Origin of the sequence: Candidatus Nitrosopumilus sediminis, assembly GCF_000299395.1 — an archaeon.
In the GTDB taxonomy this organism is placed as follows: domain Archaea; phylum Thermoproteota; class Nitrososphaeria; order Nitrososphaerales; family Nitrosopumilaceae; genus Nitrosopumilus; species Nitrosopumilus sediminis.
The window spans coordinates 1,408,032-1,465,702 of record NC_018656.1; the positions used below are offsets into that span (position 1 = coordinate 1,408,032).

The 57,671-nt window shown below is 34.9% G+C and carries 53 protein-coding genes, 1 tRNA gene and 2 pseudogenes (2 of these 56 cut by a window edge); 16 read left to right on the forward strand and 40 right to left on the reverse strand.

Going from position 1 to position 57,671, the window contains the following annotated elements; all coding sequences use genetic code 11:
* A protein-coding gene (locus NSED_RS08450; RefSeq protein ID WP_026090075.1) for a thrombospondin type 3 repeat-containing protein crosses the window boundary here: on the reverse strand, positions 1–863 show its beginning. The gene continues 1,516 nt to the left of window position 1, outside the view; only the first 863 of its 2,379 coding nucleotides appear in the window; the start codon lies at positions 861–863; the stop codon falls past the left edge of the window.
* Between the two features lie 195 nt (positions 864–1,058).
* On the opposite strand from NSED_RS08450, the gene twy1 reads away from it, so the two are divergent.
* A complete protein-coding gene (gene twy1 / locus NSED_RS08455; RefSeq protein WP_014965843.1) occupies positions 1,059–2,087 on the forward strand; it encodes a 4-demethylwyosine synthase TYW1 in 1,029 nt (342 codons plus the stop codon).
* Here the strand turns inward: twy1 and rdgB are convergent.
* Both rdgB and NSED_RS08465 read right to left on the reverse strand, forming a co-directional pair.
* Positions 2,065–2,613, reverse strand: a complete 549-nt coding sequence (rdgB, locus tag NSED_RS08460; RefSeq protein ID WP_014965844.1) for an RdgB/HAM1 family non-canonical purine NTP pyrophosphatase — start codon at positions 2,611–2,613, stop codon at positions 2,065–2,067. The genes twy1 and rdgB overlap by 23 nt on opposite strands.
* Positions 2,597–3,217, reverse strand: a complete 621-nt coding sequence (locus NSED_RS08465) for a KEOPS complex kinase/ATPase Bud32 (protein WP_016940189.1) — start codon at positions 3,215–3,217, stop codon at positions 2,597–2,599. The genes rdgB and NSED_RS08465 overlap by 17 nt, the downstream gene beginning before the upstream one ends.
* Positions 3,218–3,254: 37 nt before the next feature.
* On the opposite strand from NSED_RS08465, the gene NSED_RS08470 reads away from it, so the two are divergent.
* Positions 3,255–3,581, forward strand: coding sequence for a hypothetical protein (locus NSED_RS08470; protein WP_014965846.1), 327 nt, complete (start codon positions 3,255–3,257; stop codon positions 3,579–3,581).
* Here NSED_RS08470 and kae1 read toward each other — a convergent pair.
* Positions 3,575–4,558, reverse strand: a complete 984-nt coding sequence (kae1, locus tag NSED_RS08475) for a KEOPS complex N(6)-L-threonylcarbamoyladenine synthase Kae1 (RefSeq protein ID WP_016940188.1) — start codon at positions 4,556–4,558, stop codon at positions 3,575–3,577. The two genes, NSED_RS08470 and kae1, sit on opposite strands and share 7 nt — an antisense overlap.
* 1 nt (position 4,559) lies before the next feature.
* Positions 4,560–5,747: a redox-regulated ATPase YchF gene (locus NSED_RS08480; protein WP_014965848.1), complete on the reverse strand. Its 1,188-nt coding sequence runs from the start codon at positions 5,745–5,747 to the stop codon at positions 4,560–4,562.
* 72 nt (positions 5,748–5,819) lie between these two features.
* Here NSED_RS08480 and NSED_RS08485 point away from each other — a divergent pair, with 72 nt between their 5' ends.
* Entirely contained in the window at positions 5,820–6,368 is a 549-nt protein-coding gene (locus tag NSED_RS08485) for an adenylate kinase family protein (RefSeq protein WP_014965849.1), read from the forward strand.
* Between the two features lie 31 nt (positions 6,369–6,399).
* Positions 6,400–7,911, forward strand: a complete 1,512-nt coding sequence (tgtA, locus tag NSED_RS08490) for a tRNA guanosine(15) transglycosylase TgtA (protein WP_014965850.1) — start codon at positions 6,400–6,402, stop codon at positions 7,909–7,911.
* A gap of 38 nt (positions 7,912–7,949) precedes the next feature.
* Here tgtA and NSED_RS08495 read toward each other — a convergent pair whose 3' ends face one another.
* Both NSED_RS08495 and NSED_RS08500 read right to left on the reverse strand, forming a co-directional pair.
* Positions 7,950–8,252, reverse strand: a complete 303-nt coding sequence (locus NSED_RS08495; RefSeq protein WP_007403030.1) for an ATP-binding protein — start codon at positions 8,250–8,252, stop codon at positions 7,950–7,952.
* Positions 8,253–8,393: 141 nt separating this feature from the next.
* Complete coding sequence (locus NSED_RS08500) at positions 8,394–8,606, reverse strand: hypothetical protein (protein ID WP_012215921.1); 213 nt, start codon at positions 8,604–8,606, stop codon at positions 8,394–8,396.
* Positions 8,607–8,719: 113 nt separating this feature from the next.
* On the opposite strand from NSED_RS08500, the gene NSED_RS08505 reads away from it, so the two are divergent.
* From NSED_RS08505 to NSED_RS08520, 4 genes are all read left to right on the forward strand, one after another.
* Positions 8,720–9,985, forward strand: a complete 1,266-nt coding sequence (locus NSED_RS08505) for an MBL fold metallo-hydrolase (RefSeq protein WP_014965851.1) — start codon at positions 8,720–8,722, stop codon at positions 9,983–9,985.
* The gene (locus tag NSED_RS08510; protein ID WP_014965852.1) at positions 9,966–10,826 is read left to right on the forward strand and encodes a DNA-3-methyladenine glycosylase family protein; all 861 of its coding nucleotides are present in this window, start codon (positions 9,966–9,968) and stop codon (positions 10,824–10,826) included. Before NSED_RS08505 ends, NSED_RS08510 begins: the two co-directional genes overlap by 20 nt.
* Before the next feature lie 33 nt (positions 10,827–10,859).
* Positions 10,860–10,934 (forward strand) — tRNA-Arg (locus NSED_RS08515).
* Positions 10,935–10,974: 40 nt separating this feature from the next.
* On the forward strand, positions 10,975–11,325 hold the full coding sequence (locus NSED_RS08520) for a hypothetical protein (protein WP_014965853.1): 351 nt from the start codon (positions 10,975–10,977) through the stop codon (positions 11,323–11,325).
* Here NSED_RS08520 and NSED_RS08525 read toward each other — a convergent pair.
* The 6 genes from NSED_RS08525 to NSED_RS08550 all read right to left on the reverse strand — a co-directional run bounded on the left by NSED_RS08525 (position 11,322) and on the right by NSED_RS08550 (position 24,014).
* Positions 11,322–11,783 (reverse strand): cupredoxin domain-containing protein, encoded by a 462-nt coding sequence (locus NSED_RS08525; protein ID WP_014965854.1) that lies wholly within the window; start codon positions 11,781–11,783, stop codon positions 11,322–11,324. The two genes, NSED_RS08520 and NSED_RS08525, sit on opposite strands and share 4 nt — an antisense overlap.
* The gene (locus NSED_RS08530; protein ID WP_014965855.1) at positions 11,780–13,372 is read right to left on the reverse strand and encodes a cytochrome b; all 1,593 of its coding nucleotides are present in this window, start codon (positions 13,370–13,372) and stop codon (positions 11,780–11,782) included. Before NSED_RS08530 ends, NSED_RS08525 begins: the two co-directional genes overlap by 4 nt.
* A complete protein-coding gene (locus tag NSED_RS08535; protein ID WP_014965856.1) occupies positions 13,356–13,961 on the reverse strand; it encodes a Rieske (2Fe-2S) protein in 606 nt (201 codons plus the stop codon). Before NSED_RS08535 ends, NSED_RS08530 begins: the two co-directional genes overlap by 17 nt.
* A 42-nt stretch (positions 13,962–14,003) precedes the next feature.
* Positions 14,004–17,756 (reverse strand): S8 family serine peptidase, encoded by a 3,753-nt coding sequence (locus NSED_RS08540; protein ID WP_016940185.1) that lies wholly within the window; start codon positions 17,754–17,756, stop codon positions 14,004–14,006.
* Between the two features lie 76 nt (positions 17,757–17,832).
* Positions 17,833–18,765 (reverse strand): methyl-accepting chemotaxis protein, encoded by a 933-nt coding sequence (locus NSED_RS08545; protein ID WP_156800704.1) that lies wholly within the window; start codon positions 18,763–18,765, stop codon positions 17,833–17,835.
* Between the two features lie 146 nt (positions 18,766–18,911).
* Entirely contained in the window at positions 18,912–24,014 is a 5,103-nt protein-coding gene (locus NSED_RS08550; protein WP_014965859.1) for a hypothetical protein, read from the reverse strand.
* A gap of 279 nt (positions 24,015–24,293) precedes the next feature.
* On the opposite strand from NSED_RS08550, the pseudogene NSED_RS08560 reads away from it, so the two are divergent.
* Positions 24,294–25,198, forward strand: a pseudogene (locus NSED_RS08560) (NAD-dependent epimerase/dehydratase family protein).
* Here the strand turns inward: NSED_RS08560 and NSED_RS08565 are convergent.
* A complete protein-coding gene (locus tag NSED_RS08565; RefSeq protein WP_014965862.1) occupies positions 25,179–26,054 on the reverse strand; it encodes a glycosyltransferase family 2 protein in 876 nt (291 codons plus the stop codon). The pseudogene NSED_RS08560 and the gene NSED_RS08565 overlap by 20 nt on opposite strands.
* Before the next feature lie 111 nt (positions 26,055–26,165).
* Here NSED_RS08565 and NSED_RS08570 point away from each other — a divergent pair, with 111 nt between their 5' ends.
* Positions 26,166–26,681, forward strand: a complete 516-nt coding sequence (locus NSED_RS08570) for a stage II sporulation protein M (RefSeq protein WP_014965863.1) — start codon at positions 26,166–26,168, stop codon at positions 26,679–26,681.
* A gap of 19 nt (positions 26,682–26,700) precedes the next feature.
* On the opposite strand, the gene NSED_RS11025 is transcribed toward NSED_RS08570, so the two are convergent.
* Genes NSED_RS11025 through NSED_RS08585 form a run of 4 tightly spaced genes read right to left on the reverse strand, consistent with a single transcriptional unit; the run spans position 26,701 to position 28,719 of the window.
* Positions 26,701–26,832 (reverse strand): hypothetical protein, encoded by a 132-nt coding sequence (locus NSED_RS11025; protein ID WP_016940183.1) that lies wholly within the window; start codon positions 26,830–26,832, stop codon positions 26,701–26,703.
* 34 nt (positions 26,833–26,866) lie between these two features.
* Positions 26,867–27,208 carry a P-II family nitrogen regulator gene (locus NSED_RS08575; protein WP_014965864.1) on the reverse strand — a complete coding sequence of 114 codons (342 nt, stop codon included), beginning with the start codon at positions 27,206–27,208 and terminating at the stop codon, positions 26,867–26,869.
* Positions 27,209–27,260: 52 nt separating this feature from the next.
* Positions 27,261–28,064: a helix-turn-helix transcriptional regulator gene (locus NSED_RS08580; RefSeq protein ID WP_016940182.1), complete on the reverse strand. Its 804-nt coding sequence runs from the start codon at positions 28,062–28,064 to the stop codon at positions 27,261–27,263.
* Positions 28,065–28,104: 40 nt separating this feature from the next.
* On the reverse strand, positions 28,105–28,719 hold the full coding sequence (locus tag NSED_RS08585) for an adenylate/guanylate cyclase domain-containing protein (RefSeq protein ID WP_014965866.1): 615 nt from the start codon (positions 28,717–28,719) through the stop codon (positions 28,105–28,107).
* A 376-nt stretch (positions 28,720–29,095) separates the two neighbouring features.
* On the opposite strand from NSED_RS08585, the gene NSED_RS08590 reads away from it, so the two are divergent.
* Positions 29,096–29,656 carry a hypothetical protein gene (locus NSED_RS08590; RefSeq protein WP_014965867.1) on the forward strand — a complete coding sequence of 187 codons (561 nt, stop codon included), beginning with the start codon at positions 29,096–29,098 and terminating at the stop codon, positions 29,654–29,656.
* 1 nt (position 29,657) lies between these two features.
* Here the strand turns inward: NSED_RS08590 and NSED_RS08595 are convergent, their stop codons facing one another.
* From NSED_RS08595 to rfbC, 9 genes and pseudogenes are all read right to left on the reverse strand, one after another.
* Positions 29,658–31,097: a nucleotidyl cyclase domain-containing protein gene (locus NSED_RS08595; protein WP_014965868.1), complete on the reverse strand. Its 1,440-nt coding sequence runs from the start codon at positions 31,095–31,097 to the stop codon at positions 29,658–29,660.
* 84 nt (positions 31,098–31,181) lie between these two features.
* A complete protein-coding gene (locus NSED_RS08600; protein WP_232212353.1) occupies positions 31,182–32,288 on the reverse strand; it encodes a hypothetical protein in 1,107 nt (368 codons plus the stop codon).
* A complete protein-coding gene (locus NSED_RS08605; protein WP_014965870.1) occupies positions 32,281–34,107 on the reverse strand; it encodes a hypothetical protein in 1,827 nt (608 codons plus the stop codon). The genes NSED_RS08600 and NSED_RS08605 overlap by 8 nt, the downstream gene beginning before the upstream one ends.
* 86 nt (positions 34,108–34,193) lie before the next feature.
* A complete protein-coding gene (locus NSED_RS08610; protein WP_014965871.1) occupies positions 34,194–41,036 on the reverse strand; it encodes a LamG-like jellyroll fold domain-containing protein in 6,843 nt (2,280 codons plus the stop codon).
* A gap of 118 nt (positions 41,037–41,154) precedes the next feature.
* Positions 41,155–41,451, reverse strand: coding sequence for an LbetaH domain-containing protein (locus NSED_RS11095; protein ID WP_476695731.1), 297 nt, complete (start codon positions 41,449–41,451; stop codon positions 41,155–41,157).
* A 120-nt stretch (positions 41,452–41,571) separates the two neighbouring features.
* Positions 41,572–42,224 (reverse strand): annotated as a pseudogene (locus tag NSED_RS11100) (sugar phosphate nucleotidyltransferase); the annotation flags it as partial.
* Positions 42,225–42,260: 36 nt separating this feature from the next.
* The gene (rfbD, locus tag NSED_RS08620; protein ID WP_014965874.1) at positions 42,261–43,151 is read right to left on the reverse strand and encodes a dTDP-4-dehydrorhamnose reductase; all 891 of its coding nucleotides are present in this window, start codon (positions 43,149–43,151) and stop codon (positions 42,261–42,263) included.
* Positions 43,136–44,131, reverse strand: coding sequence for a dTDP-glucose 4,6-dehydratase (gene rfbB, locus NSED_RS08625; RefSeq protein ID WP_014965875.1), 996 nt, complete (start codon positions 44,129–44,131; stop codon positions 43,136–43,138). Before rfbB ends, rfbD begins: the two co-directional genes overlap by 16 nt.
* Before the next feature lie 30 nt (positions 44,132–44,161).
* Positions 44,162–44,725 (reverse strand): dTDP-4-dehydrorhamnose 3,5-epimerase, encoded by a 564-nt coding sequence (gene rfbC, locus NSED_RS08630; RefSeq protein WP_014965876.1) that lies wholly within the window; start codon positions 44,723–44,725, stop codon positions 44,162–44,164.
* Between the two features lie 135 nt (positions 44,726–44,860).
* Between rfbC and wecB the strand changes: the two genes are divergently transcribed.
* Positions 44,861–45,934 (forward strand): non-hydrolyzing UDP-N-acetylglucosamine 2-epimerase, encoded by a 1,074-nt coding sequence (gene wecB, locus NSED_RS08635; RefSeq protein WP_014965877.1) that lies wholly within the window; start codon positions 44,861–44,863, stop codon positions 45,932–45,934.
* Positions 45,935–45,962: 28 nt separating this feature from the next.
* Here the strand turns inward: wecB and NSED_RS08640 are convergent, their stop codons facing one another.
* Genes NSED_RS08640 through NSED_RS08650 form a run of 3 tightly spaced genes read right to left on the reverse strand, consistent with a single transcriptional unit; the run spans position 45,963 to position 48,611 of the window.
* Positions 45,963–46,919 (reverse strand): glycosyltransferase family 2 protein, encoded by a 957-nt coding sequence (locus NSED_RS08640; protein WP_014965878.1) that lies wholly within the window; start codon positions 46,917–46,919, stop codon positions 45,963–45,965.
* Between the two features lie 25 nt (positions 46,920–46,944).
* Positions 46,945–48,186, reverse strand: a complete 1,242-nt coding sequence (locus tag NSED_RS08645) for a glycosyltransferase (protein ID WP_014965879.1) — start codon at positions 48,184–48,186, stop codon at positions 46,945–46,947.
* A 53-nt stretch (positions 48,187–48,239) separates the two neighbouring features.
* Positions 48,240–48,611, reverse strand: a complete 372-nt coding sequence (locus tag NSED_RS08650; RefSeq protein WP_014965880.1) for a DUF3892 domain-containing protein — start codon at positions 48,609–48,611, stop codon at positions 48,240–48,242.
* A 146-nt stretch (positions 48,612–48,757) separates the two neighbouring features.
* Here NSED_RS08650 and NSED_RS08655 point away from each other — a divergent pair, with 146 nt between their 5' ends.
* Together NSED_RS08655 and NSED_RS08660 are read left to right on the forward strand one after the other, a co-directional pair.
* The gene (locus tag NSED_RS08655; protein WP_026089997.1) at positions 48,758–49,141 is read left to right on the forward strand and encodes a hypothetical protein; all 384 of its coding nucleotides are present in this window, start codon (positions 48,758–48,760) and stop codon (positions 49,139–49,141) included.
* Positions 49,138–49,815, forward strand: a complete 678-nt coding sequence (locus NSED_RS08660) for a hypothetical protein (protein ID WP_014965883.1) — start codon at positions 49,138–49,140, stop codon at positions 49,813–49,815. The genes NSED_RS08655 and NSED_RS08660 overlap by 4 nt, the downstream gene beginning before the upstream one ends.
* On the opposite strand, the gene NSED_RS08665 is transcribed toward NSED_RS08660, so the two are convergent.
* The 8 genes from NSED_RS08665 to NSED_RS08705 form a co-directional block, all read right to left on the reverse strand.
* Complete coding sequence (locus NSED_RS08665; protein ID WP_014965884.1) at positions 49,804–50,469, reverse strand: hypothetical protein; 666 nt, start codon at positions 50,467–50,469, stop codon at positions 49,804–49,806. The genes NSED_RS08660 and NSED_RS08665 overlap by 12 nt on opposite strands.
* Positions 50,470–50,717: 248 nt before the next feature.
* On the reverse strand, positions 50,718–51,131 hold the full coding sequence (locus tag NSED_RS08675) for a hypothetical protein (protein WP_014965886.1): 414 nt from the start codon (positions 51,129–51,131) through the stop codon (positions 50,718–50,720).
* 54 nt (positions 51,132–51,185) lie between these two features.
* Complete coding sequence (locus tag NSED_RS08680) at positions 51,186–51,674, reverse strand: acyl-CoA thioesterase (protein ID WP_014965887.1); 489 nt, start codon at positions 51,672–51,674, stop codon at positions 51,186–51,188.
* Between the two features lie 54 nt (positions 51,675–51,728).
* Positions 51,729–53,060: a UbiD family decarboxylase gene (locus NSED_RS08685; protein WP_014965888.1), complete on the reverse strand. Its 1,332-nt coding sequence runs from the start codon at positions 53,058–53,060 to the stop codon at positions 51,729–51,731.
* Positions 53,053–53,394, reverse strand: a complete 342-nt coding sequence (locus NSED_RS08690; RefSeq protein WP_016940010.1) for a proteasome assembly chaperone 4 — start codon at positions 53,392–53,394, stop codon at positions 53,053–53,055. The genes NSED_RS08685 and NSED_RS08690 overlap by 8 nt, the downstream gene beginning before the upstream one ends.
* Before the next feature lie 19 nt (positions 53,395–53,413).
* Positions 53,414–53,866: a hypothetical protein gene (locus NSED_RS08695; protein WP_014965890.1), complete on the reverse strand. Its 453-nt coding sequence runs from the start codon at positions 53,864–53,866 to the stop codon at positions 53,414–53,416.
* Between the two features lie 348 nt (positions 53,867–54,214).
* Positions 54,215–54,628 (reverse strand): hypothetical protein, encoded by a 414-nt coding sequence (locus tag NSED_RS08700; RefSeq protein ID WP_014965891.1) that lies wholly within the window; start codon positions 54,626–54,628, stop codon positions 54,215–54,217.
* A gap of 270 nt (positions 54,629–54,898) precedes the next feature.
* Entirely contained in the window at positions 54,899–55,225 is a 327-nt protein-coding gene (locus tag NSED_RS08705; RefSeq protein WP_014965892.1) for a hypothetical protein, read from the reverse strand.
* Between the two features lie 333 nt (positions 55,226–55,558).
* Between NSED_RS08705 and NSED_RS08710 the strand changes: the two genes are divergently transcribed.
* Complete coding sequence (locus NSED_RS08710; RefSeq protein WP_016940007.1) at positions 55,559–55,750, forward strand: DUF1059 domain-containing protein; 192 nt, start codon at positions 55,559–55,561, stop codon at positions 55,748–55,750.
* A gap of 93 nt (positions 55,751–55,843) precedes the next feature.
* Here NSED_RS08710 and NSED_RS08715 read toward each other — a convergent pair whose 3' ends face one another.
* On the reverse strand, positions 55,844–56,185 hold the full coding sequence (locus NSED_RS08715) for a nascent polypeptide-associated complex protein (protein ID WP_016940006.1): 342 nt from the start codon (positions 56,183–56,185) through the stop codon (positions 55,844–55,846).
* Positions 56,182–56,655, reverse strand: a complete 474-nt coding sequence (locus NSED_RS08720; RefSeq protein WP_016940005.1) for a PUA domain-containing protein — start codon at positions 56,653–56,655, stop codon at positions 56,182–56,184. The genes NSED_RS08715 and NSED_RS08720 overlap by 4 nt, the downstream gene beginning before the upstream one ends.
* Before the next feature lie 92 nt (positions 56,656–56,747).
* Between NSED_RS08720 and NSED_RS08725 the strand changes: the two genes are divergently transcribed.
* Positions 56,748–57,671 carry the 5' portion of a phosphate uptake regulator PhoU gene (locus NSED_RS08725; protein ID WP_014965896.1) on the forward strand. 123 nt of this gene lie beyond the right edge of the window, so the window shows 924 of its 1,047 coding nt (coding positions 1–924); the start codon lies at positions 56,748–56,750; its stop codon lies off the right edge, out of view.

A 57,671-nucleotide genomic window follows, 5' to 3' on the forward strand; every position in this document is an offset into this window, starting at 1 on the left:
ACATCACTTGAATATGGTGGTATATCTGGACAACCGTCTTCATCTTGGAATCCATTGTATCTTTCTGGATCTAATGGACATGCATCATCTATATCCATAATTCTATCACCATCTGCATCATTTAATGTGCCATCAAAAGAAGGAGTAGAGTCAGGGCAGCCATCGTAATCTGCAAATCTATTGAAAGTTTCCGGTTGGTTTGGACAAATATCAAATTTATCAGCTATGCCGTCACCATCTTTATCGCTAAACGAAGTATCTAATGCAACGTCAGGGCAACCGTCTGTATCTCTATAACCATTATACACTTCAGGTTCATTAATACACAAATCAATTTTATCTGGAATTCCATCATTATCAGTGTCTACAAAACTAGAAGTGTTAATTGAATCAGGGCAGCCATCTTCATCTTGGAATCTATTGTAAGTTTCAGCACTTAATGGACATTCATCTGCAGCGTCTGGAACTCCATCCCGGTCTCTATCACCTGCGCCATAAGTATCTGGACAACCATCTCTATCCTGAATGCCGTTAAATGTTTCTGGTTGGTTTGGACAATTATCGATTAAATCTATAATTCCATCACCATCAGAATCTGATGCGCCACCTTCTCCACTTCCTGGAAGAGTATCAGGGCAGCCGTCTTCATCTTGGAATTTATTATAAGTTTCTTTAAGATTAGGACACTGATCAATATGATCTTCTATTCCATCATAGTCTTCATCATACCACGGTACAAAATTAGAAGGACACCCATCAATTGTTCCTTCATAATCTTCTTGTAAATTAGGACATGCATCTATAGAATCATCAACACCATCTTTATCTAAGTCATCAGCAGCAAAAATAGGGCTAACTGGCATGCTAGTCAATGTGGCTAGAAGTAGCAATAAGAATGACAAATTATGTATTTTTTTCAAAGCCTAAAAATACGTCGAGGATCCAGTTATTAAACCTCACTCTAGAATTTGCTAAAAAAATCGATAGATTTCAGAAAAGTTTGCATGTCAGACAAAAATCTCGATCAATTTAAGTAAACCAGAACACGATCTGAACTCATGAGTTGTTCTGGGGAGACAGTTGAGGAAGAAGATCGTTTGATTCAGATCAAGCCAGCAATATCTGATCAATTAAAAAAAGCAAAGTATGGTGTATCAGATCATTCAACAGTAGAACTTTGCCATTGGACAAAAAAATCATTCAAGCATGAGGGTAGTTGTTACAAACACAAGTTTTATGGAATTTCAACCCATAGATGTATGGAATTTTCACCAGCAGGGATGCATTGTGAAAACAGATGTGTGTATTGTTGGAGACCAATGGAATTTTATGATTCAATGAAAATGGAACCAGAACATGTTGCAGAACCTGAAGAAATTTTAACAAAGTTAATGGCTGAACGAAAAAAACTAATCAATGGATATTATGGAGATTCAAGAAACGATAAACAACGATTAGATGAATCTCTACTACCAAGTCATTATGCAATTTCACTTTCGGGTGAACCAACAATGTATCCTAAACTTCCAGAATTGATAAAATATCTTAATTCGCTTGAAGCAACAAAATCGATTTTTCTTGTAACAAACGGTCAAGAACCAGACATGATTCAAAAACTACAAGACGAGGATGCATTACCAACGCAATTGTATCTATCAACAAATGCCGCCGATTATGAATCATTTGTAAGAATCAACAAACCAAAATATGATGATTCTTGGGAAAGGTGGAATAGAACACTTGACATGTTAAAGGATTTGAATACTCGAACAGTTTTAAGAATAACTTTAATCAGAGAGTATAATGATCAAAAAGAAAATATTCCGGCATTTGCAGAAATGTTCAAAAAAGCAAGTCCACACTTTATTGAAATTAAATCGTATATGCATATTGGACGTTCAACTAATAGATTAGAGCATGCAAATATGTTAGAAATGGAAGAAGTAAAAAAATTTAGTGAAGAAATTGCAAATCAAAGTAAAATATTTTCAGTGATGGATGAAAGCATTGTTTCAAGAATTTCGATCTTACAAAACAATGAACGATTTATTGATCGTTATATTCCTACTTATTCAAATACCATTTAGAAAATTTTTTTAGTGCTTTGTATCTATGAGATAATTCATTTTTATTATTCATTTCAGCAAATGTCTTTTTTGAATTATTTGGAATAAAAATAGGATCATATCCCCAACCTTTTCCTTTTTGAGATTTGGAAATTTTTCCATTTAGTTTACCAACAAAAGACTCTAAATAATTTTTATCACAATAAGTAATAATTGATACAAACTTTGAATTGCGATTATTTTTTACAAGATTTAAGATTCCTTTATTCCCAATAGTTTTAAAAACATATGATGAATATGGACCTGGAAAACCTGCAATGGAATCAATGAATAGTCCGTCATCTTCAATCAAGAGAGGTTTTTTAAATTTAGAAAATGCATCTCTTGCTTTGGCGATTGCAATATCATGAAGTGAATTTGATTGAATTTCTTTTAGATCAGATTTTAAAAAACCAAGATTAATTCCAAATAAATCTAAAATGTTCTTTGCCTCATGATATTTGTGACTGTTTGAAGAAACGAAAAATAGATCAAACGACTTGTGCATATCTACCACGACTTTCAATATCTGAGACCAGTTTAGTTATTTTGGCATAGTAGGCTTGGCCAACTATTGATTTGTATCCATTTAGGAAATTTTTCCATGATGAAAACATGATTTTGGCATGAGCACTGTTAAGAATTTCTTTAATTAATCTCAAATCAACTGCATGATCTTCAGGCTTTATTGTGATTTGAGATAGCCCAAAATCAATTACATAAACAGTTTTTTGAAATAAAATGAAATTTGAAGTTGTTAAATCACCATGCATTATACCATTTTTATGTAAAGTTCCAACTAGTTTTCCTATATCTTTTGATAATCCAATAATTTTTGATTCTGACAAATCATGAACAGGCTTTCCAGGAATTTCTTGCATAATAATTGAGGTTTTATCTAAATTTACAAAATAAACAAGAGGTGCAGGAATTCCATATGATTTTACAAGTGATAATGTTTGAGATTCTTTAATTGTTCTTTGTTTACGAATTTTTGAATCAAGTGAAGGATTTCTATATTTTTTGATTTTTCTAATTTTTAGTATAGCATTGGAATTCTGCCATTTAGTTTGATATAGGTCTGCTTCAGCTCCTTTTTTGACTAGTTTCATTAACATTATATCCAGAAGAATTCAATAAAAATTAATCATGGATGAAGGAGAAAAGAGAATCAAACAAGAAGATTGTAGTGAAGATAATCTGGGTGCGGGAATTCTTACATTAACAAACAAGAGATTAGCATTTGATAAAACAAATTCAAGAATAATGGATTTTTCAAAACGTTTTGGGGATACAGTTTTGGATATTTCGTTAGACAAAGTAACAAAAACATGGAAAGAAGGATTGCTAATGAAAAAAGTGTGTTTTACAGCAAAAACAGATGAGGGGGAACAAACTTTCAAGTTTGGAGTTTTCAATACTAAAGGTTGGGTTAAAAGTATTGATCAAGCAATTGATGAAAACAAGAATCAATAATGTACTTTGACAGAATCTAATCTCCAAGATTGGGTAACAAATGTATTTTTTAATGCAACACCTTGCTTAACTTGAGATTCTAAGAGCCCAGTCCAACATATTTGACTCCCACAGTCTCCTGCATATTGTAATGGCACTACAAAAAATTTACATCCATGTCTTTTGCATACATCCTTGAGCATTTCAGATAATCGTCTATTAGCTGCAACCCCTCCTACAATCATTAGTTCTTTTTTTCTTGTAAATGATAAAGCACGTTCTACAGCTTCGCTAATCATTGCAAAGGCAGTTTCTTGAAGAGAATAGCAAGCATCTTCTTTGTTTTTTAATGCAACAGATTTGGTTGCAGACAGTAATCCAGAAAAAGATACATCATTTCCTTTTACTGAATATGGTAATGCGACATAATTTGAAGAAGCATTTGCTAACTCTTCAATATTTTTTCCACATGGGGATGCAAATCCGATTGATCGCCCGAACTGATCAAGTAATTGACCCAGAGTAATATCCAAAGTTTCACCAAACACCCTCCATTGCTTATTTAGAAATGCCAAAAGCATAGTATGACCTCCTGAAACCAAAAGTACGAGAGGATTTGTTGCACCAGTCAATAATTTTCCTAATTCAATATGTCCAATTGCATGATTTACAGGATATATTGGAATTTTGTAAAATGATGACAAAGAACGTGCGACTACTGCACCCACACGCAAACATGGACCTAATCCTGGACCTGCAGCATATGAAACAATATCTAAATCTTTGATGGAGATGTTTGCTTCTTTAAGGCAATCAGACAAAACTAGCGAACTATTTTCAATATGATGACGAGATGCCTCACGAGGATGAATCCCTTCTCCCTCATCTGGACGGTAAATTTTCCTAACATCTGATAGAATTTTTCCTTTCTTCCCAGTTTTCTCAATTATAGCACAAGAAAATGTATGGGCAGTACTCTCAATTCCAAGACCTAACATACTATCCACGACTTAATGTTGAAACAATTTTGATAACATCACCATTTTTAAGTTTTTGATCACCACTTATCCTTTGTTTTGTTTTACAATCTATTGCATGCAAGAATCCTTTTGCTATATCTGCATGAATTAATCCTGCCAAATCTTTTGCAGTTGAATCTTGAGGAACCAACTTTGTATCAGGTAGTATAACACCATCTTTGTTGGTAAGTTTTGTCTCATCCTCAACAGGATAAACTACAATAAACTTTAGTGAGTCAAAGACTGCAGTGTTTAAAATTTTTTGAATACCAGTTGTTGGAATCTTTGAAAAAACTGATTTTACTAAGTCAAGTGCTTTTTGTTGGGGTAGCGGTATTTCTTTTCCTTCAACAATTGTAAAACCCTCATCACCAGACGAATAATTTACAATTCCAGCTTTTGATGCCTTTCGTAAAAGTAATTCAGTTTCTGCACTGCAGGGAATTACAGGGTCAGGGATTTTTTTAATTATTTCAAGATCATGGCAAAGATCTGCTTTGTTTGCTGCTATAATCATGGGTTTTGTACTTTTTCTTAATTCTTTGACAAAAGTTTCAATGTCACTCTCCTCCCATTCTTTTGGATTTTTAGCCATGAAGTCTAGTTTTTGGAGAATTTCTTGAACTTGAAAATCTTTAATTCCTAATCCTGAAAATCTTTTTGCAATACCATCAGTAAGTTTTGCTCGTTTTTGATCTATTTCACGAGTTATCTTATCCCATTCTCTTTTCAAAATATCTGCAAACCATTGATCAAACTCATCTTGAACAAAAGCAACATCTTCTAACGGATCATGAATTCCAGCTGGAACAGGTTGGCCTTGAATATCAGTAGTTCCTGCAATATCAACAACATGAATTAAAACTTCAGCTTGTCTTGCATCATCAAGAAATTGATTACCTAATCCTTTACCTTCATGTGCACCAGGAACCAATCCTGCAACATCAATTAGTTTTACAGGAATAAATCGAGTTCCATTTACACATAATTCATTGTCATGTTTAATTTTAAAATGCTTACATGCACAATCTGCTTTTACATATGCTACTCCAATATTTGGTTCAATAGTTGTAAAGGGGAAATTCCCAGATGCTACAGGAGTTTCAGTTGCTGCTGAAAAGAAGGTAGATTTTCCTACATTTGCCTTTCCTAGTAAACCAATTTGCAATATTGTGCAAAACTCAATTCTACTTATTAGTATTGCAGAAATCGTTTAATCTATGAATCAGGTTTTCAAAACATGTCAATTGTAATCACAGGAAATCCAGGAGTTGGAAAACATACAATCACAGAAAAAATTGCTGAAAAAATGAGATTATCTATAATAGACATTAACACTGTTGCAAAAGAGTCAGGTCTATTTGAAAAAAATGATGATACAAATGACATCGATGTTAAAGAATTAGAGGAAATTCTAAAACAAAAGATTTCTGAAAAAAACATCATTGTTGGGCATTTGGCACCTTATGTTTTAAGAAAAAATCAGATCAAAATCATGATTGTTTTAAGAAGAAGTCCTTATGATTTAATTTCAGTTTACAAAGATAGGAATTACTCTGATGAGAAATGCAAAGAAAATGCAGGCAGCGAGATTCTAGGAATTATTGCTCATGATTCAATTAACAAATTTCAAGAAAAAGTATTTGAGATAAATGTCACTGAAAAAACTATTTCAGAGGTGACAGAACAGGTAATGCAGGTAATTTCACAAAAAGACAAAAATGACCAAGTTGATTGGCTTGAATTAGTCAAAAAAAATAAGGATTTAGGAAAATTTTTTGTTGATTGATTAAATAACGCCTTTGACTTTGTGTAATTACTTGTTTGAAATTTCTAAAACGGATCTAGCTGGAAGAATAGGTACGCTGTATACCAATCATGGAAAAATTGAGACCCCAGCATATGTTCCAGTAATTCATCCAGTCAAGCAAACAATTCCATCTAAAAAAATTCGAGAGATAGGTTTTGATTTAGTAATTACTAATGCATACATTACAAAAAACAATTATGGCAATGAAGCAATTGAAAAAGGAATTCATAAGATAATTGATTTTGATGGTGGAATCATGACAGATTCTGGAGGATATCAAGTTTTAGAATATGGAGATGTGGATGTATTGCCACCAGATATGGCAAATTTTGAAAAAGCAATCTTAACTGATTTTGCAATTCCACTTGATAAACCAACAGGATATGGAATGCCAATTAAAAAAGCAGAAGCTTATGTTAAACATACTCTAAAAGTTTCAAAGGAAACACTTGATAGCAAAGCAGATAATGGTCAAATTTGGATCGGTCCAATTCAAGGAGGTGAGCACTTTGATTTGGTTGGCAAATCTACAAAGAGTTTAGTAGACATGGGTTTTCAGATGCTTGCTTTAGGTAGTCCAGTTGAATTCATGGAGTCATATGAATATAGATTATTAGCACAGATGATAGTAGCTGCAAAAAAACATATGCCACAATCAATTCCATTACATCTTTTTGGTGCGGGACATCCTCTAACAATTCCATTTGCCATAGCTTTGGGATGCGATACGTTTGATTCAGCATCATACATGCTTTATGCCAAACAGCTAAGATACATCACAGATGATGGTACACGCTATTTATCAGATATTGCTGTATTTCCATGCAATTGTGAAATATGTTCAAAATATACCCCTGAGGAATTCCATCAGTTAGAGGCAACTGAAAAGATCAATCAATTGGCAATTCATAACTTGTATGCAATTAAACTTGAAGTTGACAAAGTAAAACAAGCGATTCACGAGGGAAGGTTATGGGAATATGTAATTAAAAAGGCAAGAGCCCATCCCAAACTATTTGAAATGATCGAAGTGATGACTGAAAATTATGAATTTCTTGGTTTAGGGACTCCAAAATTCAAAGAAAAGGCAATTTTCTTATTTAGCAAAGAGGATCAATACAGACCAGAGGTTCAGTCTTTCCAGAAAATTGTTAAAAAATTCAAATCAAAGAAAAAGAAAATAATCATAACTAAAGAATCCAGTACAAAGCCAGGATATCTATCTCATCAATATACCGGGCTAAAAAAGAAACTCAAAGATTTTGAATCATTTCAAGTATGCCAATATAATCCAGTGTTAGGATTAATCCCGATTGAAATATCAGATATTTTTCCAGCCGCACATCATGAGACGTCTAGAATTGATTTTGAACCAAAAGAATTTCCTACATTTGAAAAAACATGGAATGATTTTTTTTCAAATAATAAATTTTTAGAAATTCATTATGATAAAGAAGATGCATTCCTAAAACATTTTGTAAAAACATTACCAAAAGAGATCAAGAAAAAATCTTTTGGATAATTAAAAATAAGAAAAAAGAATGTGCTAAAAGATGCTGCTTATAGAGCGGCGTCTTCTGCCCAACCTTTGATGAAGATACCGTTTTTGTGAAGAGGTACTGGTTGTCCAGCTGTGTAATTCATTGGTCTCATCCAAAAGATTGATTTTGTTGGGCATACACCTATGCATGCACCATCAGAAATACATCTTTCTGGGTAGAAAACAAATGCTTTACCTCTCTTCCAGCCTTCAACAGGTTTTACTCTAAGGACATCAGGACCAAGAGTTGTACAGATTTCTACACATAGTGCACATCCGATACATCTTTGTTCATCAATGTCTGGAAGTATTGCTATTGGCATTACAATGTTAAGATTGTTTGGTGACTATTTAAACCATGATTGAAATTCATAACCCTGTTATGAAAATGATCGAGTCAAAATGCGTGCGCAGAATCTAGATTGAAGAATTTAAAAAACAAAAAGATAACGTGTTTTACACGTTTATTTTCTCATTGCATCTATTTGACCAGAAGTAACCCAGTCAAGTAGTTCTGCTGAAGATGGATTAAGGTCTGCTTTCTGATTCATCAGATTGTTAACCCAAATCCAGTTAATTTGGTTTAGGAGTGGTTTGTTTGCTTCGTCACCTGCACGTGTTTTAGCGACGACGGCTTGATCTTGTTGTCCTAACCATTCTTGGAAGCTTCTTCCCATGAGGATCGAATCTTAGCTTACACTAATTAAAGCTTTTGTAGATTCCATGATAGGCACAATGATCGGATCGTCTCTAAGAAGGTTTTAACATAGATTAAATATCATTTTAATTCTTGAATGTCAAAGTTTTAGGTGCTGCAAACGAAGTAGGCAGATCTGGATTTTTAGTAGATTGTAATGGTACAAAATTACTATTAGATTATGGAGTAATGTTTGGTCGCAGGGGTAGTCCACCACAATATCCAATACATGTGAAACCAAAAGATTTGGATGCAATTATCATAACTCATGCTCACCTAGATCATTCAGGTAATGTTCCATCTCTTTTTGTAAGTGGGAATACTGATGTTTATGCAACTCCACCTACATTTGATCTTTCAAAATTATTGATTGAAGATATGTTAAAAATTGAAAAAAATTCCCACCCATTTGACCTACCAGAGGTGAACAATATGATGAGAAATGCAAAAGAGATTGGATTCAAACAAAAAATTACTAAAGGAAATGCAACTTTTGAACTAAGAGAATCAGGACATGTGATTGGCGGAAGCACTGTGATAGTAGAATCAGAAAAAAAGCGTCTTTTCTATACAGGTGATATTAAAACTCACGGTTCTAGAATGCTCAAAGAAATGGATTTGGATATTGGGGAAATTGATTTACTAATTACTGAAAGCACATATGCTAAGACTGAACAAAAACCAAGAAAAGAATCAGAAGCAGAATTGATAGAATTTGCGAATGAAGTTATGGATAGAAAAGGAATATTATTCATTCCTTCATTTTCAGTTGAACGCTCTCAAGAGATTGCTTGTATCTTGAGAAGTTCAAATTTCAAACATAAGATAATCATGGATGGAATGGCATTAAAAGTAAATGAGATAATGTTCAAGCATCCAGATTATCTAAGAGACCCACAAGTATTTTCAGACGCAATAAAACATGCAACATCTATCAGAGAACATTCTGAAAGAAAACGTGCTATGGAAGAACCATGTGTTGTAATTTCTCCAGCAGGAATGCTAGTTGGAGGAAATGCAGTGTATTATTTACAACAATTATCTTTTGATAGTAAAAACGGCATAGCTCTAGTTTCTTATCAAGGTGAGGGTACACCTGGAAGAAAATTACTCGATACAGGAATGGTATCAACTAGAGGCAAAGATCTTTCTGTCAAAGCAGAAGTAAAACAATTTCAGTTTTCTGGGCACGCAGATAGAAAAGAATTGTTTGATATGATTAAACAAATTAAAGGAAATCCAAAAGTGTGTACTGTTCATGGTGATGCTGAATCATGTGATATGTTTGCCAAGGAAATTCATGAGCAATTTGGTTTAGAAGCATTTTCTCCAGCAGTCAATGAAGAAATTACTGTGTAAAATGCAGAATTGTGTCATAAATGTGGATAGTTCGATAAATAGCGGTCAGGTATTTCTATGGAAAAAAAATAATGCAAATTGGTATGGAGTAAACGGTCAAGATATTCTAAAAATAACTAATTCTGGAGACATAAAATCATATCAAAATGATAAGACAGATTTTTTTCGAAAAAAAGACAATATTGAAAAAATTATTAAATCAATTTCAAAAGATGACGTTACAAAAAAAGCTATAAAGCAATATCCAGGGTTAAGAGTATTTGAACAAGATCCCTTTCAATGTTTAATTTCATTTATTGTCTCATCAAACTCCAATATTCAAAAAATTAAAAATAGTTTAGAAAAAATGTCAAAAAGGTTTGGTATTAAAACAGAATTTGATGATCAAGAGTTTTTTTTATTTCCCAAACCAGAAAAACTTGCAAAGGCATCAATAAATGAAATAAAAAGTTGCGGGGTAGGATACCGTGCTAATTTTATCAAAGAAGCGGCAAACAGAACAGCGTTGAAGAAGATTGATTTTGAATACTTGAAAAAATGCAGCTATCAAGAAGCTAAAAAAGAGATTTGCCAAATTCCAGGAGTGGGAAACAAAGTTGCAGATTGCATTATGTTATTTTCATTAAACAAATTAGAATCATTTCCATTAGATAGATGGATGATCAGAATTCTAGAGAAATATTATTCAGATAAATTTCAACTTGAAACTAAAACAATTACAGAAAAACAATATGGAATTCTTCATGAAAAAATCGTTAATCATTTTGGTCCCTTTGCAGGATATGCACAACAATTTCTCTTTAAGATGGAAAGAGAAAACTATCAAAAAAAGTGGCTGTAAACCCTTAAAATGGTAATTAATTGCTAGATTTTTGGGCCCATAGCTCAGCATGGATAGAGTGCCGGACTTCTAATCCGATGGTCAAGGGATCGAAGCCCTTTGGGCCCGCTTAACAAAGCTATTATTCAGATTTAGAAGCAAAGGGATTATGAAAGATTTAGAATTTGAACTAAATTCAACAGATATTCATCCAGATTCGGAAATCAGAGGAACAATTTTGGTTTCATATCCTGGAAGATATGATGGAGTTGTGATTAACACACAAATTTCAGATTCAAATGAACACATTATTTACAAATCATATAATGGAAAGAAGATTTCTCAAAATGTTTCAAGATTATTTATCAATAAAGATGTCATGCCAGAACATAAAGCTGAATTTACAGCAATAATAAATTTTGAGCCAAAGCAAGAACATGAAATAAAATTCAGAGTATCAATTATTGAGCAACATAAAGAAATTGAAAGTAAAATAATTTTTGCAAAATATTCTATCTAGAATCTACTTACTTCTACGATTAAAGATCCCTTCATCCATGGATGAGGTTGGCAATGATAATGAATTTCTTGCGGTTCAGTAAATAGGAATTCATATGTATCACCGGGTTTAAGAACGCCTTCAGAACCAAAATCACCACTATAGCTATCAGAGGTTCTATGATCAGGCGTTACAGTATGTGCAGTGTCATCATTATTTTTCCATACTACAAGATTGTTAATAGATAGTAAAGCATCTGCTTTATTTGGAACATAGTTTTGATTTCCTTCAATGACTGCACCTGGAACAATTTCAATTAGTAAACTTTTTTCAGGATTCAAGATATGTTCATCAACGGATGGTTTTGCCAAAGATTCAGGAAGATAAAATGAAGTGTAAAATACAACAGATGCAGACATGCCAATAATTAGTGCAATCATTCCAATACCGTATGCATGACTTGATGTAGGGGCACTCATAATTTTTTCACTCCATCAAGATCGTTAGAACCAACATTTGAATTGTTGTTTACACCAACACCCAAGTCTGCTTGAGTTTTTGGTACAGATACTTCTGGTGCCAATTCTTTTGATGCGGGATTTACATCAGATGCTGTTTTATCGTCTAGAGATTTACTTGATTCCACAGGTACTGGTTCTGCGAGTTTTGGTTTTTCTTCAACCACAGGCACAGGTGCTGGTGGTGGAGCATTCTTTTGTTGGCTCATTGCATATCTATACACATGGAAGAATGCAGCAAACACTAGCAGTATAATTCCGATAAAGAACAATGAAACATTCTTCATTCCTGTCAAAGCTGCGTTGTAAGCTGCAATGTTTAAGAATACTTGGAATGCCAAAAGTGCAACAAGTAACCAGTTAATCCATTTTTCAGATAGATTGATGGTTGCAACTTTTTGTGGACCGTTACTTTTTGCAAGTTTTGATTTTCTTTCTGCCTCATTTGCTAGCTTGATCATCATGTAAGTAAATCCAAATCCTAATGGTACCAGCAAGATCATTGTAGAGTAGAAGAATATTGGATCAATTACCAAACGCTCTACTAATGGAACCGAGATATCTGGTGAGATATAGAATCCCCAGTATGTAGTAACCATGATTTGGGCAAGGCTTGTTATTCCAAATGCAGTAATAATTGGTCTATCTCTCCATGAGAATTTCTTGTATCTGTCGATAAACGGAATCAGTACAAACGATATAATGAACAGTAATGGCCACAGCAAGCCTGTAACAAATTTGTCATATTGTGTTCTCATGAATGCATAGATTCCTGTAAGATACCATTCAGGGACAGTTACACCGGGCGGAACTGTGGGTTCAAACTTGAATCCCATATCAATTGGGAATACACCACCAGTGATCAAAATAGCACCGCCAATTGCCATAACCATTGGTACATCAAAGACGAGAAATCTTGGGAAGTGTACTGCCATTAATCCAAGCATTACAATAGGCAACAAGAATACGTGTTGTGCATAGAATCGTAACACAAAGTCAGAGAAACCACTACCTAACGCCGCATCACGAATCGTCGGTCCAGCTATTGGAATGGATGTTGTCAACGACGCGGCAATACTAATTGCAAGTTCTGCTCTTTCACTAAAAATTACGTCGTATCCAGTAAATGCTTCAAGAATAGTTACAGTACCTAAGATAACACCGGTCATCCATAAAACTTCATTTCTAATTTTGTATCTTCCACTAAAGTACTGATAATACATGTGAAGAACTGCTAAAAGAACCATAGCATTTGAGCCATGGTAGTGAATATTTCGAATGTGAAAACCAAACGGAACTTCATCATTGATGAATTGAACACTATCCCATGCTCTATCAAGAATTGGTTGATAATAAAACATCAACAGAGCTCCTGAAACTCCAAGAATAATAAATACAATAAAAGTAAGCATTCCTAAAAATCCAAACGGACTTACGAATCTTGCAGGAAATGAAAATTTAATTGCAGTAAAGATAGTTCTATCTACTCCATCCCAAAGCCAATAAAGGAATGCTACAACCCCAGTTCTTCTTTCAAGCGAAACGGCCATATCCTATTACTCCATTTTCATTTGCATTAAACTTTGGCGGCATGATAAATACAAAACCATCTGAATCAATTTCTAAAGTTAGTTTAGGCAATGTATTTGATGGTGCAGCTTGAACAGATGCAGGGCCAACAAATGCGGTCCCAGTTATTGGATCATACATACTTCCATGACATGGACACTCACCTCTTTTTCGGCCCTCATCAGGCCAATATTTCCACAAACACCAAAGATGTAAACAAATCATACTATAAGCTCGCAAAGAAGAAGTATCTTTTTTTCCACCACCTAATTCCTCAGGCAATCTAATGAATTGCCATTTACGAAATGCTTCTGCATCAAGTGCAGCATCACCAGTTGCAGGATAGGTGATTACTTCAGCATGGTTAACGGGATAATTATTGATGTTAGCTTGTGTACCATCAGGCAAAATTACTGGCACTCTTTCAAGGGATGCCTGATTTGGATTTGGCATAAAGTTGCCAAACGGCACAAAGGGTGCAAAAGCTAATCCTGTGCCTGCCGCCCCCATTAATTTGAGAAAGTCTCTTCGGGATAATCCGCCAGACTTTTTTGTCCCCAGTTCTGACATTCAGCTCTCGTACTCGGCAAATTGCTTATAAACCTTGTTCAGTTATTTAGGAGGTTTTTGTCTAAGGATAAAAATTACAACAATTCCGATCGCAATTCCAATAATTATGCCAATTCCAATACCAAGACTGAATGTAGGTTCAGAGATTGTATTTTCTGTTTCCTTAGATAGAGTAATTGTTTTAGGTTGTATTTCTGAACCATTATTTGAATTACTTGGAATAAATTCAGTTTCCACAGATCGTTCATCCTCTAATATTATTTCAGGCGAAATGTTTGAAAATTTAGCTACAAGTGTAATTGGTTCAGTAGTTGATGAACCACCAAACAAAGTTGAATGTGTCAAAAGTGTGTATGTTCCTGTTTGATTAATTGGGACATAGAGAACTGTTGATGTTTCATCTTTGTTTTTTACTGGGAAAAATCCACCACCTTGACTAAAGATAGAATTACCAAGCCAATCAAGTGAGGCCCATCCAAGAAAATGCCCAAAGACACCAGAGGGAACATTTGTTTGTACTATTTGTCCAGAAGGATCCATTACAAATACAGACAGATTCGTATCATTGCTTATCCAAGAAAGTTCTATAGCAGCAGAATTAATGGATTCATTTTGAATGTCAAAATAATATTGTCTCCAATCACCAGCCATGTAACGGTTGACCATATCAAATGCGCCTTTAGTGTACCCGTTTCCATAAAGTACATCATCACTTTGAATACCTTTAATCAAAATCACAGAATCATTTTCTATTACAGGTTGTTTGATTACAAAAGATACAGGGGCATTTACGACATGTCTATCACTTTGAAAAGTTAAAAATCCTTGATACACACCTGTTTTGAAATCATTTGGGGTAACCAATGTCACGTCAACTGTTGATGATGTTTTTGGGGGAATTGAAATCGTTTCAGATTCGAGCCAAAGTAAAGACCATTTTTCTTTTTCGTAATGACTAGCAGATATGGTATAATCCATCGAGGTAGAATTTTGTTTTGTATCACCAAGCCAATAAGAATATCTTGTTGGTACAGGATAAACTCCAACTAAAGGTATGCCTTCAAATTTTTCATCAGGTTCTGAAACCCTAAGTTCTTGAACAGTTCCCCAAGAACCAGCTCTATTAATCATAGATAATTCATTGCTAGTAATTTTTGTATCATTATTGTTATCAATCCAATCATATAGGTAGAGAGATGCAATTTTAAGATCATCGGCATAAACATCCGAAGTATTATTCATGAAATCATCGAATTGGAAATTTGCATTCAATATCATTAATGACGATTTATCAGGAATTGGATCATCTTCGTCAAAGAATGTTACAAGTTCGGTAGAATTGCCAAATTCAGACAGTTTAACATAGTTTGGAGCAAAAGTGCCAGTCTTGTTTAAAATTGAATCTTGTTGTTGTACAATTGTTGTTCCGTTAAGATGTGTCTTTGACATTAATGATAAAGTTTGAGGCTTTATGCTAATTGTAAGATAATCATCAGTTGGATTTTCAACAGTAAAAGTCGTGGTGCTTCTTTCCCCTGGAAGTAGTTGTCCTGCAAACCAACTTGTCATAGGAAATGAGTGTGAAGAAAGTTGAAACTTTTCAAATCCAATTGATGTTGAATTAATCTTTTTGATTGCAGGTTCAAGAACTTTTTTGATGTTATCATATGAACCGTTGTTGTAAACTATGAAAACTCCATTTTCCCCATTAACATAATCTAAAGCAGATTTAGTATTTACTAATCCAGATCCTTGAGTCATAGGATCATTATGCAGATCAGTTGCAGTAGACATGAGAATATTTTTGATCAGAAATGAATCATAGTCTTTTGATTGTTTTTTCATTTCTTCAATTAAAATTGCTGCACTTCCAGATACAAGAGGAGCAGCCATACTAGTACCGCCAAACAATGAGAAAGATTCAACTTTGGAATCTTTGTTGACTTTTAAAACATTTGAAGGTACAAATCCGTGAGCACCGATACTCATTATATCGGGTTTCGGATCTCCAATTGAACTAGGGCCTCTGCTTGAAAAATCAACGACATTGTTAGAATGAATAGTTGTATTTCCAAATCTGGGTTGATCTTTGAAAGGACCATATCCAACAAAGACATTGTTTGTCGTTGCTCCTACTGCAATTCCAAATGGTGATGCATTTGGTAAGCCTATTGTTCCATAACCATGACCGGAATTTCCTGCACTTGAAATTATTGTTACTCCAGGATAATCATCATCTAATGAATTGGGTGTAACCAATAAGCTCAAAATCAATGATAGGATATCCATTCCAGGCGAGGTACTGAAACTAGGAAAGTTTGACACTCCCCAGCTGTTTGAAATAATATCAACTCTAGGTTTTCCTGAAAATTTCCAATTGTGATCTTCATTTTCAAATCCCGCAGTCCATAACCAACCATATACAGTATCACCAAACCATAATGCCTTTACTGGCACAATCTTTGCATCAGGGGCCACACCAGTGATGGAATATTTTTTGGAATTGTTGTAAATATCATAAGTTTCTTGACCGCGAGAAGTAATTGATGCTGCACTAGATGTTCCATGTCCCATAAAATCAGTCATCAAACCAAAAAATTCACCATCAGAATCTAAAGCAGGCAAAAGAGTTCCATTGATTGCTTTGAGAGTATCAATGACATCAGTAGAATTTTTTTCAATCACACCATAAACATCAAGAACTTGAGCGCCAAATGTTCCTGCACTATAATCATTTTTCCCATCACCATTTGAATCATAAACAAGGAATTCTTTTCCACTCCCTAAAACAATTGGTTTTTCATCAGTAAAATCAAAATCGTAGTTTGGCTTTTTTCCAGATTCCAAATCAAATCTTGTGTAATCCTCCCAAGAAGTACTAAGATCAGGAATGATTGTATCATATACGCCAGGTGTGAAAGAGTCAACAACTAGAACTGGTACCACTTGAATTCGAGCAAACGGTCCACTCAATCCTCCTTGATATATCACTCCAAGATGATAAATTCCACTTTTTGATTTGATATAATTTCTATTATCATCGCCAATTTTCATATCATTTGATAACGTACCATTAAAAATTACTGAAGTTCCCATCTGTGGGAAAAATGAATTGTATATTGGTATGTCACTGCCTTTACCACCTTGAGATACATCAAGGAATACTCCATCACGCGTAACATATGCAGATGAGGTCATGTGAGATGGAATCGGTTTGCTATAATTTCGTATAATTTCATTTTTGTCAATATATGCAAAAAAGGTTGCATTTGTCAATACAATTCCTTGGCCATCAGGATCTAGCATCATGGGGTGATTAATTTCATCTCGTGCAAGTGAATGCTGTATGTCTGGGTTTGAGAAATCAACTCCAGTATCTACAATAGCAATTACAGTTCCATTTCCTGTTGAATTATAATTTGTTTTAGCTAAATTTGATCCTGTTATCTCACCAATCCTAGAAACATCTTTAATTTGATCATTTAAAGAATGAAAATCCAGTTTGAAATCCTCAACAACATAATATCCTTGTGAAACCAGATTAGATGCTGAAGTTTCAGAAAGAAGCGCAACAGAAAAGAATCCACTATCAGATTGAATTCCATGAATTGAATTCGATTTTAAAAAATCATTTTGTTCTAGATTGTTTCCAAAAATCAAATATCTTTTAAAATTATTTTCAACGAAAAAATCTGGATTTATTTGTATAATATCTGAATCAAAAGTTAGTTTGTTTTCAGAAGTTACAATATTGTCGATATCACCAGAAACAAACGCATGTGAATTTGTTATCATGGGAGAAAAAAGCAATATTAAAAAGAAGATAGCCGCTTTGGGCATTGATTAATTTTTTATTCTTATCTTATTATAACTATCTTCTTCTAGCAAGAATTGCAATTTGTAGTGCAACAATCAATCCTATTGATGCAATAATTGGCAGTAACAATGCGTTGAGTTGGGCAGAAGATTCGCTGATGGATTTTGCAGATAGTGCAAAAGTTCCTATGTTTTCATCGATTTGACTACTTGCATATTTCAGAGTTGTGTCAAATCCTTTAATTTCAGATTTTAGAACATCTAGTTGACTAGATGTTTCATCCAAAACTGAATTCAGATTTACTATTTGATCTGAGATCCCTCCAAGATCTTGGCTTAGAACATTTGTAGCGGCTGAACCATGAGAGGTAGTTCCTTGGCTAAACGCAACTACATGAAATACATGTGTTCCCTCTTCTATTGGAGTATAATCTACATAATACAATCCCTGATGAAGTGTTTTAAATGAATTAGTTAATGTCACAGATATTCCAGATGGAAGATGAACATGTGTTGTACCTAATAATTCACGTGGTTCATTTCCTACTAAAAGCCCATCACTAGTTGTTTGAACAAATACTCTGATTGGTTGATTAATTGCTGCAGTTTCTGGAGCAAAAACCAAAGTATTGACATTTCTTTCTACAGGGACATCAAGTAGTTCTGTTGTAGATGAAAACTTTACATCAATTTTTTGAGATAAACCATTTTGTTCTGTACTGATTAATTCAACAGTATATGTCCCATATGGAAAATTAGTCGAAGGTTCAGGCCATGTTAACAATCCATAATTAAAAGAACCATCTTCATTAGTTGTTATTTGATCAAATTTTGCAATCGATTCATCAGGAGCAAAAATTCGAATAATTAGATTTTCCTCAGGCAATCCTTTCCCGTAAACTTGCAGAGTGTGTTCAGGAGAGTATACTTTGCTATTTGTAAATAGTTCAAGTTCTGCAAATGAATTTGGTGCAGCCATTAGCATCATTACAAAAAAAAGAGAAAGTAAAATTTTAAACTTCAATTTGATTTATCCTCAATCTTCTCCTAGATATTGCTTGTGAAAAAATTGTGCATAACTTACGTTAAGTGAGATTCAAAAAAAGAAAAAAAGGATAATTTGAACTAGTTATCTTACTTTACAGTTATTGTTGTACTGACTGGTGGTGATAATGCCGTTGGATTATCTACTGATTCCCATACAAATGCAGTTGCTGTGTAGCTACCACTTTGTGTTGGAATCCATGATAATGCCGGGCTGAATGATTGACCAGCAGATAGTGAACCTGTAATCCATGCTAGTGAGACTGTAACACCGTTACCATCCTGGATCTGTACCAAGTATGCGAATGGTTGCTCTCTATCCTGACCATTTGCTAAGTCAGCGCTGATTTGTACCTGTTGGTCAACGGAGACAGTATCTAAACTGTTACCGAATGCATCAACGGTTCTCAAGTTAGCAGCTGGTGCTCTCTCGAGAGGTGGTACTACAGTGCCGATTAGTGAAGTGGCAGTAATATCAAGTTCATCTGCAGTTGTGTACGGATCTGGTAGTGTATTGTCCTCATATTCTGCGGTGACAGTGTCACCTTCTGCGACTCTGAGTCTGTGACCAGAAGATTCGTCAGTAGTTGTGAAGAACACAGTACCCTCGAATATTCCGGTTGCCTCATTAGTCTCAGTTACAGTAAGGTCAATACCTCCGGCATCGGAGTCAGACCACACATCGACATCGAAGTTGTCGACTGCTTCTGGATCTAAGTTCATGTCTGGATCAATTACTCTTACAACACCTGTTCCGCTAGCTGGATAGCTTGCTTCAAGCCATTGAACTTCACCAATATTCCATCTAATCAATGATGAACCAACTACAGTTTCATCCTCTGAGAATTCAAAGGAGACTGTAAGTCCGTCATCATCGTCAGTTTGTAGGTATCCATCAGTTGGGCCGGAGCCGTCTGCTGATGTTCTTGGGTTAGTATCAGAACCATCTTTGCCATCTGCATCGTGAGCAAATCCTGTTAGGATTACTTCACCTGTGAAGATGCCGGTATCGGTACCAGTTTCGACGAGTTTGTAGTTGTCAATATTGAATCCTCTGGTTGAGACCTTTATTGGGTCTAAATCAGTGTCTCCAATTGAGTCAACTAGGTCACTGTCAAAGTTGTGATCTGGTGCGACAATGGTAATGTATACTTTATCAGTCCATGTGTAGACTTTTTGGTCAAGCTCTACAGTTGCTCCAAAGTTAGAAGTGAATATTGTCAAGTTGACATCTTCATCTTCGTTACCTACATAATCAGCTCCTGATGGACCCCAATCCGTATACTCGAGGATAATTTCTTCTCCTCTTTCAAGGTTATCATTAGCTAATACTTTAGGAATTTCGATAACAATCTGGAAGATTCCAGTAGAGTCACCTGTTTCTCTAAAGTTTGTTGGCTGTGGATCAAATGCTCCTGCTTCACCGCCAGCGTCACCCATGGTGACGGTTGCGGCATCAGAGTCCCATTCAATCAAGTCCAAGTCATATGTCTCAGCCTGATCATTGTCCAAATCTAAGTCTGGTTCAATGAGGGTCAAGATCATATCGGATCCGATAATGTAGACAGATTTGTCAGATTGCAATACACCGTTTCTTAGATCGAAGGTAGCAGAGTCTGTAACAGTGTTAACATCACCTGAAGCATCAGCTGGATCAGTGTATTCTACTTGGAGAATATCTCCTTGTAGGATACAATAATCTGTACCTGCTGCTGGGGCGACGCTAAATCTGTTAAGAACATCAGTGCCTGCTGTGCCGTCAATTGATACAAAGTTATCTGTATCTGGGCATGTGGCACTTGCTGGACCATCAGTATATCTAATGAGTATATCAGATTCAAATATTCCTGCATCTGGTGCGATTTCATCCATTGGACCAAACTGTCTTGCAGATGCTGAATCGCTGTTACCAACGGTTATAGTACCTGCGCTTGAGCTTGGACCGCCTGCATATCCTAGTATGACAGTTGAAGCACCTCTAATTACAGAGAGCTTAACTGGACCTACTGAAGGTGTGCCTGCTTTATTTTGTGCAATGGAATCTTCACCACTTGCGGAAACATCAAAGTCTGGATCGTTAACTCTAACGTGGACAGTTAAGCCACCTTTATTCAAGAATTCACCTGATTGAAGACCTGCTGTTGAATCCATTCCAGTTTGGTGGATTGGGAATACAGATCTTCCAGTTGGTGAATTGTTGGTATTGGTGTCATATCTATCTGGAATACCAAATGGTACCGGATAGACTGTTCTGTCAAGACTTACTGATCCTGTGTTTGCACGAACTCCTGCGGAGTCGCCAACTTCGATAATTTCACCAGATGCATCTCTAAAGTCAACATAGTCGACTTCAATGTCAAGTCCAGTTACGGACTCGGATGTAGATGTTGTGGATCTACAAAATGCAGATGGGATTTGGAAGTCACCAATGAATACACCAGTTTCTGTACCGGTTTCAACTAGAGTAAATCCAGTTGCGGCAAGACCAGTATCAACACCTGCATCTAATGTACAGGTGCCTCCTACATTGGCAGCGGTCCAAAGTACGTTATCGAATGAGACATCTAGTAATCTACCTAGTTGATCACCATCAGATAGTGCGAAGGATGTACCACCATTAGCAATGGTTGCACTTCCTACGACGTCTCTATTGGCGTCACCAACGGTGGAGACTACGGTATAGATATCAATAAGATCAGAGTCTACGTTAAGGTCAGCGTCTTGTATTGTAATTGTAACTGTGTCAGCATTCTTGTATGAATCTAGATCGAATGAAACAATTCCTGAATGAGATGGAGCTTCTTGTTGATCAGCAATTTGTGTTGATACACCATCAGCACCTAAGTCAAGATAATTGACTCTTGGAGAGTCTTCATCTGTTAGGTCTTCAATCACGATGAAACTTGGGTCATCTGCAATTGTAGAAAGGCCGAGGTATGTATTTTCATCAAATATGTTTAGCTGATTGACCATGACATACTCCAAGCTACCTTCAAAGGTGCTTGTGTTATCACCGGTCTCTTCGGCTTCAATTCTGATGATTTGGTTAGCGATTCTTTCAGTGCTTTCCAATCCATCATTTGTGAAACCAAAGTTGAAGAAGTCAGCAACTATTGGATTATCAGTATCATCTAGTGTAACGGTAGAGTTTGCTTGAATCAACAAACCAATTTTTTGGGCTGTTGCAGCATTAGTTGTTGTACCATTAAAGATGTATGATTGAATAGTTGCATTGTTCAAACTGATCAAACCTGATTGTGCATTTACATCATTTGCAAGTTGTATTGCATTGATGGTTGCAGTCTTGTTTACCAAACCAGTAGCAGTGATGATATCACTAGTACTGTTCAACAAGTAGACATCAAATGTACCAGTAGAGAAACTTCTAACATCTAAGTTAAGGAAGTTAAAGTTATGGTTAGCAGTTAATGTTGGATCGCTGATTGTTTGATGTAATTCATCTAAGGTTGTTCGGAGATCGATAACAATTGAGTCAACAGTACTTGTACTGGTTGTGCTTAGGATTGCTCTCTGGCTGAATTTTTGTACAGCAATAGTTGCAGTACCATTATCACCAGTTATGGCAGCTAATGCACCAGGAGATCCTGTTAGACCAGCGAAGTTTGTATAGACAGCTTTTGCTGCAGTTTGTGCGATTGTACCATCACCTGCTTCACCAATTGTAAATGGATCACCAGTTCTAAGAGCTGGGATCAAATCTACAGATGGATCGTTTAGGTCAAGGTCTTCATCTGCTCTACTGTTTTTGTTAGCATCACTATCTACGAGGACTACTGGAATCTCTTCACCAGAGTTCCATTCGTCATCGGTTGGTTGCATGTCAATTGTACCGAATCCAAATCCTACAAGTATGGTAACTGGGCTTTCGTTGTAATCAAGAGAAGCAGACTTGCCTCTTGGGGCAGTTTCTGCTATCTTGAGTGCGGATACATCTCCCTCATCATAAGTTCCGAATACGCCACTGTTTGGTCCTTGTTCAGTAACGGTGATTGGTAAAGAACCTGCTGCAATGCCGTTTGTAAAGGCTGTAGCTGGGTTTTCTGTATCACCCTGTATTACTGAATCGCCATTATCCTGAATGGTAATGACTGAAGTTCCAGTGTTTTGTGTATCGGCATTTAGTAAGAGAACACAATTATCTTCACACATCAAGGCTGATAATGATGATGAAATGTCGATGACACCACCAGCGGTACCGTCACCTGCAAGTCCACCATTCTCATCAAATACTTGATAGAATGTGGTAGAGTTTGTGCTAGATGCACCCCATGTCCATGAGTCCTCATCTGTTGGGTCAATGTTGAGCCAAAGATCGGTAATCGTGGCATGAACTTGTGAACCTTGTGGATATACTGCTCTATCTAAACTTGCACTTGCAAAGTTGTCAACAGTATCAAAAGTGAGTGTTGTTGATTGTGCACCACCACCTTTGTTGTACTGTACGACAACGTTACCTGTTGGGTTTAGATTGTATAGTTGAACGAATGGCCAATATGAAGAATCTGCACCGATTTGTCCACCGATGGTACCTTCCACTGATGTACTGAGTTCAGTAGTAGCGGGGTTACCAGCAGTGTTTGTATTCAGTAATTTTGCTTCTCTAACTACGTTGATGTTAGCGTTTGCACCACCAGTTGTACCATCGGTACATGCGGTAGTGATTACGCCACCAGTTGAAACGCCGTTAGAACCATCAGCTGGGGAAGTACCTGTGGTACTATCAATTGGTACTGCAACACCTGATGTTTGATCAAGTGTAATACCAACGATATTTCCAGCTGTAGTTGCGGAACAAAATCTACCAAAGTCGAGACCTTGGTCTGCAACTGTGGTTGTAGAGTCAGCGATTAAAGCCATGTTTCTATCTGCAAAGTATCCATACCAGTTACCGTCTACTGCTTGTACCATTCTCAGGTCTTTGCCGTTTACGGTAACATCTGGTTCACCCTTAGCCTGATCAGTGTCATTGATATCGCTATCAATGATTACGACCTCAATTACTTGAGGTCCTGACATATAGTTATCAAACTGAGAGTTTTCTGCGGAAACAAATAGGTTAGCGTTGGCTGCAAATGCTGGTTCCATTCCTGGAATTGCAAATGTCAGTCCACCGGCTAACATAATTGTCATTAATGTAAGACTAGTTATTTTACGTCCTATTTCGTTATTCATGTTATTGGCTTTTTTCGATAAAATTCGTATTTAAGCCTAATGGACGAATTGTCCACAATTAGGGTTATTTTTGTATATTTTTCATGCCTATGTAATAATTCATGTAATTTTTTGATCGCATGATGTAATTTTTACATTATTTGGATAATTTTACACCATTACAAACTAAATTTATCATCTTTTTGAGATTATATGGTAATTATTTTAAAGTTTTACTCATTTTTGCTATGAGTAATCGCAATAGAAAGCAAGATAATTGCACACTGTACCAAAAATTCATTGAAGATTCTAGTTACTGGGGGTGCAGGATTCATTGGGAGACATTTAGTGGAATTTTTGTTACAAAAGCATACAGTCTTAATCTATGATAATTTGTCGACAAGTTCAAAGTCTGATGCAGATATTCTAGAAAAAAAAGGTGCAGAGTTTTTGCAAGGAGATATTTTAGATGCTGAATCCTTGTGTGAGTTTTCAAAAGGAGTAGATTGTATGATTCATCTTGCTGCAATTTCTGATGTAAACGAGTCTGTGAAAGATCCAGAGACTGCAAAAAATGTAAACGTTGATGGAACTGCAAATGTTTTATCATGCTGTGTTGCAAACAAAATAAAAAAATAATCTTTGCATCATCTGCTGCAGTATATGGAGATTCCAAAGTAATTCCAGTTAAAGAGAATGGTGAAACCAAACCGCAATCATCGTATGGTCAAAGCAAGCTTGACGCAGAAAAAATAATTGCACAAACATGTAAGGATAACAATATCAATTACGTCATACTTCGAATGTTTAATGTGTATGGCAAGGGGCAAAATGATCAGTATGCAGGAGTAATAACTAAATTTCTCAGAAATATCATAGATGACAAACCTCTGATAATTTACGGTGACGGAGAACAGACAAGGGACTTTGTATCAATTAATGACGTGGTAAATGCGTTTGATTGTGCAATAAGATCTGAAAAAAATGGAACATACAACATTGCGGGGGGAGAATCACTGTCAATTAATTCTCTTGCAGAGGTTATGCTTGATGTGTTTGGAAAAAAATTAGAAATAATACACAAAGAGATGCAGAAAGGCGATATAAGACACAGTGTTGCAGATGTTTCATTTGCTGCAAGTGAACTGGGATTTTCTGCTACAAGAAAATTAAAAGATGAGCTGTCTAGTATCTATCACGAATGAGATTTGCCATCGAAAACAAAATTATCGAAGTGACAGACAGTATTGCACCAAGCAAAAACATTACAACTGATCCCAACAATGAACCATAAAAGACAGCTTGTTTATTCAGATATGCATCTAAAAATATTCCACCAATAATAATTCCTGCAATGATTAGTGCAACTCCTGGAATTCCGTAAAATTTCAGGGGATGTTTTATTGAGATGTATTTTATGGTATTTGCAAGAACTGATAGTCCATGGGAGAGTGGATTGTGCTCTGAGGTGTCACCCTCATAAGAGATAGTAATTGGAATCTCAGCTAGGGATAATCCCTTGTTTGATATTTTTAACAGTATTTCAGTTGATACTGCCATTCCTTCTTCTGTTGGATGAATTGCATCGATTGCATCTTTGGAGTATGCTCTGAATCCTGATTGAGAGTCTGTTACTTTGAGATCTGCGCCATAGTTTGCAGCAGACGTTATAATCTTGATTCCCCTTTGCCTATACCCTGGAGCTTCAGTGTTTTGGTTTAGAAATCTTGAACCAATTACCACATCAACATTATGTTGAGTTATGGTGTTTAGTAATAGCGGGATCTGGTCAGGATTGTGCTGTCCATCACCATCTAAAGTAATCATAGTTTCTGCATTGTTGTTTCTTGCATATTCAAATAGTGAAATAATGGCAGCACCATATCCTTTGTTTGTTTTGTGCGAAATTACTACAGCCCCTGCCTTTTTTGCTATTTTTGCAGTGTTATCAGTAGATCCATCATCACATACTATTACAGAATCCACATGATTCATTGCAGACTTTACTAAAAATTCAATGTGGGATTCCTCATTATATGCGGGGATGCAAGCAAGTTTCAATGTGATTCTATGTGAGAATAGGATATGTAAATAGTTAGTTTTTCAGACAGTTGTTTTTGCAGCATCTATAATTTTCAATACCCTCAAATAAGATTATCAATTCATTACAGCGTGTTAAAAATTAGAATAATCCTATTTTTTGTTTTTTTGGGATTGTTTTCAGTTTCCTTTCAAGTCGGAGCTATGTATGATATTAGTGATGAGGAAGCAAATGAGTTTGTACAGGAATTTCTGTCAAACACTAATGCGATAGATGGAATTGGAATATTTCTAAACAATATGACTGCAGCCCTTCCGATGTTTATTCCAGGGTTTGGAATGTTTTGGGGGGCATACACTGCATGGTCTACAGGATTTGGCTTTGCAGCAATTCTGAACATGGCGCCAGGACTTGCAGACATGGTGCCGCTTTCAGTTCTGTATCTTTCATCTTTTGGTTTTATGGAGCTTGTTGCTTACTCGATTGCAATGTCACGTAGTCTTTATGTGATTTTGGCTTTGATCAAAAGAACAAATATGAAATCTTTGGTAAAACTAAGTGCAATAGAAATAGGAATTGTAACTGCAATGTTGCTATCTGCAGGATTCTTGGAAGAATATATGATTAATTCCACACAGGGCATATAGATAGAGAGATGTTTTAAGATCAATCCTCATCATTTTGAGGATTTACATATTGTTGGTAAATATAATGCCAGGCATCCATGTTAATTTCTTCTAAATGTTCTTGGATGATTTTACCTTTTTCTGCAGGTTCATCGTCATAAAGATTTGACATAAAATATTATACTCATACTTTTAATTAAGTAAGATCATGTTTGAGAAGCATTTTTTCCAGTACTGATTTTTATGACATCTTTTACATCATAGATGAAGATTTTTCCATCACCTGAATTTCCAGTATATGCATTTGCCACAATTGAACTCGTAATTTTGTTAACTTCTTCTTCAATACAAACAATTTCCAACTTCATTTTGGGTACAAGATCATCAGACATGTAATCATCTGTATTTCCACCTTCTCTCAAAAGTCCTACTTGTTCTCCTCGTCCTCTTACTTCATATGCAGTGAGTCCGCGGATCCCCAGTTTTGTAAGTTTTGTCTTTACTTCTTGGAATTTTGTTTCACGAATAATAGCCTCTATTTTCTTCATATATGATAAACACCAGTGAAAGATAAAAATGATTTTTCTGTTTTTAAATTTGTTAGTTTTTTTCTAATTTTCTTTCCATAAATGGCTGGGCATTATACCATGAATAATTAAAGTAATCAAAACACCACTGATGAAATGATGGATCTTCGCTGGTAAACGCATATCCTGCATCTAATTTTCCGTCAATATCTGGAAATATCAGACATGCCTGTTTTTCATTTAATATTACTGCTGCAGTGATATTTTTTGTCATCATTCTTTGAATATCTCCACTATCAATGTATTTTTTGAATTTTTTTAGTATGTCACCTCTTGAATCTGAAACCATAGCATTTTCATAAAATATTGACTTTACTTTGATTCCTTGGGATAGTTTATCAAGGATTGGATTTACAAAGTCATCAAAGTATGGCACATCATACAATATGTTGTAGATATATTCTTGAGAATTTTTGTAGATATTCTTCCAATACTCAAACACATTAACATAGCTTGAGACAAGCTTGCACTCAAATAATTCTCCAAATCTTGAGATAAATTTTTGAGGAAGTGAGTTAATCGGATGGCCAAGAAAGTATTTTTTATTTTTTATTATAAATGCCAAATTTGGTGCAATACCTAGTATCATCTGCCCCAAAGTGGTTAAAATAAAATGGCCATTAGAATTCTTTATTATAAATCCAGATTTTTCCAATCTCTCCAGATTTCTATGTACTTCAGGTGTTGTTGCATCAAGTTTTTTTGCCAGCTCTGATAGTCTGTATTCCTTTTCGTTGATTAATTGAATAATTTTTAGTCTCTGCTCACTTGACACTTCTAAGAAATACTTTGCATAGTCTTCCATCCTCTGAGTCATGATTCCTATTCTAGGAAAGTAATACTAAACTGTTTGTGGTTTATTTTACAGAGTACACAGAATAATCATGTTTTAGGGCTGATCCAAAAACTGACACATCACTTAATTTGTAGTTTTTAGATTTTTTGACTAATTGATACAAGTCTCCTCCAATTACAAGTTGGTTTGGTTTTGCCAAGTGGTTAATCTTTGCACACAAGTTTACAGTTGGTCCAAAGATATCCCTGCAGGAAGATGTAGCATATTTTGCAATCATTATAGGACCATAATCTAAGCTGACCCTGTATTGTATTGCAGGGATTTTTCTTTTCTTAAAGATGTTGTTTATCATATCAACTGCCTCCAAGATTTTTTTCCCACATTGTATTGGAACATTGTTATCTGAAATAGCAGACTTGGGGAAATAAAACAAGATTCCATCTCCCATGTTTTTAACAACTTTGCCACCGTTGCTTTCAATGATGTATCCTACAGAATTTAGAAACACCGAATAGAATGTGCAGGATTGTTCTTTTGATAGTCTTGCTATGGTTTTTGTTGAATTTACCACATCTACAATTCCAACACAGTAATTTTGAGATACTTCCTCAAATGAGATCATGTTGTTTTCATGATCAGGTATCTCAAAATCGTCTGTCTCTTGTCTTAACATCATGATATTCTATTGGCAATATAGAAGATAACTGGTAGTTAGCTATTCAGCTAATTTTCTAACATTCCTGCTAGTGGTATCTTAAGTATCAAAATTGACTATAACAGTCATGAAGCGACAGAGCATAAGATGTGAGAGTTGTGAGAAACATTCAGCGGTGTTGTTCTGGGATGTTCGATATAGCGGATATAGAGGAATGTGTATGGAGTGTAAGGGGAATTGGCCGGAATCATGATGACTAAAAATGGAGAACATATTCAGAGGCATTTTGAGGAAATTTCAGAAGATCTTTTAGAATCAAATAACATCAGAGATTAGTCATTTATGAAGTTACTTTTAAAATACAAAAAGTATATCCGCATCAGTTCTAATTATTAGTGTGATAGACCTTGAAGTTCTTACAGTAATTGGTAGTCTTGGAACTGCAATTGCGACAATAGTTTTAGTTATTCTTTTGTGGAAAACAATTCAGCAGTTTGAAACAACTGCAAAGCTTAGTGCAGTTCAGATGGAGTTTAGATTCAGACCTTGGATTGGGCCTGTAAACAGTATAAAGGCAATGGGGGAAGCTAATGGTAAAAACCAGTTTGATGTATCAATGAAAAACTATGGGGAATTGCCTACTACGCATCTTAAAGCATCATTTAAGATGAATACTGAAATTATGACCAAGGACGTGTTTAAGACTAAAAATGTTGAAGAGTTTGATCTAGGACCAATGCTTCCAAACATGGAAAAACATTACTGGTTTTTCATAGACTGTGATTTAATTAAAAAAGCACAAGAGGGCAAAATCAAAATTTTCACAGCACTATATTTTGAATATCCTCTTACTCAAGGGACAAGCGGATATGGAATGATCAGTGAATATGTACCAAAAATCAATGGCTTTATCCACAAAGAAATGTGGGTTGAAGTGGGCAAAAGTTTAGAAAAATAGATTACCAGTCAAATCTGTATGCATCAAATGCCTTTAGATTTTTTCCTTGCCATGTAATTTGCGTGGCATCCTTCAAATATTTCATTGTGGCAGGAGGTTCTGCATTCCACTTGTATCCAAGCTCTGCATCTACCTTTAATGCTTGATTTTTGATTTCAATTCCACTTGGTATACTAAACTTGTATGTGAATGATTTGCAATCAGTTGGGACCTTGTAAAAGAACATACGTTCTGGCTCCTCCCAATCATATTCTATTGTAACGAATCTTTTTCGCTGTCTTGGCTTGATTGGCTTTTTTAGTTTGACGCTAAACTCTTTGTGTGTTGGCTTGTTTTCAGTAAGGCTGAGAATATCTGCCTCCAATCCTGCTTCATCATAGACTCGTACGTTCATATCAGCAAAGTCCTTTGGAGAATCCCCATCAATATAGTAAAATATCTGGTCTTTTGGAGAATCAGACTGGTTTATGAGATTCCATCTCCATAAATGATGTGTTAGCATGGTCTTGGGATCTAGGACATCAAGGGAAATATCTATCTCATTGAACAAAAACGCAGTCTTTGATTTTAATGTCTGCTCAAAGGTTTCAGATTTTTGAGTGATCTTTTTCTTTTTGGGAGTGATCTTTTCGCCAAATCCCTCGCCATAAATGTTAAAGATGTTTAGCTGTTCTCCGTGCTTTATAGAATAATCACCAATGGGATGCATGATCTCTTTGTATTCAGGAGATAATACCCTTACATCTTCGGCAAATCTTGATGAGCAGAAAATATTTTGATCTCCTGCCAAGTCCATTACACGTCTTGTGAGAATAATTCCAGGACCCCAAACATTGTCCTGTCCGTTGAGATCTTTGATTATGTATACAGGTCCGATATCAATTCCTATTCGAAGCAGCACCTTGTCATCTTTTCTTTTCTTTGCTTTGTTGTACTCATTTAGAATTTTGTGCAATTGAATCGATAGTCTTAACGGATATTCTGGGCTGTCGGAGAATCCAATTGCCATTCCGTCTCCAGTAGGCAAAATAACAGTGGAATTTGGATCCCTGTTTTGAAAAATTTCAGTTCTCTCAATTAATTCATTTAAAACTACAACTTTTCTTGCCTGCTCCTTTGTAGGAATTGTAGGATTTGATCCTGCGACTATATCGGTGAAGAACCAGAAAAATGTTCGTGTAAATGCATTGATATCTCCAATATCGTCAATGTCATGGCCCTTTAGTGAATCAAGCAAATGATCTAAAAAGTCATCAGGACAAGAGTTTAGAATCTGAAAGCTGCCCATGGATAGTTTTATTGGAATTTTAAGTGACTTTTTCTTGATTTGTTTTTTTATCCACTCTTTTGTTTTATGTGACTCTTCCATCAGTGATAAAATCTCTGCCTCTTTTGTTATTCTCTCTAGTTTCTTAGATATGGAAGAATCTGCTTTTTGCACACTATGCTAAGAACTGTTTGCTTTTTCAAGATTTCTATTTGAAAAATTAATAATTCAATAAAATGATAAAATAATCACTTGAGATTATTCATCTAGTGAATGCTCACGTATTATTCCTCTATCTTTTAGATACTTTACGCTACGGACAAACTCCTCATCTGTAATTTTGTCATCTGTCCAATATTTGGCAGTATTTTTGAACCAGTAGGGCAGTCCTGTAAAGTCAGTTTGCTGAAATGCCTGATCTTCAATCTTCATCTTTTCTCTTACCTTCTCCATTACATCCTGTTTGTTTTCATCAGAGCCATCAGCTAAAAGAACATCCTCCCAAGTCACAACATCCTTTGCAATTGGGCCGTCTTTGAATAGTACATTGTGTTTTGCGTCATTGTATTGCTGGTTTTGTATGGCAAGCAATCCCAAGGCATTGGAGTAATCACCTTCTGAAATCTTGCCCACAGTCCACCATTGTGTCATTACCTTGCCTAACTCTAGCAATGGTTTTGATATTTCTACATGATTGTTTTTGATTTCACTAATTCCAATTGCATCCTCATATGGAGGCATTACAGAAAAAGAGTATGCCATATGATCCACGTACAGTTTTGTAAATACAGATTCACATGAATCATCATAGTCAGATCTGCACTCATCATACTTGTCATCGTACTTGTGTACCAGATCTTCTATAACATGAATATCAAATTCTAGAAAATACAAAACAAAGTGAGATATTTCGTGTGTTAGAATCCATACTGGATCAGAATAGTAAAAGTTTGGGCAATCACAAAGGATTATGGCATTGTTGAATTTTTTATCTTCTCCTGAATGCATGAATAGTCCGCCCATCTTTTCAGAATGTAGTTCTACCTCACCTACATTTTTGGAATATACTAGTACTAGCAAATCCAAATCATCGGGCATCTCATACATTGCATCGTATCTGTTTTGATTGATACATAGTGGATCATACTTTGTATTATCAAACTGATATAGTGCAAGATATTTTTCTGTGATTGTGTCATATTTTACCATAGATTGGTAATCATAATTGCTACAGACACTAGTGTCAGTCACATATACTAGCTGCCATTTTGTATCTTCAGAGAAATGTGTTGCAAAGGAATCATTGAAGGCAAATGCTCCAAAAGCTAAAATTGCAATGACACTTAGAATGATAATATTATTCAATGTAAACCACCCCATTAGTAATTAGCCACTCCATTGCCTTTACAAAGTCATCATCAGATATTTGATTTTCTGCCCACCATCCTGCATTGTTTTTAATCCAGTCTGGAATTTCAGTTACTGATGAATTGACCGAACCTGTGTTTGGAACATACATGATTCCATTGTTAATCATATACTGAATTCCTGCTACAAATGCCTCATCATCAATTTGCTCATCAACCCACCATCCTGCATTGTTTTTTACCCACTTTGGAATGGTCTGTACAGTTAATTCCTCTACTTGAATCTCTTCAGTATCTTGTGGGACTAGAATGATTTCAGGCTGTGCAGATTCTACCTTAATTGCATCTAGGATATGTGTGTCACCTGAGCGAAGGTGTGAGTCCCACATTCGTGTAATGATATGGCTGGTGTCCATTTCTTTTGCAAAGGTCAACTCAACTGTGATGAATTTTTTGACAGAATCTTCTTCTTCTGTTACTGTAATTTTAGCATCAGAGAAGAATCCTTGAGGATCAATTATCTGCAAGTCCTTTCCATCATTGTAAAGAATCTGTGTGTCACTTTCTGGAATAGAGTCATCTATGCCCCTAAGATTTGTGTACATTGAAAAGTGCTGTACCTTGTCATCAGTATATACAGTAAACTTTAGTGTAACTGGCGTGTCTGTTTCAAGTGTTTGAGTTTGAAGTGTATTTGAGAATCCTCCCAAGACAAAGCCCTGATCATTAATCACTAGAGGCAAGTCAAATTCCTCAAAGGAATCAGGATTCATTGGAAGTAATGGGGTGTATTGATCATGGCTAATTACCATTTGCTGTATTTCTTCTGGAACATCAATTACGGGATTGGTAATCAAGTTAGCTAGTGATGATTGTGGTGAACCTCCACCCCCACCGCTAGTAAGGCCTGCAAGTGCATTAACTACAAGTCCGGGAGAGACAAGTCCCCCGCCTCCGCCTCCAGAGCATCCGCTATCAACACCTAAAACATATTCGCCTTGATAATCAGTTATTCCAACCCAGCCACCAGGATCAAGAATTCCAAGACCTGTCAAACTTCCAGTATCTCCAGAATTTTTACTTTCTATAGTTTTATCTCCAGTATTAATGAAATTGTTATCACCTCCAGTAAATGGAAGTGTTATTCTTTCAAACTGTTGTCCTGATGCTTTGTAATACATTCCCAGATCAAACGCAGTATTTCCTGCAACAACTCCTGTAAAGTTAGCATTTGCATATGATAAAATGATATTAGGTTGTACACCTAACGTGCCAGTTATTTTTAGCGCTCCAGTTACAGGATAGAAACATGTGGCATCTGCTTCACCGTCTGTAACAATTGAATCGCTAAATGTCAAGTCACCAGTAAAACCAGTTGGTATGTCGATTTGTGCTCTTATTGCATTCTTTGGATCTGGAGTATAATCAACTGATGGTGCAGTATTTCCCACAGTAAAAGTGCCGGTAAATATTCCTGTATCAGTTCCAGTTTCAGTCAAAGTAAGGGAGCTTGCACTTATTATAGCTGTTGTAAAATCAATCACTCCAGAAGTTACATTTGCATTTGCATCAGTAACAGTAACGGTTCCAGTTTCTCCTGGACGATAATTTGTTTTATCTAAGTATAAAATTGGATCAGATACATCATCTGCAGTTCCTTGATTAGTTATAGTTCTAAAGTTAATAGTATCAGGTGATGAGATTCCTTCATGTGTTGCTGATGTTGCAAAACTATCAGTTACTTGAAGAAATGAAAATGATGATAAGATTAAGATTGAAAGTAGAACAGTTTGGGAACGGATTAATATTTTATTCATATCTTAATATGAGACATAATTCCTATAATAGATTTTATATCACTTTTAGCTATATTCTTAGGAATCAAGATAATCATAAAGTCTAGTTATTCTTTACCCTTGCCCTTTACTATGTTATCTATTGATTCAAATGAAATGGATACTAGTTCTCCGTTTACTCTAAAGAATATCGGATTTGATGAATCAATTAATGTGATGAACTCGGGATCTGCACCTGGGTTTGGTAGAACATATTTTATTCCAAATATACCTACTTCATCCTTGTCAGTATTCCAATTAAGATGATATTGTTGTGACGTCTCCTGGTATGTGAAAAATCCTAGATTTTCATATATTCCATCAGGGCAACCGTCAGCAGCAGTCAAACATCCTTCTTTAACAACAATTGCACTGATATTATCTGCAACAAACGAATCTGCTTCTATAGTGTTTTCATGTAGTGTGAATTTCAAAGGCAAGGTTGAACCTGCATTAATTTCATCAGAGCCATCTAGTTTTAGTGGTGGTATGATATCAGTAACAAGTGTGGCAAGAACTTGTTGTTTAAACAATTTTGATGTTAATTCACCACCATCAAACTGACCAGTAGGACCCTGTCTAAAATCAAAGTCTAAGTTACTCCATTCATCGTGTGCCTCAAATACAGTACCAGGACTTGCTTTACATCCAGATATGCCATAATCATTAAGATCATAGGAAGCAGATGTATCAGATACATCGATTACACCATCGCCATTCCAGTCAAGGGATGTTCCATCAGCAGGGCCTTTTAGGAATGTTTGCAAATCAGTTGATGGTGTTGCCCAAACAATATTTCCTGTTTGTGTCAGAGTTACTCCAGGAGTTAGAGTATTTTCATTTAATGTAACACCGCTTTCACTTGCAAAATCCAAATTCCAATCAGTTCCCTTGTATGTGGAGAATTGTCCTGTGTATCCCATTATGCTGTCTTGTATTGGAACACAGTTTTGAGCTGCAGTGTTTAGTGTAGTATTAGGATCAGATAAAAGATATCGTGGTCCGCCATGTTGTAGATTCAACATATGACCAATTTCATGCATTAGTGTGCCTGATTGTTCAGATTGACTACCAATACTACCTTCATGTCCAACAACTGAATCACTAAAACCATCACCTAGTGCAACAATTGCATCATTTCCTCTAAGTTCTGCTTGTCCTGAGGAACCACCTATACTATGAACAAACATTACATAACGATATGCCTGAGCTTTTGCATCTAATAGGGTAGTTGATGTCTTTGGACTACCAACACTTGTTTGAACATCAGTAATGAAGCTTGAAGATTTTAATGGAATTGTTATAGTTCCAATATCACCATCAGTTACAATTCCTGTAGTTGAATATGGAACAGTCACTGTTAACGAATGAACATTTGGTTCTAAAGTAATTGCAGTTGAAACTTTTGGTGTATCAAATGTAAGATCAGTTCCACTTACAGTAGCTACTCTAAATGGATCTTCAGAAAGTGTTGAAGGTTCAGCAGTGGTAACTTTGAGATTTAGAGTGAGTGTTCCTTCTGTAGAATCTGCGGGGCTAGTTGCACTATTTGGTGGAGTCGTTAACGTAATACCAGAGATTCTAACTATAGAGTTTAACAATGTATCAGTTTCAGTCAATGCAGATATTTGATCATCATCTAGTGCAAAGTCATAGATTCCAACATCATCCATGTCTCCAATTAATTTATTGCTTCCAGTCAAGCCACCAATCGTTAAAAGCTTCTTATGATCTGATACAGATGCAGTTTCCGATTTGGATTTGACTTGTACTAATTCATTATCAACGTATAGTTTTGCATTATCAGATGCTAGTGTGTTATCCCATGTTACAACATAATGATGCCATTCTCCGTCATCCTTGAATGCACCTGGTGAAGATACAAGAGATGTAACAAAGCCAGTACCGGCACCATTTGTCACCTGGAAATTAATTTTTCCGTCAGCTCTTGTAAATAAGGTCATACCTACAGCACTTTTGGAACCACCGTTGGATGTGTCAAAAAGTACTGGAGTGTTAGAAATATCACTTGACTTGATCCAAGCAGATATTGAGAATGGGGAATCACCATTTAGTAATTTCCATGTAGAAGATGTTCCTTGATTAATTACAGTTGATTTATCAAAACCAAAGGCATTTCCATCAATTCCATCAACAAATATCATAGAGCCAGATACATCACCATCATTTTCTCCAAATCCATCTTCAATCAATGATTCGTTTTCAAACAAGTATCCAGTGATTGGATCAGGTACCGCAGAATTAAATATGTTAACTAATTGATTACCATCTAAAGCATGATCATAAATTCTAAAGTCATCCATGTCTCCAATCAATTTATTGCTGCCAGTTAAACCACCAATCGTTAAGATTTTATTTTGAGATGATGATGATGGTGCCTCTAATGCGGTTCTTTGATCTTGTTGTATACCATCAACATATAATTTTGCATTGTTAGATGGTAATGAGTCATCAAAGGTTAATGCATAGTGGTGCCATTCTCCGTCATCCTTGAATGCACCTGGTGGAGATATTAATGAGAAAACAAAGCCAGTACCGGCACCATTTGTCACCTGGAAATTAATTTTTCCGTCAGCTCTTGTAAATAGTGTTACACCTACAGCACTTTTGGAACCACCGTTTGAAGTATCAAGAATTACTGGAGTATTAGAAATATCACTTGACTTGATCCAAAAAGTTAGTGAATAAGATGAACCGTCATGTAATTGTGGCCATGATGATATTGAACCCTGATTAATTATCGTTGAACCATCAAAATTAAATGCCCTTGCATCAATTCCTGGAACAAATGTTGTTGATCCAACTACATCATTATCATTATTGTTATTGCCAGAATGATCTAAAACATCACCATCAAATGATAATAATAGTTGTTGCGTACCAAAGTTTTGAGATTGAGTTCCGCCTAAAATAACACGCTCTGTTGAATCTCCAAAGAATCTAGATTTGATTGAATTAAAGTCATTTGTAAAGTCATTATCATCATCCTTCCAGACATTAAGAAGATCCTTGTGTGGAATTGTTTCATCTGTTGATGTTAATGAGGTGACAATTACATTTACCCCATTAGTCTCAAAGGCAGCAACTACTGCATCAATACTTGCTTTTAATGGCGTATGAGGCACCATACTATCAATTTCTAATAATAAATCGGGTGTTTCAGTGCTAGTGCCAGGAAGTGAGTAATAGTATGTAGCATCATTCACTTCATATGGAATTCCAGAGCCTGAACCTGATCCAGTAGATTCCCATTCGTCACATAATGCATCTTTGTCAGTATCAGTAGTACAACTTATAGATAAAATACCAATTCCGGCATCAGCAGTTATAGAAGTTACACCACCTCCAGAATTTGATGCTCCAGCATTAGAGCCTAATGTAACACTTTTTGTTGGAGATAGAAGAGATGCATCATAGTTTGCATCTCCATCAAAATCTGCAGTTACTTCAATAGTATAAGATTCTCCAGATCCCGTAGTTCCAATTGTATCATAGTTTCCTTCACCTAAGAAAAAGTCTTCATCTGAAGTATATACTCTAGAATCTTTGGCACCTAGATCATCATCAGAATCAAAAATGGATGTATCTGCACTATTGACAAGATCAATTTTTGAAATACCAATAGTACCTGTACCCGAAACACTTGTAATTTCTATTCTAGAAATACCGGAATTTCCTTCTAAAGTAAATTTACCGTCATTAAGATTTTGTCCATTTGCAATTGTGTTAAGTTGCATGCCTGGACCAGTCACAAGGAATTCAACTTCATTATTACCCATATCAGTCAAAGTCAATACAACAAAACGAGGATTCGAATCAAACATTAGTACGTCATCAGTATCAAGACGTAATATTTTATCCAAGGTTACTTCAAAGTTTCCGGAAATTTCAATTGGATGAGAAACAGAAATTGCAGTTTCATCGTCAATAATCACAGAAGCTTCTGGATTATTTTCAGGATTATTTGAAATTACTGGAGTTAATGTAAGTTGTTTATCACCCAAACCTTCTGGTGGATTTAATGAAGTGTCAAATAATGTACCTGTGACAGTAATAGAAGTTCCAGCTGGAACTGAAGCAATGTCATCTAGAGTTATTTCAGTACTATGAGATATTGTAGTGTAATCATCATTGATGGTTGATGCGCTTTCATAAAATTGAACTGTAGGTATATCCTCAAAGTCATCGACAAATAGTGCATCAATTGATAGAGTGACGCCAGATGGTGCAGTTAACAAATGAGTTCTGGCAGTTTCAGAGAATGTGCCATCCAATGCAACTAGTGAGAATGGGAATTCACCCTGGCCAGTATTGCCAAATGTTACTGTGGCACCTGGAATCACAGGGTTTGAGTCATAAAAAGTATCAACTACACTTCCAGATTTAGTGACTTCCAGTCCCCAAATTTGACCATCTGCAATATCAGGACTAGTCATAATAATTTGGGTTGGATGTTTTGTAATTGTTACATCTTGAGAGTCACTTGTTGCATATAGTGGATTCTCAACAAGTTCTGCAAAAATTGTTTGAATTGTAGTTGAGGTTTCTTTTGAAAATGCATGAGTTGCTTCCCATACAAATCCTGCATCTGGATCTGTTCCAGTAATTGGAACGATTACATCAATTGCATCAGTACCAAATGTTGCATTAACATGCTCTCCAGGTAAGAATCCATAAACAGTACCCGTAACTGTTAGGGATTCATCCCACTTTGGTGTGGTGTTTGTAATTTCATCTAAGAAAATTTCGGAAACAATAAAGTCATTTGAAGAAGAATCAGTATCGACATCAGCAGGATCGGTTGGATCTTCTGGTGAGATGTTACTTCCATCATCAGCAGTACATGTAACAGTTGTAATTCCTAAACCAAATGTTACTTGGACTAGGTTTTGTCCTCCTGCTACATCAAGATGAGTTACTGTGTCTTCATCTACACATGTTACAAGAGGCAGAGTGGTTCTTGGCAAATCAGATGCAGTTGCATTAAACTGGAAATTTCCTTGCTGTAATTCATCTGCTTCTACCCTATCAGCACCATGAATTTTAAATATAAGTACAGGTGGAGTAGTGTCTCTAACAATTACAGTTCTAGAATCCTGAGATGTGTTACCAGCTGGATCAATTGCGGTGTATGTTACTGTCAATGTAGCAGGAAATTCAGTGATAATGTCTACCGAGTCATCAGTAAGCGAAGTGACAATTCCTAAATTATCAGTAGCAGTAGCTCCTGCATCAGTATATGGAGTTCCTGCTTCATATGGATCATTTGGATCGACATTTACTGTAATTACTGGAGGTGTTGTATCTACATCAATATCAACTACATCCACAGTTGCAGTATTTCCTGCCAAGTCAGTTACTAGTGCTCCAAGGAATGTTTGATCAGGGTTATCATTTGTGAATAATTCATCTGCCTGACAGTCAAGAACACCAGATATTACATCTGAACAAGTAAATGTCACAGTTGGATTAGTCACATACCAATTATTACCTAAAACATCAGTAAGTCCATCAGGAGTTGGAATATTAGCTGTAATGGTTGGAGCAGTCAAATCAATGTTGATGTCATTAATGGTTGCATCAGCAGAGTTTCCTGCAAGGTCAGTAACTGTTCCTGTTGCAGATTGTGCTGCACCTTCAGTTGATAGTACATCATCAGCAAAGTCAGATGCTGCTGCATCGATTCCAGATAGGGCATCTGCTGCAGAATAAGTAACAGTTACTGTTGCATTGTTCCATCCGTTTGTATTAGCTTCACTGCCAGCTGCTCTTGCTGCTGTAATGGTTGGAGCAGTCAAATCAATGTTGATGTCATTAATGGTTGCATCAGCAGAGTTTCCTGCATTATCAACACATGTTCCTGTTGCAGATTGTCCTGCTCCTTCAGTTGATAGTACATCATAAGATAGATCAGATGCTGTTGCATTCACACCAGAATCATTATCAGTACAAGTGTAAGTAATAGTAATTGCTGCATTGTTCCATCCGTTTGCATTGGCTTCACTGCCAGCTGCTCTTGCTGCTGTAATGGTTGGAGGAGTTGTATCACCTAACGTAACAACAAAGGAATGAGTTGATGTATTATCAGATTCTTCAGACTCTACAACATCATTATTGTAATCAGCAGTTGCAGTATTGATATATCCTTGCGCTACACTCAATGTCAAAGTTCGTGTTGCAACAAATGATTCACCAGGAGTCAATGAAGGTACGGTGAATAATGTTGCAGGAGTGCCAGGTGTTTCTCCACCTATTTTAAACATCAAAGTTGATTCTGGTGATGTTCCTGTTCCGGTATTAGTAACAGTTGTAGTAAATGTCATAAGATCAGCTGTAGTAGGTTCTGCAGGAGAATGTGTCATAGCAGAGACTACAAGATTTGGATAAGTATCATATTCGACAACATATGAAAGAGAATGGTGGTTGTGATCATCATCTGATACATCGTTCCATTTTTTAGCACCAAAAGCGTTAAGTTCCGCATGATTTTCTGTCGTGCCACCGTTTGGTTCGCCAGCTAACCAATTAGTGTAAGAGAGAGGTTCTCCAGTTACCCACACAAATGTTCCTTCAAAGGATACATCTGTTAATCCAATATAAGCTCGATCACTGCCAACAAGTAGGTCAACACAGTCCTGTTCTGCTTGACTTGTTATGGTAACTAAATGTCCAGGTATTGAAATGGAATTAATTGTAAATGACAATGCTTGGGCTTCAGCATTTGCATTTGACCATGATTTGATCGTATTTGATATTGGTAAAAATTCATAATAATTACCAGTAGCAGCACATTGAGTTGGAGCAGCATAAGCAGTAGTAGCTGAAAATGTAAATAAAATTGCTATAGATAAAGTAACATACATAGTTAACTTACTTGTACTACCCACCATACTTGCATAATTTCATAATAGCGTATATTATAAACATGATCTTGTAATACGAAAAGATTACAGTGATCCGATCATCGGATCAAGAATTATAAAATTTTGAACAATTAGAAAATAATTTCTAAAGTTTCAGATGAGAACGTTCACCTAACAAAAATTCGTGTTTCTTTGGTGTGTCATTATCCTCAATTTCAGAACCATGTGCAATTATGCTTGATGTCAAATCGGCTTTAGAGTCAATTATACAATCAGACATTATGATAGAGTTTTCAACATTACAGTTTTTTAAAGTGCAGTTATCACCTACTGAGACATACGGTCCAATGCGTGCAGCAGGACCAATAGAGCAGTTTTGTCCAATAATCACAGGGCCAACAATCACAGAGTCACTTGAGATTTTTGTTCCCTTGCCAATCACGATATTGTCTTTGATTTCTGCATCTGAGTCAATTAGAAATTGATTCTCAGTTCCAATCGAGTCAAGTACTAGCTTGTTTGCATGAATAATATCCTCAGGTGTACCAGTATCTTTCCACCAACCAGTAACAGTATCATATTCGATCTTGTTTCCACCATCCATAAGTAGTTGCAGTGCTTCTGTGATCTCAAGTTCCCCTCTCCATGAGGGCTTGAGTCTGTCAATTATTTCAAAAATCTTGGGGGTAAGAAAGTAAATTCCAATTACTGCCAGATTTGATGGTGGGTCTTTTGGCTTTTCCATAATTTTTTTATTTTGCCTGGTTCACTGTCAAGTTCTGCAATACCAAACCTTTGAGGATCGTCTACCTCACATAATAAAATCATTGCATCAGTATCTGAATTTTTGAATTTTTTTGTATAATCAGTAAGATCTTTTCTTAATACATTATCGCCAAGATAAACAATGAATTTTTCATTTCCGATAAAGTCTTTGCACAATCTAATTGCATGTGAGATTCCTTTAGGTGCATCCTGGTAAATATAAGAAATCTTTACGCCAAGTTCTGAGCCATCCCCATAGTATTCCTTTACTTTTTCTGGATACACGTCACCAATAATAATTCCAATCTCTGTAACTCCTGCTTTTTTCAGATCCTCTAAGGCATATTGTGACATTGGTTTGTTGGCAATTGGCAGTAATTGTTTTGGTCCTGTATGAGTGAGCGGTCGTAATCTTGTGCCATGTCCCCCATGCAGAATAATTCCTTTCAATTTGTTAAATCACTGATTTGTGTAATATAAAACAGATCATAAATTAGAAAATAAAATATCTAGGCTTTGCTGAATTGTTTGGGGCTTTTCATTTAGTAGTTCTGATGCAAGTGAGACATCAAGTGATGAGTCCTTTGGCCTTTGCGCCTTCCAGCTCATCTCAGACATACTTGCAGGTTTTAGGTATTTTTTATCTAGGTTTAGCTTTTCTGCTATCATCTCAGCAAGATTGTATCTAGAGATAGATGATGCACCAGCTGTATGAAATATCCCAACAATTTGCTTTGTTGCTATCTCTATTAGCATTTTTGATAAATTTGGAACAAATGTAGGTGATGTTATTTGATCAACTAGTACTGGAATGTCTTTGTTTGATTCTAGACTTTCCTTTACCCAAATTGGGAATGATTTTTTTGTTTTATGCAATCCAAACGGCGTACTGGTTCTTGCTATTGCATATGGAGATGCAAGTTTGTTTAGTGTAAGCTCGCCGGCAAGTTTTGATTTTCCATAATATCCAAGCGGGTTTGGCGTATCAGATTCTTTTTTCATTCCCGTCTTGCCATCAAATACATAGTCAGTTGAGACATAAACAAAGAAAGCCTTTTGTTTTGCTGCCTGTCTTGCTAGAATTTCAGTTGCATCTGCATTTATCTTCATGGCAAGATCTGGTTGTTCTTCACATTGATCTACTCCAGTCATTGCGGCAAGATGAATAATAGAATCTGGGTTGATTTTTGTAATCGTATCAATTATTTCATTTTGATTAGTCAGATCTAGATTTACCAGAGTGCCATTGTCTGGTTTTGAGTTGTGATAACAGGAAAACACCTCATGGTTTAGTTCAGACAGATCCTTTACTATTTGAGATCCTACAAGTCCAGCAGATCCTGTTACGATAAATCTCATCTTCAAGACAGTGTCCAAGGTTGTGGATGAAGGGCTTTCTCATCAACTAATGGCTCCCACCAAGATTTGTTATCCAAGTACCAGTTTACAGTTTGCTCTAAGGCATCATCAAAATTATATTGTGAAGTCCATCCGATATCATTTTGAATTTTTGAGCAGTTAATCGAATAACGTTTGTCATGGCCTGGCCGGTCATTTACATACTCTATCAGGTCAGATGACTTGTCAAGAAGACCTAGAATCTTCTCAACTATCGTCTTGTTTGTGATTTCTTCATATGCAGTGATATTGTAAACCTGGCCTGATTTTCCCCTTGAGATTAGTTGCTCTATTGCACTTATATGATCATATACGTAAATCCAGCTTCGAATTTGCTTTCCGTCTCCATATAGTGGTACTTTGAGATCTTTTATTGAGCGAATAATTGTCTTTGGTATTAGTTTCTCAGGGAACTGGTAGGGGCCAAAGTTATTTGTGCACCTTGTTGTAATGCAGTCAATTCCATATGTTCTGTGATATGATGCTACCAGATTATCAGCTGATGCCTTTGTTGCAGCATAGGGATTGCTTGGATTAATAGGCGAATCCTCAGTAAACGATGATTGTCCCAGTGCATCGCCATAGACCTCATCAGTTGACACATGGATAAACTTCTTGTCATGTTTTCTAGTTGCCTCAAGGATTGAAAACGTTCCTAGAACATTTGTCTCAAGAAAGGGTTTAGGGTTTGCAATGCTTCTATCAACGTGTGATTCAGCTGCAAAATTTACAACAACATTTGATTCTTTTACAAGGTTGTCAATGACTGACTCGTTTCTAATATCATCTTTGATAAATAAGTAGTTCGGATTGTTTGCAACATCATTTAGATTTTCAAGGTTTGAGCCAATTACCAATAGATCAAGATTTGTTAATTTGGAATCAGTATTGTTCTTTAGAAAATTTCTGATGAATGCACTACCAATAAAGCCTGCACCACCACATACAAGAATTTTCATGCTTTAAAACTTGAAATTTCTTATTTAACTCTAGTGTGATTGATACGTAAAGTTATTGTCTGCATCTTTGAGTGATGATAACTGTGTGTCTTTCTGAGATAAAATTGGGTTTTCAATTGGCCAGGTAATTTTCAAGTCTGGATCATTCCATATTATTCCCTTTTCATGTTCTGGGGAATATTCATTATTTACCTTGTAAAGCACATCAGCTGTTTTGCTAATTACACAAAATCCATGTGCAAATCCTTCAGGTATGTAAAGGGACTTGTGATTGCTCTCCGATAGAATTTCACCAACCCATTTGCCATAAGTTGGGGAATCTTTGCGAATATCAACTGCAACATCAAAGATTTCTCCCCTTAATGCAGTTACCAGTTTGGATTGTGCCTTTGGGTTTTTTTGGTAGTGCAGTCCACGTAAAACTCCTTGGGATGAATGCGAGAAATTATCCTGTACGAATCTTGTGACAATTCCATTAGAAATGAAGCTTGATTCTTTAAAACTTTCTAGGAAAAAACCCCTATCATCAGGAAATGATTTTGCTTCTATAAGTACCACATCGGGTATGTTTAATCTCTTGAAAGTAAATGGCACAAATTTTCTGAATCAAAATGTGATAAATGTGTTTGAATGACTTTTTTTGATTTTACTAGAACAAAAGTTTCATCGTTATATTGACTATGAAAAGGGGAAGTTCTTAAAGGATAGTTATTTCTCGATATGTAGATTTTGAAAGTTGGAATAATACTTGGTACTCGCCCAGAAATTATTAAGATGGCACCAATTATTGGTGAGCTGCGGCGAAAAAAGATTCATCATTTTATCATTCATAGCGGTCAACACTATTCGTACAATTTGGACAAGGTTTTCTTTGAGCAGTTGTCATTGCCAAAACCCCATTACAAACTGGAAGTGGGATCTGCATCTTCAGGTGAACAGACTGCACTCATTATTTCACGAGCAGAAAAAATTCTGAAAAAAAATAGACCAGATATTGTATTGGTTCAAGGAGACACCAATACTGTATTGGGTGGAGCAATTGCTGCAAAAAAGTTGCACATTCCGGTGGGTCATGTAGAGGCAGGCCTTAGAAGTTATGATGAATCTATGCCAGAAGAATTGAACAGAAGGCTAACAGATCACTGTAGTGACTTTTTGTTTGTACCAACAAAAAAAGCTCAAAGCATACTCTTAGGCGAGGGCATTCCAAAAAAGAAAATATTCCTAACAGGAAATACAATTGTTGATTCTGTAAAACATAATTTAAAAGAGATTACTAACTTTGATAAATTAAATCTAATTCCAAAAGAATTCTTTTTGGTATCATTGCACAGACAAGAGAATGTAGATAATCCAAAACGATTCAAAAGTATTGTGGAGGGGTTAAAAAAGATAAAAAAAGAATACAACATGCCAATAATTTTTCCCATACATCCTCGCTCAAAGAAAATGGCAAAAAAATTGAAAGTTGATTTTAAAGAAATCAATGTAATCGAACCTGTCAATTACTTGCAGTTTTTACATTTGCAAAAAAATTCCAGACTGGTGTTAACTGATTCTGGTGGAGTTCAAGAGGAATCATGCATTCTAAAAATACCATGTGTCACTCTGCGAGACAATACTGAAAGACCAGAGACGCTTAAGGTAGGATCAAACCTACTTGCAGGCTCCAATCCAGATAATATTTTGTTGTGTACAAAAAAGATGCTCAGACAGAAAAGGAATTGGAAAAATCCTTTTGGAGATGGCAAGTCAGCAGCAAAAATTGTTAAAATCATACAAGACAGTGTAAGGTGTGAATAATTTGTTGCAAATAACAAGTGTTCTAATTTTATTTTGTCTTAACTGATCTCAATGGTAGATTTTTGTTATATGACTGGACTGTTCCATTTTTTGCTAAGATAGATAGGTGTTTTCTTCTTGCACGTAACGTATTTTTGAAATTTGACAAATTCCACATTATTGCCCTGAGTCTTGTCTTAGTTCTTGAAAAGTTTCTGTTTTTGATATCTCTAAAAATGATAAAAAATGTCTCTCCCAAGAAGATGAAGAGAAATGATATTGCATATAATGAATCAAAATTTTTGAGCGCAAAACGTATCCTGCTTCTCTCCATATAGTAGACTTTGTTTTCAGAGTTTGAGAGTGGAGATACGGCATGCCATACGATAGCACTTGGTATATACATCAAATCATAACCTGCTCTAATCATTCTAGCACACAAGTCAGTTTCCTCAAAATACAAAAAATAGTCTTTGTCCATCAATCCAATCTTATCTAACACATCACGTCTTACCAGCATTGCAGCTCCACTAAGATAATCAACTTTTGATACTGGTTCATCATCGTGAAAATTTGTAGGATTTGCAGATAGATGATCTATCTTTGACCATGTGCAAAACACAGCATCCTTTCCATATTTGTCTCCAAGATAGTACATCTTGCCTGTAACAGCTGCAATGTTTGGCTTGTCTTGGACTACATTTACCAATATATGTAGCCAGTCCTTCTCAGCTACTGCATCAGGATTGAAAAGCGCAACAATTTTCCCAGATGAATTTTTTATTCCAATGTTGTTTCCTTCTGCAAATCCTACGTTTTCTGTGTTTTGGATTATCTTTACTTGCGGATAGTTTTTCTTTACAAAATCAACTGAATCATCAGATGATGCGTTATCGACAAGAATTATTTCTTGATCTGTAAAAGATTGGGATAATAAAGAATCGATACAGCCTTTGAGATAATTTTTTGCATTCCAGTTTACTATGATTATTGATACAAATGGCATTTCTCATATTTTGGAAAGCCATGCTTTAATTGTGATGGTCCATATCAAAGGGTTCTAGTTTTGCGTATAATTTTTCAAATCTGTTATACCAGGTATTCTTTGAGGCAAATTCCATGCGCTTTTTTTGCAGATCTGGATTGTTTTCGTTTACTGCTTTTTTGATGTTCTCAAAATAGTCTTCTTTTGTTGTAGATATATAACATAATTTTGACATTGGGTATAGTTCTGGCATGTCAGTTGCCACTACAGGCTTGCCTGCTGCCATGTATTCGTAGATTTTGATTGGATGTGTGGCATGAATTAGTGGGGTTTTGCGGAACGGGATCAAACAGACATCAAAGCTGTGCAGATACTTTGGAAGCTCAGAATAAGGTCTTTCTCCTAAGAAATGGACATTTTTGAATTCCTTTAGCTTTCTGATGTCAGAACCAAATGTATGACCAATCATTACAAACGTATAGTCAGGGCATTTTGTTGCGACATATTCTAAGAGTTCTGTATCAAACCAATCAGCAATTGACCCAAAATAACCAATAATTGGTTTTTTGAATTTGGATATAATTGATGAGTCTGGATTTTTGTTGAAGTGATCAAACTCACATGCATTGGGTAAGAATATGTAATTGTTTGTAAACTTCATTGCTTTTTGCATCAAATATGATGATGAAACAGTTATCAAATCAGAGTTTGAAAACAAAATTTCTTCTTCTTTAATTCGCTCATCAATCACATTATCAAAAGCTACAAAATCATCAAGGCAATCAAAGATTATTTTGAAATCATAATTCTTTTTTATCGCAATAGACATATCTGCCCAAAATGGAAACTGCACATGTTGTATTGCATCAATGTTTAGATCATTTTTGAATTTGTCAAAAGATTCAAGAATTGCATCGACATGTTTAGGTTTTAGAACATCTTTGTATATGTCAAAGAATTCAGGGGAATTTAGTTCTACCTGATAGATATTTTCTTGTATTTGTTTAATCTCGTATGAATTTTGTAGGGTTCTTAAATTCACGGTAAAATAAAACACTCTATGTCCTGCTTTGGCAAATCTAGACATAAGGTGTTGTGGTCGTTGGTATCTAAAATCCCAGTTAATTATCGGAAAGCATAGTATATCTTTTTTTTCCAGTTTATGAGGAGTTGCCTTTGCAACTGCATGTTCTAAATCGTTATCAGATTGATATTGGGTAGTTGATCTGAGAAATTTTTTTGGACGAAGTGGTAGTATTTTACCGATTGTTTTGTCGTATTTGTGCAAAGCACGAAATACAAAGCTTTGGTGAATTTCTGTGATTAAATTCTGATAAGTCTCTATTGCCTCGTTGAGGTTTTTTGCCTCTTCTTCAAGATTATGTGTTTGGTCGATAAAGATTTTACAAATGAAGATTCAGGTAAATCTCCAAGATAATCCATGGGCACTTTATTTTTATCAATACGAAGATACGGGCTGCCATCAATTGAAAAAGTGTGAATTTCATGGCCTTTTTTCCAGGAATTTTTTCCACTGTAGATTGTAACATAAAATAATCCATTCTTAATATCAGAAGCAATTGTTAATCGATCTATGGGTTGACCTTTAGTGATTCCCTGATCTGTATCTTGATGTCTAGTTGCAACAATGATTAGATGTTCAGAATCATAACTAACTTCAGAAATTAAATAATCAGCCCATTTCTTTATCATAAAAAATAATGATTAATTTCTAGTAATTAAGCGATGATTTTTCGATAATACAAATCGAAAAATCAATTGAGTATAAATGCATAAGATTCACATCATGCCAGGCTCAAAAAATAGGATTATTACTAGTGGATTTTCAATTGGAATAAATGGAAATATCTATCGAACCATGGAAAAAATTGATTATTCATGAAGTAATTGAATACAAATTTGAGGATTGGGTTAAACAAATAGCATTTAGTACAAGGTCATCAGGGGGAGGAATTCCCACTATGCAATGGACAAATGGAATTGTCTTCTCTCCAGCGAATTTCCCAACAACCAATTCAACAGTAGATGAACAATTGAAAGGCACTCTACATTGGTCTTCAGTATCATTTGCAATTAAAGAGAAATTCGAAAAACAGATTGTAAAAGAAAATGCTACAATAAATTTAGTAGATGTTAGTGTAAATGAGATTTTTAAAGAATTAGCTACTAGTCTAAAAAAACAGTCAAAATATTCTACTGCCAACTCTGACACACCCCAATGAACATCGAAGAGGCAATTGTAAAATGTGAAATTGCTTTAAAACAAATTAAACAATATGATCCTGATCCATATTATGTTAATTATTTTTTTAATCAATTCATTGTTTCAATAACCCAGATTATTGAAGGAATTTTTGAAGAGGCAAATAGAGATTTTGGATTATTTGTATTAGAGCAAATTTCTGAAAAAAAACTTTATGAGAAAGCTAAAATGAAAAATGATGTAAATGCTATAAAATTTTTGGATTGGTATTCAGAAAAATATATTGAAGAACATAAAAATCCATATCCAGATTTTATTAATAAAATACGTCATTTCAAAAATAAATTTAATAAATTACCTGAGATTAAAATTATGATTAGGGCATTAGACAGATACAAAGATGATGTTAATCAAGAAATTAAGGTAAATTTGAGTAATGAAAAAATAAGATCAAAAGATGAATTGCAAATAGAAATTAATAGACAATTACCAATTTTTCTAGAAGTAATTAATCATAAAAGACATGAAAAAAACGAGCCTAAAGTAAAAGAAAATCAAACTATTACATCAGCATTTACATCTATTGAAAACTATCAAGATATAGAAATAGCATACGCAACAGAAATTTACATTCCAGTAATAAAACGATTAGTGGAAGAATCAAGGAAAAAAATTAAAGAATTAATCAGATAATCCAAAAACAGAATGTTCAGTTTTCATTTTTATGATTGGTAAATATGAATAGCCATGGTCAAAACTATTTGAAAATTCTGGATCTTGACCTTGGTTTCCTTGGTATTTGATAAAATGTTTTGTAGGTTCAGAATCTAATTCTACATAATTGAAATTATAGTATATTTCATCCATTTCTAAAGAATTGATGTATCCTATTATCCAAGATTTTTTATGAGGTAAGGCATAAAGTGTAAGATTTTGTTCATCAGGAAATTCTGGATCATATGTTAATCGTGCTAAACTACCCAAGTCTTTTACTTTAATTGGATGAAATTGATCAGGTATTTTTTTTGACTTAATAGGTAATGAAGAAATTTTAGATTCCATATGAACAATAGGTGCATAATGAGAATGGATTTTTGTTGATTCAACAATATCGCAAATCTCTTTTCCTGCAGTTACCTGATATGAAACATATCTACCAGTTTTTGGCATTGGGACATAAAAAATCAATAAAGTATTTGCTAGGGTGATACTGCTTGAAAGTATTCTAGAACCATCTAATTCTTGAGAATATACCCTTTTAGGGTATTCTTGAAATGCACATGCAAATCTTGCTAAATCATCAAAACTTGATAATTCAACAAAACATTCACTCTGTGTAACAGACATCAAGTGATTGTGAATTGATCATAGTTTTATTCTTTCTATATTTTGATAATTTTTTGTTTCAAGTTTTTTCTATCAAAGTATTCCATTATAAAATGAAACAGGATTAGTTTTCCAAAAATAATTAAAGAGATTAAAAATAGTATTGATTCACCTAGATAATACAAATATGTAGTAACTCCAATTGCAGTAATTATTTCAATAAAAGTACAGGAACAAAAAAAGAGAAATTTATCTCTCAATTTACTGATTTATTGGGATTTTGGCCACATTGAAGTCCAAGTTTCAGCAAATTTTTTCATCATTTCACCATAAGCATTCATCTGCTCTAATCCAGATGAACTAAGAGCTTTTTGCCAATTTTCTGTAAATTGTTTGAAAGAAGCTGTGTTACTATCATTGAGAGCTTTCTGCCAATTTTCACCAAATTCTTTGAATGAATTCATTCCTGCTTCATTGAGAGCTTTCTGCCAATTTTCACCAAATAATTTCAGGGTATCAGTACTAGATTCAACAGTTGCTTTATCCCAAACTTCATTGAATTTTGATTGCATGTCTTTACTTGCTTTTTGAATTTGTTCAAAAAGAGATTTCCAATTTTCAAGAGATTTGGTATATTCGGCCCATAAAGAATCCCATTCATTATTTTTTCCTTGTTCGGACATTAACTAAAGATAGTTTTTACTATTCTTAAATGGATCTATGAAAATAAGCACACGTTATTTTCGACGATTTTTTAGTCTATTATCCATTCTAATTTTGCCTTCTTCAAATTTTGTTCTGTCATCATCTGTTTTGAGAGATAGTTTAGGAACAGGCATTGGCTTTCCATTTTTGTCAAGTGCTACAAATGTAACAAATGCAGTTCCAGTGACAGTTCTAATCCCAGTTACTATATCTTCAGCTTCCGCTTTAACTTCAATCTCCATTGATGATTTATGAACATAGTTAATTCTGGCATTTAATGTAAGAACATTGCCAACAAAAACAGGTTTCAAAAAATTAACACTATCCATAGATACTGTGACTGCATTTGATTGAGAATGTCGTTGAGCAACAATTCCTGCCACCATATCAATATGCTTTAAAATTTCACCACCAAATACATTTCCTGCAGGATTAGCATCAGAGGGAAACATTCTGACAATTACTTCAGCATGGGACTCAGACGGACTTTTTTCTTTAATGTGAGAATCTTCTGATGACATATTATCTAATTTACTCCTAAATTTATCCCATTTAATTTAATCAGTCATTTATGGTCATTTGAAATATTTTTTTAGTTTAATTTTATCAATTTTGGGAATTTTTGCTAATTCGAATCCTTCAAGACGTTTAGAAAGCGGCCTTGTTGCATCAATACCCATTTTTGCAGTTTGTAATTTTTGCTGATTACTAGAAGGATCAAGACTGGAACCACGTACATTTTTGAGAATTACTAGATCCTTATCTGCTTGAAATCGTGTGGCCATAGCATATTCTACTGATTCAGCATTATTGGGATCAATATCTTCGTCAACTACAGTTACTTGTTTTAATGAACGATGAGATTCGAATGTTTTTTTAATAATTTTTTTTGCGTCAGAATCATTTTTCTTTTTAATTTGGACTACAGCATGTAACCAATTACATCCTCCATTAGTCATTGAAACTTGTTTGGTCTGAGAGAAAGATTTTTTCAATTCTCCATTCAGTTTTGATTCAATGGGCATTCCCATTAACAATCGATGTTCTGAATATCCAGAAAGAACATCGTGAAAAATAGGATTATTTCTAAAAAATAAATTTTCAAGTTCGAAAACAGGTTGAGATCTTTTATGATCATATGTTTGAAGCATTTCAACCATCCATTCAGGATGAGTTTTATCTTGAAGGATTTTTCCTTCCATTACAATTTCAGACCCAGAAGGTACGTTCAATCCTGAAAAAGGAAGTTTTGCCAAAGTCAATTTTCCATCTAAAAGAGAATTTGCAATATCAATTTCATCTTTACCCCAATCAGCTTGGTATGCACCAGCTATCGAAATTGCAGGATGTACACCTACAGTAATAGCAATTTTAAGATCTTCACCATGTTCCTTGGCATCCATGAAGCATCTGTGTAGATGACGACCTTCAACCATTCTTATAGAAAAATGGGTTTTATCAATTGGCATCATTCTATGAAATGAAGAATTTTGTTTTCCTGTTTCAGGGTTTTTTGCATATGCAATAGATGATGTGATAAATGGACCAGATTCTTTTTCGAAATGAGTTACTATAGGCATAGAAAGTATGTTTTTTGATTTGTTTTCCATGAATTTTCCTGAAGAAATAATTTTTGGTTTTTTTGCTTTTTTTATCGCTAAAATCACCTTTTGATGAATATTAGATTCAGTACTGCCAACTGCTATTCCAAATCGTTTTCTAGTACCAACTAAATTAGCAATTAATCTAAAATCGCTTTCTTTAATTTTTTCAAATAATACAGCATGTGAGCCGTCAACCTTAGCTGTTATTCCAGCAATTTCAAATTTTGTTGAAACAGTATTTTTTACTGTTTTGAGTTCATTAATTTTTTTAATTTGAGAAATATAATTTCTTAAATCACTCATTTTCAATCATTTCCATTATTTCAGACATTAAGGCTTTTGCAGTATTAGATTCTAAAGGCTTTTGAATAAAAGTAGAAACTAAAGCAATCCCCCTCATCCTAGTACTTATTCGTTCAGCAATAAGTTTTAGAAAAAGAGATTCAGTTCTAGATGGAATAATAGTGGTTGTGATAGGAGTAGGTCCAGTTGCTAATGATACTACCATTGAACCTAATTTGTTAGAACCTTCTGTCACTGAAATAAAATAACCATTCTCAAATTTTTGAATTTGTAAAGAAAAATTTCGACTCTCCAAATTTACCATTTTATGGAAAAATCCATTTGGAGTGGTCAACAAGCTATATGAACAAATCTTATGCTTTTATTGCTATTGATTCAGTCTTCTGGGAAGATAGAACTTCAGGGTTCTTTTTGCAATTCTTCTCATGTTTATCAGGATAAACAAAGAGTTTTTCACAATGTTTGCATGGAGTTTTATCTTTGGTTTTAGATTTTGTTGTTTTAGTTTTAGCAGTTTTAGCTTTTGATTTAGATTTTGCTTTAACAGTTACTTCTTGAACTTCTGATTCAATTTCAGTAGCTGCTGCAGCTTCCATAGAATCAGCCTCAACTCTAGCTCGTAATTTTGCTTTATATTTCAAATTACGTGGTTTTGTTCTTAATCTATATCCACAACATGGACACCAAAGTCCTTCCCATTTGATGAATATTTCACAAATCTGGCATCGACGTTGTCCAGAAGCATACCTTCCAGTGCCAACAGGCTTTTGAGCCTTATATCTAACACAAATTCCTTTACAAGTCATCTTGGTATTATGTTATAGATTTCTTAACTATATAAGCATGGATCGATATAATTTATAAAAAATTGGAATAAAACTTGAAAATATTTCATATTTGATGTCGATCAAAATTATAATTTTCAAATAAATACTCAAAAAGTTCAATAAATATGTATAGCTGATTTTAAAACCATATTTTTTGAAAAATTAACATATGGTATTATACATGTTTGACAAATAATTTCATATTTTTTCAAAATAATTATAAAATTTGTAAGATACTCATACTTTAATCATACAATAAATTCAAGGTAAACGACAATGTTTCTAAATAATCATAATTTATGAAAATTTTAATGAAAAATTAAATTTCTATCCTATGATCGAAAGAGGAAGAATAGAGTGCCTATGTCCTTTCCTTTGAGAAATATATTTTGCAGAAAGCATATCTCGTTTTCCTCTTTGATTAAAATTTTTGATTTTCAAACTAGTTCTGCTTTCATCCACAAATTCTAATTCAAACGATGAACAAAATTTTAGATTCAGCATTTTGACAATTTGTTTCGCAATATCCATATTGCCATTTCCAATTTTTAGAATTTTTCTTTTTGCTCTAAGACCACCTAAAATTCCTATAATATGAAAAACCAATTCTTCAATAGAAGTGTGGACTGATCTTTCAATTTCTATCCCATAATAAAAAATGGATAACCCCATTCTTTGACCAGGATCTATTCCTAAAATTAAATTCTCTTCTTCAAAATCAAGATTAAGTTTTTGCATCATTATTCCTCTAATTACAGTTGGATGATATTCAAGAATATCCTCATGTAGTAAAATTTTCTCACAGTTTACAGGAGATTCTTCTATGGTAGTGAATACTAAATTCCCTGAATAATCATGAATTTCTTCAGGAAGAATTGAATCAAATGATAGATTGAGAGTTTTTAGAGAAGTTGAAAATCTATAGTATGGTTTACCATAAGTCGTGGCAAGTCCAATACGGGAATTTTGTAAGGGATCTATAATTTACGAAATTAGATATTAGATTTAGGTTTATGCCTTCAAAACAGTTGACACCACATGTTTGACTGCTTCATCAAAATGAGCACCAATTTTAGTCTGAATTTCAGATAATTTTGCATCACCTTCTTTAGCGATTTTTGCAGATTCGGCAGTTGCCTTTTCTTTTGAGGCATTAATAATCACTTCAGCCTCTTTGGTGGCCATTTCTCTAGTTTTTTCTAATAAATTATCAATTTCAGATAGACTTTTCACAGTTAGTTGTTTTTTCATATCCCCGACTTTACTGGTCAAGGAATCTAGATCATCTTCCAAGGCATTCAAAGATTTGATAATTCCAGTTACCTTGGATTCAGCCATACTACTCATGATATTTCGAATCTAGTAATTCCATTACTTAAATCATTCAGTCAGGCGTCAAAATCACCTTCAAAACAACATAATTTGTAACATTGATCGCAAAACAGGATCGAGGATGTGAGTTTACAACCTCTTAATTTTTCAAAATACTTTAGCTAATTTTGTATCAAAATAGCTAACAGAATGTTATGTGTTAAAATCTCCTAGTACTATCATGAAACAAACAATATCATGCGGAATCTGTAACATTGATTCGGCAATATTGGTGTATGATGAACTACACAAAGGTTTCAGAGGAAAATGCATGTTATGCGGGGAGAATTGGTCAGAATCATGATGGCGGAAATTGTTGTCAAATGCAATGAACGTGGTTTTGATTGTAACTATTCCACAACAGGAGACGTCGACAAAGTGGTCTTGGATTATTGGAATCATATGAAAAAAGAACATGGAATCGAATATTCTCCTGAAACTTTAGGAGCATACCTGAAAAAGAAATTACCAAGTCAAATTCCAGTAAGATAGAATTATCTGGAATTTTTTATTTTCTAAAATTTAGAATCAAAACATATTATCAAACCATTCATTTTTAGGCACAAAATAAGATAATTTTGAATATTATCCAGTGGTTAAAAGCAAGATTGCTCTAGCAAGATCTCCTTCTGCTTCTTCTAAAGCACTTTTTGCCTTCTCTTCATCAACACCTGCTTGTTGACTAACAAGTTGAATGTCCTCTTCAGAGAAAATTGGAACCTCTAATTCTCTTTCTTCATAACTGTCTGCAGTAACTGTAAAAATAGAATTATCTTTTGCCTTCATTTCAGTGACAGAGGGTTTTGAAATAATAATTTCTTTTTTATCAGTTTTAATTATAACTTCTTGAACATTTGACAATTCATTCATATCCAAACCCATCTTATCCATCATTCTTCGCATTTCGCGATTACCTCCTCGCATCATGATCTTATTTCCCCATTACGACTTTTTAAACTATCTCTGATCTTTATGGCCACTCCTCTATCAAAATCAGAAATCATATCAGATGACAATATTGCCCTTCCAACTGCAATTACTTGTTTTTTAAATAAAACTGGAGTATCTGCAGAAATACGAACATTTTTTCCACATGATACTACATGCTTACAAAATACTGATCTGCCTTGTTCTACATAAGGCGCAGCATCTGCATTTACTTCAACACAATTTTCTTTGAATTTTTTATTTTTTAATAACATCTGAGCAAAATGAGTGCTAATAGCTAGACTCCCATCAATTCTCAAAGTACAAAGTAATTTTCCCTTGTGAGACACTGTTCTTATTCTACCTGTTTTTCGTGAAAAGGTCATTTCAATATCTTTAGGTAAGAATTTTGATACACCATTTCCGAATAATGCATCAAGTGAATATTGAAGTTTTAACATATGGTTCATAATTCATAACAAAATCTTTTCTAAATATTAGTTCAATGTTGGTCTATATTATATCGATTAAACTATATAGAATAGGATTTTTCCTTTAGATTATGGAAGAAGGGGAAGAGACCAGAAAGATTCAGTTTACTGGAAAGTCATCATACATAGTTTCGCTACCAAAACAATGGATAATGGAATTAGGTCTCAAACAAGGAGATCAAATCAGAATGGTTCGAAAAGGTTCGTCAACCCTAGAGCTTTACCCACCAAAATTTGAATCCAGAACTCAGAAAAAAGAAGATGCAGTAATTGAAATTGATGGAGAGGAGGAAGCATCTTCAATTGTTAGAAAATTAATTTCATTGTACTTTTTAGGATTCAAAACAATTAATGTAAAACCAAAAAATGGGAGATTAAGTGCTCACCAACGAAATACAGTAAAAGAAGCTGTAAAACGAATGTTGATGGGTTCTGAAATAATTGCAGATTCTAGCGGTGGAATTACAGTACAAGTTCTTGTTAATTTATTAGAATTATCAGTAGATGGGGCTTTCAAACGAATGATTCATTTAGCAAAATCGATGTCAAGTGATGCAATTTTAGCTGTAAAAGAGAACAATCTGGAATTGGCCCAAGAAGTTATCAATACAGATGATGAAGTAGATAGATTTGGATTTTATATTATTCGACAATTAAAGATTGCAATTCAAAATGAGCATATGTTAAAAGAGATGGGTTTTAGAAATGCTAGAAATTGTTTAGGGTATAGACTAGTTGTAAAAAACATAGAGAGAACAGGAGATCATGCAGCATTTATTGCTAAAGATCTAATTGAATTTAAAAAACCCGTGAAAAAAGAGATTTTGCAAAGATTGCAAGAAATGAATGAATTTTGCTTGTCTGTATTAGATGACGCGTGTCTTGCGTTATTCAAAGAAGATTATAATCAGGCTGAAAATACCATTACAAAAACTAGTGAAATTACAAAATTTGAGAAAAAAGTAAGAGATGCTTCAAAAGCATTAAAAGATGAT

What these genes read in the sequence shown, in the direction of transcription:
- twy1 (WP_014965843.1), top strand. Translation starts at nt 1,059, where the DNA reads ATGAGTTGTTCTGGGGAGACAGTTGAGGAAGAAGATCGTTTGATTCAG.
- rdgB (WP_014965844.1), bottom strand. Translation starts at nt 2,613, where the DNA reads ATGCACAAGTCGTTTGATCTATTTTTCGTTTCTTCAAACAGTCACAAA.
- NSED_RS08465 (WP_016940189.1), bottom strand. Translation starts at nt 3,217, where the DNA reads ATGAAACTAGTCAAAAAAGGAGCTGAAGCAGACCTATATCAAACTAAA.
- NSED_RS08470 (WP_014965846.1), top strand. Translation starts at nt 3,255, where the DNA reads ATGGATGAAGGAGAAAAGAGAATCAAACAAGAAGATTGTAGTGAAGAT.
- kae1 (WP_016940188.1), bottom strand. Translation starts at nt 4,558, where the DNA reads ATGTTAGGTCTTGGAATTGAGAGTACTGCCCATACATTTTCTTGTGCT.
- NSED_RS08485 (WP_014965849.1), top strand. Translation starts at nt 5,820, where the DNA reads ATGTCAATTGTAATCACAGGAAATCCAGGAGTTGGAAAACATACAATC.
- NSED_RS08495 (WP_007403030.1), bottom strand. Translation starts at nt 8,252, where the DNA reads ATGCCAATAGCAATACTTCCAGACATTGATGAACAAAGATGTATCGGA.
- NSED_RS08500 (WP_012215921.1), bottom strand. Translation starts at nt 8,606, where the DNA reads ATGGGAAGAAGCTTCCAAGAATGGTTAGGACAACAAGATCAAGCCGTC.
- NSED_RS08510 (WP_014965852.1), top strand. Translation starts at nt 9,966, where the DNA reads ATGAAGAAATTACTGTGTAAAATGCAGAATTGTGTCATAAATGTGGAT.
- NSED_RS08520 (WP_014965853.1), top strand. Translation starts at nt 10,975, where the DNA reads ATGAAAGATTTAGAATTTGAACTAAATTCAACAGATATTCATCCAGAT.
- NSED_RS08525 (WP_014965854.1), bottom strand. Translation starts at nt 11,783, where the DNA reads ATGAGTGCCCCTACATCAAGTCATGCATACGGTATTGGAATGATTGCA.
- NSED_RS08530 (WP_014965855.1), bottom strand. Translation starts at nt 13,372, where the DNA reads ATGGCCGTTTCGCTTGAAAGAAGAACTGGGGTTGTAGCATTCCTTTAT.
- NSED_RS08535 (WP_014965856.1), bottom strand. Translation starts at nt 13,961, where the DNA reads ATGTCAGAACTGGGGACAAAAAAGTCTGGCGGATTATCCCGAAGAGAC.
- NSED_RS08540 (WP_016940185.1), bottom strand. Translation starts at nt 17,756, where the DNA reads ATGATAACAAATTCACATGCGTTTGTTTCTGGTGATATCGACAATATT.
- NSED_RS08545 (WP_156800704.1), bottom strand. Translation starts at nt 18,765, where the DNA reads ATGATGCTAATGGCTGCACCAAATTCATTTGCAGAACTTGAACTATTT.
- NSED_RS08550 (WP_014965859.1), bottom strand. Translation starts at nt 24,014, where the DNA reads ATGAATAACGAAATAGGACGTAAAATAACTAGTCTTACATTAATGACA.
- NSED_RS11025 (WP_016940183.1), bottom strand. Translation starts at nt 26,832, where the DNA reads ATGTCAAATCTTTATGACGATGAACCTGCAGAAAAAGGTAAAATCATC.
- NSED_RS08575 (WP_014965864.1), bottom strand. Translation starts at nt 27,208, where the DNA reads ATGAAGAAAATAGAGGCTATTATTCGTGAAACAAAATTCCAAGAAGTA.
- NSED_RS08580 (WP_016940182.1), bottom strand. Translation starts at nt 28,064, where the DNA reads ATGACTCAGAGGATGGAAGACTATGCAAAGTATTTCTTAGAAGTGTCA.
- NSED_RS08585 (WP_014965866.1), bottom strand. Translation starts at nt 28,719, where the DNA reads ATGATGTTAAGACAAGAGACAGACGATTTTGAGATACCTGATCATGAA.
- NSED_RS08605 (WP_014965870.1), bottom strand. Translation starts at nt 34,107, where the DNA reads ATGAATAAAATATTAATCCGTTCCCAAACTGTTCTACTTTCAATCTTA.
- NSED_RS08610 (WP_014965871.1), bottom strand. Translation starts at nt 41,036, where the DNA reads ATGGTGGGTAGTACAAGTAAGTTAACTATGTATGTTACTTTATCTATA.
- rfbB (WP_014965875.1), bottom strand. Translation starts at nt 44,131, where the DNA reads ATGAAAATTCTTGTATGTGGTGGTGCAGGCTTTATTGGTAGTGCATTC.
- NSED_RS08640 (WP_014965878.1), bottom strand. Translation starts at nt 46,919, where the DNA reads ATGCCATTTGTATCAATAATCATAGTAAACTGGAATGCAAAAAATTAT.
- NSED_RS08650 (WP_014965880.1), bottom strand. Translation starts at nt 48,611, where the DNA reads ATGATAAAGAAATGGGCTGATTATTTAATTTCTGAAGTTAGTTATGAT.
- NSED_RS08655 (WP_026089997.1), top strand. Translation starts at nt 48,758, where the DNA reads ATGGAAATATCTATCGAACCATGGAAAAAATTGATTATTCATGAAGTA.
- NSED_RS08660 (WP_014965883.1), top strand. Translation starts at nt 49,138, where the DNA reads ATGAACATCGAAGAGGCAATTGTAAAATGTGAAATTGCTTTAAAACAA.
- NSED_RS08665 (WP_014965884.1), bottom strand. Translation starts at nt 50,469, where the DNA reads ATGTCTGTTACACAGAGTGAATGTTTTGTTGAATTATCAAGTTTTGAT.
- NSED_RS08675 (WP_014965886.1), bottom strand. Translation starts at nt 51,131, where the DNA reads ATGTCCGAACAAGGAAAAAATAATGAATGGGATTCTTTATGGGCCGAA.
- NSED_RS08680 (WP_014965887.1), bottom strand. Translation starts at nt 51,674, where the DNA reads ATGTCATCAGAAGATTCTCACATTAAAGAAAAAAGTCCGTCTGAGTCC.
- NSED_RS08685 (WP_014965888.1), bottom strand. Translation starts at nt 53,060, where the DNA reads ATGAGTGATTTAAGAAATTATATTTCTCAAATTAAAAAAATTAATGAA.
- NSED_RS08695 (WP_014965890.1), bottom strand. Translation starts at nt 53,866, where the DNA reads ATGACTTGTAAAGGAATTTGTGTTAGATATAAGGCTCAAAAGCCTGTT.
- NSED_RS08700 (WP_014965891.1), bottom strand. Translation starts at nt 54,628, where the DNA reads ATGATGCAAAAACTTAATCTTGATTTTGAAGAAGAGAATTTAATTTTA.
- NSED_RS08705 (WP_014965892.1), bottom strand. Translation starts at nt 55,225, where the DNA reads ATGGCTGAATCCAAGGTAACTGGAATTATCAAATCTTTGAATGCCTTG.
- NSED_RS08710 (WP_016940007.1), top strand. Translation starts at nt 55,559, where the DNA reads ATGATGGCGGAAATTGTTGTCAAATGCAATGAACGTGGTTTTGATTGT.
- NSED_RS08715 (WP_016940006.1), bottom strand. Translation starts at nt 56,185, where the DNA reads ATGATGCGAGGAGGTAATCGCGAAATGCGAAGAATGATGGATAAGATG.
- NSED_RS08720 (WP_016940005.1), bottom strand. Translation starts at nt 56,655, where the DNA reads ATGAACCATATGTTAAAACTTCAATATTCACTTGATGCATTATTCGGA.